The organism is Mesorhizobium norvegicum, from assembly GCF_004919685.1.
Classification (GTDB): domain Bacteria; phylum Pseudomonadota; class Alphaproteobacteria; order Rhizobiales; family Rhizobiaceae; genus Mesorhizobium; species Mesorhizobium norvegicum.
The window spans coordinates 1-57,671 of record NZ_SMYZ01000048.1 but is presented as its reverse complement, the minus strand read 5'-3'; the positions used below and the strand labels follow the sequence as shown (position 1 = coordinate 57,671).

The window sequence follows — 57,671 nt, the reverse complement described above, 5'->3', positions numbered from 1 at the left end:
GTACGGGCAAAGCGGCTAGGATATTGGCGATTCCGGCCGCGCATCATCGATTCAATTACATTCATCCCTTCCCAGACGGCAATGGACGCGTCAGCCGCTTGATGAGTCACGCCATGGCCCATGAGGCAGGAATCGCCGCGCACGGGCTGTGGTCGATTTCCCGAGGCCTGGCGCGGGGTCTGGAAAGCCGCGGCGACTATAAACGCATGATGGATCACGCCGACATGCCACGCCAAGGCGATCGCGACGGCCGCGGTAATCTTTCTATGCGGGCGCTGGCGGATTTTACCTTATGGTTTCTACGCGTATGCATCGATCAGGTCAGTTTCATGTCCAGCCTGTTCGATTTGAACCAACTTGCCCGGCGTCTGCAGCGGTTCGTTCAACGCTACGACCTGAAGCCAGAAGCTTTCCGGCTGCTCGAGGAGGCGCTTCTGCGCGGCGAGTTCGATCGCGGTGAGGCCTCACGTATCGCTGGCTTGCCGGAACGTACGGCCCGCCGCGTGTTTACCGAGGTGCTCGAGCTTGGCCTGCTTGCGTCCGATACCCCGAAAGGACCGGTATCGCTACGCTTCCCGGTTGACACGTTGGACGAACTGTTTCCTAAGCTATTTCCGGAAACTTAGCGTTGCATAACTGCGCCTATAGTGTTGCCGATGCCCTTGTCACTCCAGCGAGTCCAGCCGCGGCTCGGGCGCTCGGTGAGTTCGTGGTCCGCAAGCTTAAACCTCCGTTCGATTGGGCGCAGGATGGATAGATATTGGGAACCGAAACAATCCGCAGAAATATTTTGGTACCTATGTTGGTTAGCGCTGCCGCTGCGCAAATCACAACTATTTGGAAACAAAGCGAAATCTTCTCGGATCGGATTCCGCCTCTGAGTGCCGCCGAGGGCAACAAGCGCGCCTGACGCAACGCCGCCAGATCAGCCGAGCCGGTGCAGAAGCAGGCGACGGCCAACTGGCGGATGACGATCTCGAAATGCGCGACAACCGCCTCGGTGGACACCGTCGCCGCGCGCGGCACGCCGGCCGCCTGCCCGGCGATGTCCGCGCCCAGGCGGATGGCCTTGGCCACATCGACGCCGTCGCGGATTCCGCCCGACGCGATCAGCTTCACAGTTGGCAGTGCCCGACGTAACCGTCTGCACGCGGCTTGAATCAGCGTTCCGGCCGCTCGTTCCGGTCAATGAGGATACGCTCGGCCGCTCCGTCGAGATCCTCGTATTGACCAGACCTCAAGGCCCACAGGAAGCCAGACAGTCCAAGCCCGCCCGCCAACAGAGCAACAGGTATGAGATAAACCAGGATTGTCATGAGGGTTGCGCCAATGTGCCAGTGTGGGGGCGCCTGTCTGGCGGAGCAGTTCTCCTTGGCTCGTCTGGCACAAAACTTTGCAGCCTCGATGCATTACCAATGACAAGCAGTGATGAGGCCGACATCGCGATCGCGGCGATCAACGGCGTGACATGCCCCAGAATGGCGATCGGCACGGCAACAGCGTTGTAGATGATCGCGATGGCTATGTTCTGGCGGATCAGCCGCCCTGCCTTCCGCGAGACGTCCAGCGCAAGGGGTACTGCCGAAAGGCTTTCACGCAGGAACACGAAATCGGCGGCGTTGCGGCCGATATCGGCGGCGGTGGCTGGAGCGATCGAGACGTGCGCCGCGCCCAGCGCTGGCGTGTCGTTGAGCCCGTCGCCCACCATCAGGACCTTGTGGCCGGCCTTGGTCAGCACTTCGATCCGCTCAGCCTTATCGGACGGCAGCAGCGCCGAAACAAAACGGTCGATGCCCAATATTCTTGCGACATCGCCACAAGCGTCCGGGGTATCGCCCGACAGCATTTCGACCGACACGCCGGCATCCTTCAATTGTCCGACCGCCGCCTTGGCGTCGGCGCGCGTAGCGTCCTCGAACGTGAAGGAGGCGACGATCCTCCCATTCTTCGAAAGCACCGTCCCGCCATAGCCGCCATACTTGCCTTCGCCACCGGTCCGGGCTTTCCATCCGGCCCAGCCGCGACGGCCAAGACGCCAGGTGCTGTCCGCGGTCGTGGCTTCGATGCCGAGACCCGGGTGCTCGCTGACGGCTTCCAGCTTTGGCTGGCCGGCAAAACCCGCGAATGCGGCGATGGCCTTCGAGAACGGGTGACGGGAGTGCGCCGCCATGTCGGCTGCGATCGCCAGCATCACCGGATCGATGGTCGACGCGTTGACCAGCCTGGGCTGTCCGAGCGTCAGTGTGCCGGTCTTGTCGAACACCGCCGTATCAATCGCGGCCAGGCGTTCCATGGCCGAACCGTCCTTGACCATGATGCCGTTTTCGAACAGGCGCCGCGCCGCCACCACCTGCACGATCGGCACGGCGAGGCCGAGCGCGCACGGGCATGTGATGATGAGAACGGCGATCGCGATCGTCACTGCCCGGTGCCAGTCGCCGGTCACCGCCATCCAGCCAAGGAACGTCACGAAGGCGGTGAGATGGACCACCGGCGCATAGAGCGCCGAGACACGGTCGGCGATCCGCCGATAGTGCGCACGACCACCTTCGGCGGCTTCCATCAGCCGGACCATTTCCGCCAGGAAGGAGTCCTTTGCCGCAGCGGTCGCTTCGATGGTCAGGGGGCCGGTAAGGTTGAGCGTGCCGGCCTGAACCTGTTGCCCGGACGTCACGGTTTTTGGTGTGCTCTCGCCAGAAACCAGCGAGCAGTCGAGATCCGACGCGCCCCGAATGATCCGGCCGTCGACAGGGACCCTTTCGCCTGCGGCGACCAGAAGGTGCATGCCCGGTTCGATCTCGCCAACCGGCAGGTAGTCGCGCGCGCCATCGCCGCGCAGCACCATGGCGCCACGTCCGGCCAACTGGGACAGGCCTTTCACGGCGGTCCGTGCCCGTTCGCGCATGACGTGATCCAGGGTGCGGCCGATCAACAGGAAAAACAGCAACGAAACCGAGGCGTCGAAATAGGCGTGATCGCCATGATTGATCGTCTCGTAGAGGCTCATGGCATAAGCGAGCGACACCCCAACCGCGATCGGCACGTCCATGTTCATGCGGCCGTGGCGCAGTGCATTCCAGGCCGAGCGGAAGAAGATGCCGCCGGCAAAGGTGAGCGCCGGGATGGCGATCAATGCAGAGACCCAGTGAAACAGGTCGCGGGTAGCACCTTCGGCGCCGGACCAGACCGAGACCGAAAGCAGCATGATGTTGCCGGCGGCGAAGCCGGCGACCGCGACCGCGCGGATCAGCTCGGCAAGCGTCTTGTCTTTTTCATCGATCTCGGCGGCGAACAGATGCGCCTCGTAGCCCAGTCGTCTCAGCGCAGCGACGAAGGGCGGCACCTCGTCGCCTCGCCACCGGATCGCGACGCGCTTGGTCGACAAGTTGACACGCGCGTCTTCGACATTGTCGAGCTTTGCCAGCGCCGTCTCGATCGCCTGGATGCAGGCTGCGCAATGAACCGTCGGTACTGAAAGGTCGGTCTGGCGAAGACCATCGCCAACCAAGCGGCTCGCCAACCTGATCTCCTGGCCAGATGGCAGGACCGATGTGGTACCGGTCAGATCCATTGCCTGTTCCGCGCCGGGTGCACAGCAGCTCATTGCAGCGCTCCTTGCGAAATCATGATCCTGCGGACGTCGCGATAGGGTTGCGCCAGGCCGGCATCGGCGTCGACTTCGACGATCCAGACGCCGTCCTTCGGCATGTGCCGCGCCGCGAATTCCTCGCCGAAGGCGAGGGCGAGCGTAACGGACTTGTCCTCTTTCTCGTATGCGGGATGGCGAAACAGCACCTTGACGCCATGCAAGGGGACCGGCTTGCCGGTGGTATCGCTCAAGCTGTAGCGGACCTCACCCCGAGCGATCGTCAGTTTGCCGGTCCAGCCGAGTGCCGCCTGCGCGCGCCCTTCCTCGGCCTTTCGGTTGAATTGCTGGCTGGCCACATAGGTGTTCTCGACGACAAGGCCGGTCCAGGTCGTGCTGGCGAGTGTCGCCATCGTGAGATTGACCGCGATGATCACGCCGAAAAAGCCGAGAATGGTGAGCAGCATGTGCCTGCCGGTGAACTCACGCGTCTTTTGCGTATTGGTGCTCATCTGGCGATCTCCGGGGCGTTGAAGGTGGCGGTGTATTCGTCCGATTCGAAGCTCGCTCTGTCCTCGACGCGGAACTTGAAGGTTTGTGCAGCGTGCCGAACCTCATCCGCTGGCTGGCGCACGAAGACCTTCAGCATGTTCAGCCGGTCGGGTTCGACCGCGATGGCGAAGAAGCGAGCTGCCGGCAGATCACTGCCGACGACGCTCATTTCGGCTCCCTGCAAGCCCTGCATCGTGACGACGATCGTCCTTGGCTCGGGGATCATGTTAAGCAGCTTGACGGTGTAACCGTTGCGGATCGAGGCGTCGGACAGGGTCACGAATTGCGGATTGCGGTCGTGCAGGACGTTGATCTCGAGTCGGTCGCGCGTCAGCAGCGAATAGAGCAGGCCCAAGCCGATCAGCGACCACATGCCCATGTAGACGTAGGTGCGCGGCCGAAAGATCTTGCGGATATGGAAATGCGAAACCTTATCGGAGAACGGGCCATCAGCTGTTCTGACCAGCGACGGACTGACCGAACTGGCGCCGCCCGCGGTCGCCAGCATCATGTTGGCATTGTAGTCGGACAGCGTCGCGTAGGAGATCAGCCCGCGCTCCTTGCCGAGCTTGTCCATGACGCCGTCGCAGGCGTCGATACAAAGCGCGCAGGTGATGCATTCGAGCTGCTGGCCATCGCGAATGTCGATCCCCATCGGACAGACGGCGACACAGGCATTGCAGTCGACGCAGTCGCCAACGGGCTGCCCTGCGGCAAGCACCTTCTTGGCGTGACGTGAACGCGGTTCGCCGCGCCAGTCATTGTAGGTGACGGTGAGCGAACTTTCGTCGAGCATGGCCGCCTGGATGCGCGGCCATGGGCACATATAGGTGCAGACCTGCTCACGCATCAGCCCGCCGAACGTATAGGTCGTGGCCGTCAGCACGGCGACGGTGATGTAGGCGACAGGTGCCGCTGTGCCGGTGAAGAGCTCGCCAACCAGCGTCGGCGCGTCGGCGAAATAGAAGATCCAGGCGCCGCCCGTCGCCGCACCTATGACCAACCAGATGGCGTGCTTCGATACCCGCAGCACGAGCTTGCGGGCTGTCCAGGGGCCGGCATCGAGCTTGATACGAGCATTGCGGTCACCCTCGATGGCGCGCTCGACGACCAGAAACAGATCGACCCACACGGTCTGTGGGCATGCATAGCCGCACCAGGCACGGCCGACAGTCGACGTGATCAGGAAAAGACCGACGCCGGCCATGACAAGGAGGCCGGCCACGTAGTAGAATTCCTGGGGCCAGATCTCGATGAAGAAGACGTAGAAACGGCGGTTGGCAAGATCGATCAGCACTGCCTGATCAGGAGCAAACGGACCTCGATCCCAGCGCAACCAGGGCATCAGATAATAGATGCCCAGCGTGATCGCCATCACCAGCCATTTGAAGCGGCGAAAGCTGCCCGAGGCGCGTTTAGGGAAGATTTTCTTGCGCGGAGCATAGAGCGGCTGTCGTGTCTTGGCGGAGTTGACCGCTTTTGCCTCGAGCCGCTCCATCTGCGTTTTATCCAGCACGTGCATCTCCACTCGCGCGCGGCCTATGACATCGTTGTGCGACGGACTTGTCTGCTTCGACAGACGTCCGGTCTGCAGTGAGCCCGCTTCGCCGTGTGGGCCGCGCCGCCTTGCTGCAGGTCAATCGCCGCATGCCGGAATGGTGTCGGGGCCCGACTCGTGCCGGGCCCCGTCGCTTGGCGGGGAGGGCCGAGAATAGGCTTCCGTTCCTATTCTCCGCCGCCAAGCGAATGGACATAAACCGCAAGTTCCTTAACCTTGGTCTCGCCGAGACGCCCGATCCAGGCCGGCATGACACCGTGCTTCGGCGCGCGGACTTGGACGGCGATGGCTGTCTCGCCGGGTGCGTAGAGCCAGATCGCATCGGTCAGATTGGGCGCGCCGAGCTCTTTGTTGCCTTTCGCATTATCGCCATGACAGGCGACGCAGTTTTCCGCGAATACCTTGGCGCCGGGCTCGATAAGACTTGCATCCTGGACCTTGCCCGAGAGGCTGGCGACATAGGCGCCGACCTGTGCGATCTGTTCGGGCGTGATGATGTCACCGAAGGGGGGCATTTCCGACTGCCGAGTATCCGGGTCGGATGCGAAACGGATGCCGTGCGCGATCGTTTGCTGGATCTGCTCGGTCGTGCCGCCCCACAGCCAGTCATCGTCGTTCAGGTTTGGAAAGCCCTTCGACCCTTGGGCGCCCGAGCCGTGGCATTGCACGCAATTGACCTTGAAGGTAGCTCCGCCGGCCGCTACCGCGAATTCACGCAGCGCGTCGTCGGCCGCAATCTCGGATACGGTCTTCTGCTGGATGGCCGCGACATATTTGCCCTTGGCGGCTTCGGCAGCCGCCAGCTCAATCTTGACAGCGTTGCGGCTGGAATAGCCAAGCACACCCTTGGTCGCGGAAGACAGCATCGGCCAAGCCGGATACGCAATTGTATAAGCCACCGCCCAAGCGACGGTGATGTAGAAGGTTATCACCCACCATTGGGGCAATGGGTTGTTGAGCTCCCTTATCCCGTCCCATTCATGACCGGTCGTTGAGATGCCCGAGACTTCATCGATATGCTCGCTGCTCATGATCAGTCGTCCTTGAGTGGAATCTGGGCGGCTTGATCGGCCTGTGTTTTGCCGCCGGGACGCAAGGCAAAGGCAATGCAGCCGACGAAGAAGAGCGCCATGGCAACCAGACCCCAGCTGTCCGCGAATTCCCGCATCAAATTATAGCTCATTGGGTCCCCCTCAGCGGTAGCCGGCTGCATCGTCATAGGTCTTGAAATCGACCAGTGTTCCCAGCATTTGCAGATAGGCGACGAGGGCATCCATCTCGGTCACCTGCTGCGGATTGCCGTCCCGATCACCGACTTTGGCTTTCGGATAGCGTTTCTCGACGCCGGAGGCATCGGCATTCGGGTCGGCCTGGGCCATCAGATCGGCATTGGCGTGCGCGATCATGTCATCGGAGTACGGGACGCCAACACGCGCGTTCGCAACCAGATGCGTCGAGAAGTCCTTCACCTCGATCGGAGCGTCCTTCAGGAAGGCATAGCGAGGCATGATAGATTCCGGCACCACCGAACGTGGATCCATAAGGTGCTGAACGTGCCATTCGTTGGAATAGCGGTTGCCGACTCGTGCAAGGTCAGGGCCGGTGCGCTTCGAGCCCCACTGGAAGGGGTGGTCGTACATGGACTCGGCGGCCAGGCTGTAGTGGCCGTAGCGCTCGACCTCGTCCCGGAAAGGCCTGATCATCTGGCTGTGGCAGAGGTAGCAGCCCTCGCGCACATAGATGTTGCGTCCGGCGAGTTCCAGTGGCGAGTAGGGCCGCATGCCTTCGACTTTCTCGATCGTGTTGTCGAGATAGAAAAGCGGCGCAATCTCGACGATGCCGCCGACGGTCACGACAAGAAGAGAGCCAACGAGAAGAAGCGTGGCGTTCTTCTCGATGATCGCGTGTTTGTCCATCAAGCCCATTGTCTGGCTCCTATTCGGCAGGCCGGAGGGCGGGCTCGGAACCTGGCATTGGTCGCTCTTCGCGCTGGTGGCCAAGAATGGTCATGGTCACGTTCCAGGCCATGAGCAGGGCGCCGGTGAGGTACATCGCACCGCCGATGGCGCGCATGACGTAGAAGGGATGCATGGCGGCGACGGTTTCGGCGAAGGAGTAGACGAGGAAACCCTGCTCGTCGTATTCGCGCCACATCAAGCCCTGCATGATGCCGGAAACCCACATCACCGCGGCGTAGACGACGATTCCGAGCGTCGCCAGCCAGAAGTGCCAGGTGACGAGCCGCAGCGAATAGAGACGTTCACGGTTCCACAGTTTCGGCACCATGTAGTAGATTGCGCCGAACGAGATCATGCCAACCCAGCCGAGCGCGCCGGAATGGACATGGCCGATGGTCCAGTCCGTGTAGTGCGACAGCGAATTGACCGTCTTGATCGACATAATCGGACCTTCGAAGGTCGACATGCCGTAGAAGGCGACTGCCATCACCATCATGCGGATGATCGGATCGGTGCGCAGCTTGTCCCAGGCGCCAGACAGCGTCATCAGGCCATTGATCATACCGCCCCATGACGGCATCCACAGCATGATCGAGAACGCCATGCCGAGCGTCTGCGCCCAGTCGGGTAAGGCGGTGTAATGCAAGTGATGCGGGCCGGCCCAGATGTAGAGAAAGATGATCGCCCAGAAGTGGACGATCGACAGGCGGTAGGAATAGACCGGCCGGTTCGCCTGCTTGGGCACGAAATAATACATCATGCCGAGGAACCCGGCGGTGAGGAAGAAACCGACGGCGTTGTGGCCATACCACCATTGCGTCAAGGCGTCCTGGACGCCGGAGAAGGCGGAGTAGCTCTTCGAGCCGAGGAAGGAAGCCGGCATCGACAGGTTGTTGACCACATGCAGCATCGCGATGGTCACGATGAAGGACAGGTAGAACCAGTTGGCGACGTAGATATGCGGTTCCTTGCGCTTCAGGATCGTGCCGAGGAACAGGATGAGATAGGCGACCCAGACGATGGTCAGCCAGAGATCCACATACCATTCGGGTTCGGCGTATTCGCGGGCTTCGGTGATGCCGAGCAGGTAGCCGGTCGCGGCCATGACGATGAACAGCTGGTAACCCCAGAACACAAACCAGGCCAGTTTGCCGCCAAACAGCCGGGCGCGGCACGTGCGCTGCACGACATAGAGAGACGTGCAAAGCAAAGCGTTGCCGCCGAAGGCGAAGACGACGCCGGATGTGTGCAGCGGCCGCAGCCGGCCGAAATTGAACCAGGGTTGGATGTTGAGGTGAGGGTATGCCAGCTGCAGGGCAATGATCACACCGACGAGCATGCCGACGACGCCCCAGAATACCGTTGCAATGGCTCCGTAGCGGATCGGGCCATCCATGTAGACGGAGGTGTCGATCGGAGCCGCCGGCTTGAAATCTGTGTTGCGCAGCAGGATCGCGGTAAAGCCAGCCACGGCGAAGAACAAAACCCCCATATGCTGGCGAAAAGGTCCTTCTACGCCGAAGCCGGCAGCCACCAGGGCCGCAAAAGCAAACAGGCTTAGAACGACGATCTCCGTGCCGAATTTCATGACATGTCCCCGACCAGGATTCCAATGCGCGGACGCCAAATCCGCGGTGCATTAATTCCGTAGTTGCCGCCTGCTCGCCCTGATCCATGTCAGAGCCGCACGATTTTGCTTCGGGCAGCATCGAGTTCGGTGCAATCAGAAGGTGGCGATTTGAACAAGGAAACGCAGCACGGGCCAACCCGCTCATGGACAAGTGCGGCTTTCTCGCGCCAGGCCGGCACAGAGGCGATTCCGGGCGAGGTCATGAAGCTTGCCCATCGGGAAAAGCTGGAGCTCTGCTTCTCGCTGGAAAGCATTGCCGATGCACTGCCGAACGTCGACCGCCTCAAATGTCTTGGAACGGCCAAGCAGATCGTTCCGCTGCTCCGTGACATTCATGGGTTTGAGGAGAGGGTGATTTTCCCTGCGTATGAGGCGCACTTGACTCCGGCCGAGGCCAAACTTGCCTCTACCAGCCGGTTGCGCATCCAGCACCTTGAGGATGAATGCTTCGCTGGCGAGGTGGCCGAAACGCTCCTAGCGATCGGTCATGGTGATCCGATAGAGAGCGCGGAAGCTGTCGGATTCATGCTACGCGGCTTCTTCGAAGGCTTGCGGCGACACATCGCTTTCGAACGCGAGCATGTCCTGCCGCGGATCGTAATAAGCGACGAAGGCCCCGACGCTTAGGTCTCATTCAAAGGCCGGTTGCCGCGCGCCTCGGCCGCCGCAGCGCTGCTCCAGCCGGCTCATGCTGTCGACCGTTACATGGCGTTTGTTCTCGATCCGGATCACGCCGTCAGCCCGCAATCGCGTAAGCTGGCGGCTCACGGTCTCGTTCGTCAGTCCAAGGAAATCAGAGATGTCGGCACGTGTCAGCGGCAGATCGAAGCATGCCGACCCAGCCGCCGGGTCGATACTGGAATCCATATTCCGGGCGATCATGAGGAGAAAGCTCGCAACCTTCTCCGGTGCGGTCTTGCGCCCGAGAGTCACCATCCATTCAAGTGCCTCGTCGAGTTCGTCCAGCGTCTGCTTGAGCAGGCGATGCTCGAGTCCCGGTGATTCCTTCATTATCCGTTCAACGGCCGCCTTCGGAAACGAGCACAGCGAGACGGAGGTTGCCGCTTCCACATTGATCGTGCTTTTCACCTTGAAGGGCCGTCCCAGAAAATCCGGTGCGAACCGAAGACCGACAATCTGCTGGCGGCCGTCCGAAAGGCACTTCGTCAGCTTCACAACGCCTGAAAGCAAGTTTGAATAGCTGTCGACGGCCTCGGCGTCGGCGATCAGTTCGACCCCCGGCTCGAGCTTGTGCCGCGACGAAGTTTTGGCGAGCCCAACCAAATGGTTTGGATCGAGCGCACCGCAGACGCCGCGATGTCGTGCTGCGCAAGACAGGCAAAGAACGGGAATGCCTGAACTGTGAATGTCTTGCCGTACTGTCATTACGCTCGCGCTACCGATCCCAAGTTTCGGCAGGATAGCAAGCGATGGCAGAGAAATCCTTGCGGCAGTTTGTCCGTGCTGGAGGCTGACCGAAATCAGGGCTTTGGCTCTTCGACGCGTCCAGACTTCCGGCGAGGCAAAAACGGCGGACCACCAAATGAGACCGGAATTAGCTGCCAGGCTTGGCGAGAACGTCCCGCGTTATACCAGTTACCCGACCGCGCCGCATTTCCATCCTGGCGTCGACGCTGATGTCTATCGAAGCTGGTTGAAGGCGCTCGAAAGCGGTGACGAGGTCTCGCTCTACCTGCACATCCCTTTTTGCGACCGGCTGTGCTGGTTCTGTGCGTGCCATACAAAGCAGATCCGCCGCTACGAGCCGGTGGCTTCGTATCTCCGCTCGCTTCACGCGGAGATCGCGACTGTCGCCGGTCTTGTCGGCGGCAAGGCCCATGTCCGCGCCGTGCATTTCGGCGGCGGCTCGCCGACCATGCTGAAGCCCGAGGATATGATAGCCTTGGGAACTGTCCTGCGGGATAGCTTCGATTTTCTTGCCGATGCGAAGATCAGCGTCGAAATCGAACCCAACGACATGGACGAAGCCCGCCTTGATACACTTGCCGAGATCGGCATGGCGCGGGCGAGCCTCGGGGTTCAGGATTTCGATCCGAAGGTGCAGAAGGCGATCAACCGCGAGCAGAGCTTTTTGCAGACCAAGGCGGTTGTCGACGGCATTCGCTCTCGCGGCGTAGGGTCCGTGAACCTCGATTTGCTTTACGGCCTGCCGCATCAGACCAGGGAGAGCGTCTGTTCCACCGTGGCGCAGGCGCTGACTCTGGAGCCGGACCGGATGGCGCTGTTCGGCTACGCGCATGTGCCCTGGTTCAAGAAGCATCAGACTATGATCGACGAGGCATGGTTGCCGGGTCCGGCCGAACGGTTCGCTCAGTGGCAAATTGCCGCCCGTCTGATCATGGGCGCCGGATACGAGGCGATTGGAATAGACCATTTCGCCAGGCCGGATGATGCGCTTGCAGTCTCGGCTCGCGCGGGAACAATCCGCCGCAATTTCCAGGGCTACACCGAGGATCGCTGCGAAACACTGATCGGGCTCGGGCCGTCATCGATCAGCCGGTTTCGACAGGGCTATTCGCAGAACATGCCGTCGACAGCCGAATATGGACGCATGGTCGAGGGGGGACATCTGGCCACGGTCCGCGGCATCGCGTTTTCCGAAGATGACCGTGTTCGCGGCTGGATCATCGAGCGCTTGATGTGCGATTTCGGCTTTTCAGCAGCCGAACTGGTGGAACGCTTCGGGAAAGCCGGACAAAAGCTTCTTTTCCAAGCAAGCTCCATCGCCATTGGCGACCCTGCTCGACCGCTTGAACTCCAAGGTGACAGTTACGTCGTATCGGCGGAAAGTCGTCCCTTTGTAAGGAGCATTGCAGCGAAGTTCGACAAATATTTCGAAAGTGGAACGGCCAGGCACTCAGTGGCAGTCTGAGTGCCACAGACGAACCTCACCGTCTTCAGTCGATCGCGAACCTCCTCAAAATCGCCGAAACCAGCAGCTAACAATTCGATAGTGCATATGGCGCCACTTTACGATGCTGTGAGAGCGCCAAGCTTTCCAATGTCATGTCGACATCGCGCCTGACGTGACTGAGGTCGCGGGAAAGACGGTCCAGCCTCATGCCATAGCGCCGATCGAGTTCATTCTCGCCACGCCGCTCGATGAAAGCTTCTACGGCCTTCGCGACGACCGCGGATTTTGTGGTCGAGGGATCGCGGCTGAGGTTGTCCAGCTTCTCGCTCAATTCCGGTTCGAGCAGAAACTGGTGACGAATGCGGTGGGGCTTCATGCGCTTGTTCCAACTGGCCGGCGCTGGCGGGCCGGCGGCGGAACAAGCATTATCGAGATGCCCAAAATTGCTTACGGCCGTTATCTAAGTGAGATACGCCGGAGCTGCGGAAAGCGTTCAGAAGCCGGGGACGATATCCTTATCACCGCCCCTTCCCTCGTTGATGCCATAGGCACCTGCGACGGTGGAGATCCGGTCCATGACGCGCTTGTCCGCCATCGCCTCGCTATCATCGTCTGCGGGTCTGGACAGATCGTCCTGGTCCGGTTCCTGAGTGACGGCGGTATGTTCTTCGGGTAGGCCAGGATGGCGCTGCTGCTGAACACCTCCCTCGTCCGCAAGCGCGGCGCCAGCGCTTTCATCGTCGGACGCAAGACGACGGTCGACGCCGCGTACTTGCCCAGTCCAATCGTCCGGCCGCGACATCGGGCAGTCCGCGTAAGGTCCGTCGCGCAACACCGGCGAAGGCAGCACCCGCTCGGTGAAATTGTGATCCTCATAGTATCGCAGCTTTTTGGCCCGGATGGGGGGCAATCCCGAAACCAGCACCAGTTCGTCCGCGGGCGGCAATTGCATCACCTCGCCCGGTGTCAGCAGCGGGCGGGCGGTTTCCTGGCGGCTCATCATGACATGCGAGAGCCAAGGTGCCAGCCGGTGGCCCGCATAGTTGCGCATGGATCTGAGTTCCGTGGCCGTGCCAAGCGCGTCCGAGATTCGCTTGGCCGTGCGCTCATCATTGGAGGAAAAGGCAATTCGCAAATGGCAGTTGTCCAGAATGGCGTTGTTGTCGCCATACGCTTTGGAGATCTGGTTCAACGATTGCGCGATCAAGTAGGCACGAATTCCGTAACCGGCCATAAACGCGAGCGCGGTCTCAAAGAAGTCGAGGCGACCGAGCGCCGGAAACTCGTCCAGCATCATGAGCAGTTGATGCTTGCGGCTCTTCTTTGGGTCACCCTCGAGGCGCTCCGTCAGCCGCCTGCGGATCTGGTTCAGGATCAGTCGCACCAAGGGCTTGGTGCGCGAGATGTCCGATGGCGGCACGACCAGATAGAGCGACATCGGCCACTCCGCATCCATCAGATCGGCAATGCGCCAGTCGCAGTCCGATGTTACTGCGGCCACGGTCGGATCACGGTAGAGGCCGAGAAAAGACATGGCGGTCGAGAGGACGCCTGAACGTTCGTTCTCCGATTTGTTCAACACCTCTCGTGCCGCCGAGGCCACGACGGGATGGACCTCAGGCTTATTGGCCGCACCGAGATGGTTGGTCGTCATCATTCGCCGCAAAGTCGCGGCAAACGAGCGTTGCGGGTCCGACAGAAAGGTGGCGACGCGGGCAAGAGTCTTTTCCTCTTCGGCGTAGAGCACGTGCAAGATAGCGCCGACCAGGAGTGAATGACTGGTCTTCTCCCAATGATTCCGCCGCCCCAGCGCGCCTTCCGGATCGACTAGAATGTCGGCGATGTTTTGGACATCGCGAATCTCGTCCGAACCTTTGCGTACCTCCAGCAGCGGGTTGTAGCGGCCGATCGCGGATCAGTCGGATTGAACAAAAGGCAATGCGAGAACCTCGACCGCCAGCCGGAGCTCAGCTGCCAGTTCTCGCCTTTGAAGTCGTGAATGACGGCCGAGCCGGACCAGGAGAGAAGGGTTGGGACAACCAGCCCGACGCCCTTGCCGGAACGTGTCGGCGCAAAGGCCATGACGTGCTCAGGCCCGTCATGACGCAGATACCGATCCTTCAGTTTGCCGAGGAAGACGCCTTCCGGCTGAAACAGCCCTGCTTTCTCGATCTCCCGCGTCGCCGCCCATCGAGAGGAGCCATAGGTGGTGACCAAGCCGCGCTGGCGCGCGCGCCAGAGGGAACCAGCGATCGCAGCGGCACAGCCCATGAATCCACTGGTGCCCGCAAGCATGCCCGCCTTGTCGAATACCTCGGGCGCATAGGCATCGAATTGGGACCACCATTCCAACAGTTTCCACGGCTCGTAGATCGGCCAGCCAGCCGCGACAAACCATGGCGCGCCGAGTTGTTCCTGAAAGGCTGGCATATGAGCGCACCATTGCGTGGCAGCCCACACGCCGAGGAGAACGATGGCGAACACAATGGCGATCTGCCCAATCAGAAGCTTCGTGGGCGTCACTGGCTTGCTCCGCTGTTCTGGAGAGATGCATCGAGCATCCCCCGGGACGGCCGGAACAGGAATGCGCCCTATGTACGACTTGGTGCGATGAGAGGCTGTTTGGCGCGCCGTTGCTCTCCTTCGAGGTGTATCAATATTCGCGCATTCCCGAGGACTGCTATGTCGGAGGGGACTCATATCGTTCGTGCCTATCGTGAGCACGTGGTCGGGGAGCTGGCGGTGGCATGCGGGCAAGCCGCTGAGGAAATTCGTAACATCGAGTCCGGTCTGAGGTACAACAAGCCTATCGAGATCGGATCGCGAGGTAGCCCTGCCCGCCATGGGAATTCCTCAGGCGAGTACCGACATATTGGGCGCTGCCTTATAAGTGGAAGGCGCCTTCCCGTTGCCTCTATCGCAGATAAGTTACCTTCCGGCCTTCGCGCGGGGTTTCCCAGCTGGACTGCGTTTCAGTCTCAATTCGCTGTGCTTCTTGTGAGCCAGACACCATTTCTCGGACGGTGAATTGACGACATTCATTGTCCGACAAGCTCTCGCCGGCGATCTGTTGGGCAGAGGCGGCTATCACCCCGGCCGTGGCACATCCGCGCGCTGCAGAACCTCGATGAGCCGCCGGCTCAAACGCCCAGGCGGATGCAAAGATCCATAGATGCGTTCCGCCAGCGCTAGTTGCCAAGCATATGACCGGCAGTTCGCAACGCGCCTAGGAAGAGGCCGGCATGGTGAGTGACATCGATTTTGGCCTGCATTGACACCGGCATGCTGGTCCAATTCTCCAACGGTGCAATGAAGCGGGAGAAGGTACCGTTGACGACGCAGTAGCGGCTAATAAGGCCTTGTCTGTCCAACGCCAGCACACCAATCTGCCCGCCTCGATATCGGATGGCTGCGAGCCGTTGGACCTCGGCGTCATCATCGATCCGCACATCGAAAAGCAGGTTTCCGCGGCTCCTCGCGGCTATCTCCGCCGCTTTGTCATTGAAGCTCAAGCAGAGTGAGCGGACGCTTTCCACTGCCATCTGGAAAACCAACAAATCCAGTTCATTCACGGCCATGTGGGCAGTTGAGCCAATAAATGGATGATTGCAATGTCGCACACGGCTTGTTCACAGGTGTCGGCGACTGATCGTTCGTGGCTTTCTGTCCGCTGCCGGCGATGGAATATTTGAAGGACGGCGGGTCCCGTATTTCCTGTCGCGTTGGCAACCGCGGCGGCCACCTGCCGGGCGGCAGCGGCAGAGATAATGTCATAGACAGGTGGAAGCGTGGGCTTTCTGCCCTTCAATAGTTCCCTGACCCTACAGATTTGCACGCGCGGCCGCAGCTTGCCGCCCGCCTCAACGGATTCGGCTTCTCTGGCAGCACGTTCCATTGCTGCGCTCGCCTTGTTGAGCGTCACCAGAACGCCAAGCTTCGTGGCTGGCAAGATCGCCAACTCGCTCAAGCTCACGACCTCTATTCGATGGACGGGCACGGCCGTGCATCGCCGCGGCAGGGGACAACATCGTCGTGACCGACCCTCAAGCCCTATATCATGTCGGCGGGATCGTTCACCAGGAACGGCGAGATCGCCGTGGAGGGCAAGGCCTTCCACATCGTGGCCGTCGGCGGGAGCGGCAAGATCCACGATCAAGCAGCTGAGACAGATCACGCATATAGCCACGATCCCGCGGTCCAGCCGATCTACATTTGAGGACGACCAGATCAAGCAGCGCGCCCTGTCGAATTTGGATCCGGGATTGGCAGTTGGTCTATCCCTTCCTGACGATGGAACGCTCGATCCAGTCATGGCTTATAAGGCGGAGAGCGGCGACCAGAGCGCAGATGAGTACGCGCCTACTACGAGATCGGCTATCGCACCAATTCGAGCGGATCACGATCGATGGCGACACCGTGGCTTTCTTCGAGGGCGGGAAGCCGCTTGAGGCCCGCTACGCCGGCGACGGCTGTGAAATCCTGACCTCGAAGAAAGGAAACCGCATGGGCGTCAAATTTCGCTTCGGCGTCGCCTTGGCCTCCTCACACTTGGTTGGCTGACTCAGCGGGCAACCCGGTCGAGAAAAGCGTCGAATGCGGCAGCGACAACGCGCATCGCAAAACGATGCTGCCGCCGTACGCGGACAAAACCCTTTTCGATGTCCACAATCCCGTCCTTGGCAAGCATCGCCAAGCGTTCAGCTGAATCGAGAAAATGGATCGGATCAGATCCGTGGGCGGCACAGATTGCCGGCACATCGGCCTCGAGATCGCACATTAGTCGCTCGATGATTGCGGCACGCGCGCGGTCTTCGTCGGTGAGACGGTAGCCCTTTGACGTCGCCAGACGGCCAGCTGCGATGTGCCGGCAGTAGGAATCCCGTGTAACCTCGTTCTGGACGTAGCCCTCGCCGACACGCCCGATAGCCGACGCGCCGAAACCGATCAGGGTTTTGCAGGTGTCGGCCGAGTAGCCCAGCGAGTTGCGCCGCAGGCGACCGGTTTTCTGTGCCAGCGCGAGATCGTCGTCCGGCAAGGCGAAATGGTCGAGCCCGATCTCTCGGTAGCCGGCGGCAATCAGCGTCACGGCAATGGCCGCATCCTGTTCGGCGCGGGCAGCGCTGCCCGGAAGCGATGCCTCCTCGATGAGGCGCTGATTCTTAATAAAGGACGGAATGTGCGAGTAGCCGAACACCGCAAGCCGGTTGGGGCGCATGGCGACCGCCGCCCTCGTGGTCTCGACGCAAGACTGCACCGTTTGATGCGGGAGACCAAAGATGAGGTCGAAGTTGATGCTTGTCACTCCATGCCGACGCAGCATTTCGACGGCAGCCGCCGTCTGCGCCTCACTCTGGACCCGGTTGATCGCTTTTTGAACAATGGGATCGAAGCTCTGCACGCCGAGGCTCGCGCGGTTCACGCCGGCTGCTTGCAAGGCTTCGGCCATATCGGCCGTGAACGTGCGTGGATCGATCTCGACGGCGATCGTAGCTGTTTCCGCAAGCGCAAAGTGGCGGCGCAGGAATTCCGTCAGGGCGAGGAACTCAACTGGCCCCATGAGAGTTGGCGTTCCGCCGCCGAAATGCACATCGCTCACGGGCAGCGCCTGCGGCGCGTGCTCCGAGACCAAACGTATCTCGTCACGCAGCGCCGCCAGATAATTAACGATCGGCGCATCATGGCGGGTGATGGTGGTGGGGAAGCCGCAATACCAGCACTTTGATCGGCAGAACGGAACGTGCAAGTAGAGTGACGCCGGATCGTTAGCCGGTAGGTTCCTGAGCCATTCCTCATAAGCGTCGGCGCCGACCGCCCCAGAGAACTCCGCGACAGTCGGATAGATGGTGTACCAAGGCAGGCGGGCTTCGCGATGTTTTGTGGTCTGCAACAGTTACCGTCCCATGTTGTTGCCTTCCATCCTTACCACTGCGCTCTCCTGTGTCTTTGCGCTATATCAGTCCGTTCCGCTTTGGGCCCGATTATTTCGCAGCGATAGCCCCATTCAGCCTTGGCTGGACAGCGATGGTATGAGCACGCGCTGGTCAGCGACAAGCGCCATGGGTTTCCCGTCGAGACTTTCCCGTACACCGTTTGGTGCTACTATCCTATCCTATCCCCTCCCTTCAGCGTCTGATGGAACGCAGCATGCCGCATCCGACCAGTCGATCCGGCGTTGGGACCAGACTTTTGCTCGCCGGCTGGTGCGTAAGACGGCGTCACGTAGCGATACCTGGCATCTCGATGAGTTCGTCGTATTAATTGCCGGCACGAGGCTTTGGCCGTGGCGCACCGTCTGTCAGAGCGGGAATTGTGCTCGAGGAGACCGTCCAGGTCCGCCCCTGCCAAGGCTGCAAGCCTCATGAACCAATTTAGAAAGTAGCGCTACGCCAGGCGCATGATCACCGACAAATCGCGCTCCTGTGGCCCGGCAAAGCGCCGGGGTGAAGCGCAACTCAAGCATCGCTCGCAACTGACAATCGAGCGAATTCGCATGTGCTTCCGTAAAAACAAAAATGGCCCATGCACGGCTTCCGATTCAGAGAGGGGCTTACAACGGCTCGTCTCGACCTTCCCGCCTTTCGGAACCACTTTGTCCGGACTAGCTGGAAAGCTGGTGCACCTCGCCACCGCCGAGGTGTGGCCCTTCGCCCTAACGAGGACGCTTACGCCTAGGCATGCCGGCATCAGTGGGGCATCTCGGCTGACGTACCGAGCGGTGCACTCGCATGATGTCAACAATGTCGAGGCTCAAAACAAACAAAAGCTATCGCCATTGAACGATACTGTCGCGAAGCGAACAGACGAACCATGTCCGAAACATTTGCTTTTCGTGCTCAGCTTGACCCTCAGAGCAAAAAAGGAAACGCAAACCAAGGTCCGACGGCAAACTTGAGTGTCAATCGTAGCTTGGTCGTGAGGTTGGCACGTCATTTGCGGGGTGATTTTCGAAGCCGTTGTGACGGTACGCCCGCAGCTATCGGAGATAATCATGGCGATCGACTCGGAAGTGTTTGATGCCTCACCGGGCATTTCAGGCAAGTGATATTAGAACAACAACTTATCGTGTTGAAGTATGGTTCAGCTTCATCGCCCCTGTTGTTGAATAATTATTATGATCCGCGTGTCGCACTGCGATAGGCGCAGCGCGATGTGCATCGCTTTCGATTGTGGGGACAGGAAGGGCTGGCTCGTTCGTTGACGTCCCCTTCTTCAATATTTGAACGGAGATGAAGAATGAACATCAGGAGCCTCCTGCTCGGCTCAGCTGCGGCCCTGATCGCCGTTTCCTGTGCCCGAGCCGCCGACGCCATCGTCCTGGCCGAGCCTGAGCCCGTTGAATACATCAAGATCTGCGACGTTTACGGCGCTGGTTACTACTACATCCCCGGCACCGAGACCTGCCTGCGCATCGGCGGCTATGTCCGTTACGACATCGGCCTCGGCGATGTCGTATCGTATGACAAAGCTAGAACCACGGATGTGAAGACTGGCGAGGCCCAAGGCATATGGCAAAACCACACGCGCTTCACATTCAAAACTTGGACCGGGCAAGAGACCGAACTCGGTACATTGCAGACTTACATCGAGACCCGCATGAACTACGGCAAGCACACCGCCTATTCCGGTTCGGACAGTCCTCGATACTATGCCTTCAGCCAAGGCATCACGTTGACTTTCGCCTGGGTTCAGCTTGGTGGCCTCCGAGTTGGCAAGGACTGGTCCGCCTTCGACATGTTTATTGGCTACGCGGGCGACGTGCTCAATCAGATGCTTATCCCGTTCGGCGCCTTCGATACTAATGTGGTTCAGTACTACTTTGACGCCGGTAACGGCTTTTCGGCTGTGGTTTCACTCGAAGAAGGCTCGGGCCTGGTCGGCACCATCGACAGCTACGTTCCGCACCTAGTCGGCGGAGTGAAATACACACAACACTGGGGCGCGATCACCGGCGTTGTCGCTTATGATAGCAACTACGAATCGGTCGCCGGCAAGGTCCGCATCGACGTCGATGTTACCGACCAACTCTCGCTATTCGGAATGTTCGGCTATGGCTCCAGCGGCAAGCTCAACGATGACGTCACTAACGCAATCGACGCTCATGGTCGCGGGTTCTACAAAAGTTGGGGCGGTAACTGGGCTTTCTGGGCCGGCGCCACTTACAAGCTCAATGAGACAACTTCGTTGAATCTTCAGCTCTCGGGTGATCAGCTCAGGAACTATGGTGTCGCTGCAAACGTTGCCTATGCGTTTCTTGCAGATTTCACAATTACAGCCGAACTCGACTATGACCGCTACGGCGACTTCGCCGTCGGCAAGGTCGACCCTTCCATTAGCTGGGCTAATGCCAACAAAAAGAGCAGTGTCGGCGGCATCCTCCGTTTCGAACGTTCATTCTAACGGGAGGAAGAGCTTCATCTCGGCGGCCTCAGGCGGCGAATGACGATTATGCGGGGGACCTGCCACGCATGCGGCAGATAAGCCCTGACACGTTTGCAATCGGATACAGCTGCGATTAGGGCGCGGCCGATGCCCCGCTTGCCGGGATGTGACTGCTGGTAAAGCGTTGCGGCAGGTTTGCTGGCGGTCCCGGCGCTTGCGCTGACGCGTGCGGCGCAGTCCGGCGACACGGTGGAGGCCGCCGGCAGATGGGTGGGCGCGTGATCGCCGAAGCAATCGCCGAACTCGCCCAGTATCCCAGCTTCGATAACGACTGAATCGGCGGCGACTCAATGCAACCTTGGCTTCCGGAGACCGCGCTGACCGCCGCCGGCCTGACCGCGCTCGCCGCGCAGGATGCTTCGGACAAGCAAATCACCTGCGTCAAGGCGCCCTTCAAGTCGCTGATCGACCATGTCTTTATCTCGCCCAATCTCGTGCCGTGCGGCCACGATTTCATGATCCTCGCGCTCGACCGAACCATCGAGCGGTTCCTGGAAGTGTCCGATCATCGCCCGGTCCTCTTGCGACTGGCCGGGCCTATCGGTGAGCGTTAGATCCAGAACGAGGTTACACGGGATTCCTACAGCCCGCACATCGCAGCTGGCCGCCTGGCAAGTCAAAGGGCAACCGTCTCACCGACGAAGACCGCGGCGAGCCGCAATCATCGAGCGAGGACGAAATAGTGGACAGCGAAGGGTTTTATCCGCTTGCGGCAGGAGGATCGCTTTGTGGTTAGCGCTATTGCTGCGTATTCGATGCTTTTCTCGACCGGGTTTGCTCGTAGGCACAGCCAAGCAGCGTGAGGGGAGGCCAAAGGGATAACCAATCGTCGCTAAACGGCATGCTCAAGCAAATAACGGCAAGGCGGTAGCGGCGCGCTTGAGCGCCGGTTGAAGTGCTTGGAGTTTTTCCGAATGGGCGAGCGTTGCGACTAATGAAGGCGTCACATCATTCGACGGTGACTGATTTTGCCAGGTTGCGTGGCTGGTCGAGATCTGTGCCCATGACGAGCGCCGTGTGGTACGCAAGAAGCTGTATCGGCAGCGAGAAGATCATCGGCGCGATAATCTCGTCGGTGGCCGGCAGCACGATCGTGCGCATCGTATCGAGTTTCGATGCGGCTGCCCCTTTTCCATCGGTGATGAGGATAATGCGGCCTCCGCGGGCGGCCACTTCCTGCATGTTGGAGAGGGTCTTGTCGAAAAAGCGATCATGTGGCGCGATGACGATCACTGGCATGTTCTCGTCTATCAATGCGATGGGACCGTGCTTCAATTCACCCGCCGCATAGCCTTCGGCGTGGATGTAGGAAATCTCCTTGAGCTTCAGCGCACCCTCCATCGCCAGTGGGAAATTTGTGCCACGGCCGAGATAAAGGACATGATGACACTTTGACAGTTCGCGCGACAGAAGCTCAATCTCCGGCTGGATGCTGTCCAGTACCTGCCTCATGAGGCGCGGCATTTCGGTGAGGCTCTCGACGAGCGCCTGCACCTCATCTTCGGTCACGGTTCCGCGGGCCTTGGCTGCGTGGATGGCGAGTGCGGCAAGAGCAGCTAGCTGGCAGGTGAATGCCTTGGTGGAGGCGACGCCGATCTCTGGGCCGGCAAGGATCGGGAAGACCACATCGGCCTCCCGAGCGATGGTCGATTCGCGCGCATTGACGACAGCGCCAATTTTCAGCCCAAGCTGCTTGCAGTACCTCAGCGATGCCAGCGTATCGGCGGTTTCGCCCGACTGTGAAATGAACAGAGCCGCAGACTGCGGCGACAACGGAATCTCGCGATAGCGGAATTCGGATGCAACATCTATTTCGACCGGCAGGCGCGCATAGCGCTCGAACCAGTATTTTCCGATCAGCCCGGCGAGATATGCGGTGCCGCAGGCAGAGATCGCCAAGCTCGGGATCTTGGCGAAGTCGATGCCAAAAACCGCATCGGCACCATTTTCGATGAAATTGATATAATGAGCGAGCGCATCGGCGATGACCTCGGGCTGCTCGAGGATTTCCTTCTCCATGAAGTGGCGATGGTTGCCCTTGTTGGCCAGAGTGGCCACGGCCACGGAGGTCTGGCGCGGACGCGCGACGGGGTGGCCGTCGTAATCAAAGATATCAGCGCCCGTCCTGCCGACAACTGCCCAGTCGCCGTCGATGAGATAGGTGATTTCATTCGTGAATGGAGCAAGCGCGATCGCGTCGGAGCCCAGGAACATCTCGCCGTCGCCGTGACCGATCGCCAGCGGTGGTCCATTGCGCGCCGCAATGATGGTCGACGGATCATCCTCAAAGAGGATGGCAAGCGCGTAGGCACCCCTGACGCTTTTCAGCATGGCATGCACCGCCTCACCACGCCTCATGCCCTCCCGGCGGTGCCTTGCCAAGAGATGCGCAAGGACCTCAGTGTCGGTGTCGGTCTGGAACTCGGCTCCCGTCGCCGCCAATTCGTCCTTCAGTTCGGCGAAATTCTCGATGATGCCGTTATGGACGACGGCCACACCATCCGTGAAGTGCGGGTGTGCATTGCGTTCCGTCGGTGGCCCATGGGTTGCCCAGCGGGTGTGGGCGATGCCGATGGTACCACCCAGCGGCTCTTCCTTGAGTCTCCTCTCGAGATTGACGAGCTTGCCCTCCGCGCGCCGGCGGTGCAAGGTGCCCTCGGTGATCGTCGCAATGCCGGCCGAATCATAGCCGCGGTATTCCAGACGCTTCAATGCGTCGACCAGGCGTTCCGACACCGGCTGTTGCCCAACGATGCCAACAATTCCGCACATGTTCTTCTCCGAATTCTTCCCGGCAGCCTTAGCCGACGCAGACGAGGGACGCCGCCCGGCATGCGCTCAGTTAGAGTCTTCTAATGGAATCCAGTAAGTTCGGTAAAATTGATTGTTGGGATAGCCATCATCCACGCCATGGATGAACTAAACCTCAGTCCAATGCGGGTGATGTGAACCGGGGCGTACGCTTCCGCCTTCAACGGGCTGCGCATATCATGGCCGGCGCCCTCACCTGCGTTAATAGCATGCAAGCCGGCCGGAGGAGACGTGGAATACTTGGGCCGAGTGCGAATGGGTAGCCCCAGCGCACTCTTTGATCTCGCCGTTCAATTGTGCGGACGCTGCTTCATGCATCATTCCTCGGTTTGCTTCTCCAGGCCGGACGCAATGACTCCTTTCGGCGACGAGAAGCAAACCCTCTTCCGATCCCTGGGGCCACGCACCACGTCTTGGCTATCCGCATGGGCCGTGCGGCAGGCCGAGAATCGGTTGCCACAGTACCGGCCCATTCAGACGTCCCCTCCAGCGGATGCGCAACAGGCTGGCGTGAGAGATCTCGAGAAACCCGGCCACCGCCTCCGTTTTGCCGACGGGCTGCGGCTTTCCGATGCGCGACAATGGCCACGTTGCGAGGCGAAGGATCCGTTCCATACGCGTATCGGTCACCGTCACGATCCGGGTGAGATTGTTGGCCAAGCCGAATTCGATCATGCCGGCGAAGAGCTCGTAGGTTGCTTGGGCAAGGCCGCCTGCCGCCTTGGGCGTTGATGGGGGCAAATCGAGCGCGAAACGGCTGCTTTCCCATATGTCAGGACTCGCGGGCGCCACAGCCTCACCCAGCAGCGCCGGGAATGTGTCGCGCAACATGGTCGGCCCAGAGGTTGGCAAGAGGCGCACGCAGCCACGAATTCGCCAATCGGATCCCTTGAGCAGCAGATAGACAGGCTTCAAGTCGTCAAAGGTGTCTGTTTCCATTTCGCCTCCGGTCTGAACTTCCCAATCGAGCCTCTCCTTGAAAACCCGATATCTGAGCCCGTGCATCTCTTTGAGCTCGCCTGCGAATTCGCTATAGAGGCCAGGTGTGATCAGCTGAATCATTCGTCGCCTCCGTGCGGGTTGTGTTCCCGCCATCGAAGGGCAAAGCGCACAGCGATGCAGCCTGTAGACGTTTACAGCTATCCTCGCGGAAGGATCCGGATCTCGCCTGACCGGAGGCAGCCAGCCTGGCAACCGCATGGATCGTCCGAACGCGAGCTTTGCTTGGCATTTTCCAGATGGAAGGTCCCCTTGGCCTTTGAGACCTGCTTTCCAAGGCGTATTCGCGAGTTTTATCCATGCCTTTATGGTCTTGGAGAGCGTGGCGGGCAGGCTACACAGTGGGTGGCCGAGAGGTCGGGAATCAGTTGGAATGGAGGAATTCGTCTCGCCAAAGAGGGGATCCTTTTGCAATGCACTGCCTGCCCGACACTCCCGCTTCAACGTTACGGGCCACATACCGCCGAGTAACAGCCGGACCGGCGACGCCGGCTGTGCTGGTTGTTGGCCTGATCAGCGGCAGCACGGTGAATCTGAGCCACGTCGCCAGCCATTTCCACGGACCGGCGAGCGTAGCCTCCAACGATCGCCGGCGGCGACGCTTCTTCCAGTTTACCAGTTCGACGAGGACTGGCTGGCGTGTACGCTGGTGGCGCGGCTCAACCTACGCCCGCCCTTGCGGCTGTGCCTTGACTGCACCAATTGGTAGCAAGGACATAAGGTTCGCATCAAGGAGCGAGGCAATATGCATCGTCGTAACCTAATTAGAGGATTCATCGCGCTGGGCGTGTGCCCGATCTGCGCCCAGACCGCGCGTGCGGCCAGCGCCCATTGGGGATATGGCGGCTCGGTCGGGCCGGAGCATTGGGCCGATCTGGACTCGAGAAATTTCGCCTGTTCGGCGGGCAGGCAGCAGTCACCCATCGACATCGCCGGCACGGTAAAGGCGGATATACCGCGCATCGACATCAGTTGGCTCAAGGGCGGCGGCAGGATGGTGAACAACGGCCACACCATTCAAATCAACATGCCGGAAGGCAGCACCTTGACCCGCGGGGATCGCGTCTACCAACTGGCACAGTTGCATTTCCACGCGCCGAGCGAGCATCACGTGGCGGGCATGAGCTTCCCGATGGAAGCGCATTTTGTCCATAAAGCCACAAAGAGCGATACTCTGGGTGTGCTGAGCGTCCTTCTTACGCCTGGCGCGACAAATATCAGCTTTGCCGGTCTCGCCAAGGTCTTTCCGGCCCGGCCCGGCGAGGAGATGGCAGTTGACGAGTTCGATCCCAACGGGCTTTTGCCGGCCTCGCTCGGCTACTGGACCTATGAGGGATCATTAACGACTCCGCCCTGCACCGAAAACGTGGAGTGGATGGTTGCAATGGAACCGGTCGAGGTCGACACCACAGACATCAAGCGGTTTACGACGCTTTACGCATCTAACGCGCGGTCGATCCGTCCCTCCAATCGGCGCTTCATCCTAGGCCTCAGCTAAGGCATCGCGCGCGTCAAGCAAAACCGCGGTGACAATCGGGGGGTTTCGAACAGTACGACGCCACCCTGGTGGCGCTGGCATCGACCATAATGCCCTAGGGTTCACAACAAGCATGACCGGATCATGGGGAACTTGTGGGCCGCTTGCTTGCGGAGAACTGGGTGGCGTCACCGACACCCGTACACTCCGGCCTGGATCTGCTTGATCAGGGATTGATAAATTCGACGCGTCGCTCCCGTGCTGCGAGAACCTTCCTATACTGGACCAATTAAAATCTCCAAAAGTGGCAGTTTAGTTTGGACCAGTAAACTGCAATATTGGCTTGCAGTCAGGGAAGCGATCGTGACTGGTCGCGCCGGTATGGATTGCTTGCGCTCGAACTGATGGAGTTGCCTGGATGTTTGAGGGTCCCATCATCGACGGTCGAATTAAGAATATTGCATCGGGATTTAGAGTCGCGAGCGTCTACGTCGATGCCACTTCAGCTGGAGAAGGACGTTTCGATCCCCGATTGCTTGGTGAAGCCTGCGATTGCGCGTTGGCGGATGGCCCGGCTTGGGCAGAAGCTCATCTGGCGAGTTGGTCCGACGCCTACGTCGTCTTTGGCGCGAAGCCTAACCGTACGCCGTGCTCAGCCCAGGCCCTCAGAAAGCGGGTTCTGAAAGACGGCACTCTTTCGACGATCAACCCGATCGTCGATCTCTACAACGCCATCAGCCTGAAGTACGCAGTCCCGGTGGGTGGAGAGAATTTTGACGCCTATGTCGGAAGACCCCACCTGACGATCGCTGACGGGAGTGAGACGTTCGACACCATGATGAATGGAGAGGCGGTCAACGATCCTCCCTTGCCCGGTGAGGTCATCTGGCGCGACGACATTGGCGTCACCTGCCGACGCTGGAACTGGCGACAGGGCACTCGAACCCGCCTGCAGACCCTAACAGGCCGGATGTGGTTCGTACTGGAGGCGTTGGAGACCATGCCGGACGATGCATTGGCAGAGGCGACGGATGCCATGGTCGGAGGGCTGAATGCCTTGATGCCTGGCTGCAAAATCGCGAGCGAAGAAATTGCCATCGCCGGATGAGGTTTCCGGTCGAGCGAGCGGATCCATGGCCGCCCGGGGCATCCGGCGCGATCGATCCGATCGAGATTATAAAGGGCTGAGAGAATGAATGTCGATCTCCATCAGTTGCTCATCGTCTTTGCTGCATATGTCATTGCCGCGGGGAGCCCCGGCCCGAGCAACATGCGCATTATGGGGGTTGCGATGGCGCGCGGCAGAGGTGCTGCGCTCATGCTCGCCTCCGGCGTCGTCAGCGGCTCGATCTTTTGGGGTTTTATGGCCTCCACCGGCATCTCCGCCCTGTTGGCCAGGTACGCCCAGGCACTGCTCGTTCTGCAGGTTTTCGGGGGGCTTTACCTGCTATTCCTCGCCTTCAGGGCGGGACGGTCGGCGCTTACGTCGAACGAGAAGCTGGCGGTGCGCGCATCGACCGACCAAGTCGCTCTTTCGCGGGGTGAGCTCTATCGGAAGGGCCTCTTGATGCATTTGGCGAACCCAAAATCCGTGCTGGCATGGATCGCGCTCGTCACGCTGGGGATCGGCCCGAATTCATCGTGGCAGAGCATCGCGGCGATATTGGGTGGCTGCGCCATCCTAAGTGTCACGATATTCTGCGGCTACGCCATTGTCTTCTCCACACCGCCTATGGTGGCTCTGTATCGCCGCTGCCGCCGCTGGATCGAAAGTCTGTTGGCGATGTTCTTCGCGTTCGCCGGGCTGCGTATGCTGCTTTCCCGTATGTAGTTTCGAAAGGAATGGATGATGACTTTGTTTCGCGGCCTGTCGGCGTTCCCCCTTACGCCAACCGATGCGGAAGGGCATGTCGACACCGAGGGTCTGGCTCGTTTTCTCGAGCGTATTCAACGCGCGGGAGCGGACTCCATCGGCCTTCTGGGGAGCACGGGCGGTTATGCTTACCTCACCAGGGAAGAACGCAAGCGTGCCGTTCAGGCTGCCGTGGAATGCATCGGCGGCAAAACGCCTCTTGTCGTGGGTGTGGGTGCATTGCGTACCGACGAAGCTCAGGCTCTGGCGCGCGATGCCAAATCCGCTGGCGCTGACGGCCTGCTCCTGGCACCGATGTCCTACGTTCCCCTGAACGAGGACGAAGTCTTCCAGCACTTCGTCGCGGTGGCCGAGGCGGGGGAATTGCCTTTGTGCATATATAACAATCCAAGCACCACGCGCTTCACATTCAGCGACGCATTGATCGCCCGGCTGTCAGAGGTGTCCAACATCGTCGCGGTGAAAATGCCTCTGGCGGCGGATGACGATTACGCGGGGGAACTGGCACGTTTGCGGTCGATGACGCCTGACACGTTCACAATCGGATACAGCGGCGATTGGGGCGCGGCGGATGCCCTGCTTGCCGGATGTGACACCTGGTACAGCGTTGCGGCAGGTCTGCTGGCGGTCCCGGCGCTTGCGCTGACGCGTGCAGCGCAGTCCGGCGACGCGGTGGAGTCCACTCGGTTGAACCGCGCTTTCGGGCCGCTCTGGACCTTGTTCAAACGCTACGGCAGCTTCCGCGTTATGTTCGTCATCGCCGACTACCTCGGTCTGGCGCACGTCCAGCCACCGCGCCCTATTTTGCCGTTGCCGGAGGACGCCGGAGATGACATTAGGCAGGCATTGGAGAAGCTCGAATAGCCGAGCACAGGGCATGCCCAGTGCCACTGCTAGTTAGGCACCCGGCGCGCGGGCGTTCCGCGCACCGTTCGAGATGGAAGTTGGGCGGCGCAGAATTGGATCGGGTTGGTCGCGCTTTGGCTTTGCGGTCTCTTCGGTGGTGAAATGGTCGCAACGTTATCGTGCTCCGGTAGCGCCGGGAAGATGGGCGGCCATCGCAAACGCGTTCTGCAGCCGCATCGAACTTTCATCCGCGACCAAACGACCGGAAGTAGAATTTCGAGCTGATCGTAGGCCGCTCGCTGCCTGAAGAGGGTGCTCCGCGCTACATCGGTTTCGTTTATGGCTATGATCGCGAGCCGCAACGGCGCATTCTCGACCATCTCAAGAAGCAGCCCGTCCAAGCCAATCGATATCACCTTCATCACCGACGGTGGGGAAGACTCGCCGACTGGTTCCATATCACCGTGCGCATCAGGATCCTTCGGCAGTTCGTGCAAGGGCTCGAAAACCAGGACGAGCAGACCGGACAGGACCTGCTCGAAACTCTGCGCAGGATCAAATGGCATCTCTGGCATGTTGACGTCTATCGGGCCCGTCACGAAATCGCCGACCTGCAATTCGACGCGGAAGGTCTCGAAACAGGCTAGCCGAACATGCGCAAGTTCCTGACCGCCATCGGCGAGTTCACCAGGCCCACATCGCCCCCAACAGTGCCAGCCTGATTAATTACGGCGAGCGTTAGCGGTCCGGAGATCGCATCTCTTCGGCCCTCGTCAAGGCCACCGTCAACACCGTTCCAAGCGGGTTCCCAACAAACGGCAGATGCAGTGGGGCAGGATCGGCGCACATCTTCTGCTGCAAACCCGCACGCAGATCCTCGATGACCGTCCCGACGCGCTTGGCGTGCAGCCCCTCACCTCGCCCGCGCCCCGCGGTGGTTCTTGCCAACAGACGCTCGCTCGCATCTAACGAAAACCGCCGCTGCATTTAGCTGCATCCATTGTTCGGATGCGTGCTATCCAAACAATCAATTTGTTCAATCAGCTTCTTGAAAGCTAACCCTTGTTTGGTGGAACATGGGCTCTGGTCGTCGACGCTGGCTTAATGCAGAGGCTGCACGCAGGAGATACAATGCACAGAGATCGCAAGCGGGTTAGCGGCATAATGGCTGGCCGACCGGTGTCATCCCCAGGCTGCTGCAGCGTGCGGCTTGTCTGTCCCTCCATGATCTCTCGGAAGAGAGTTCCGAATACTGCCGACCGGTTGCCCGCCTTGTGTGTCGCCTCGATCTCATAACCGATGGTGGGCTGCTCAATGGGCTATCCTTCGCCGGATAAGAGATGAAGTGCGAACGCTCCTCGGGGATCATGCCGATCGTACGTACGTCCTGCTTACTCTGGTCAGGCACAGAGCGCAATTTGTTGGCCCAGCTATGAAACTCTTGCCGGAAGTTAGCTCTGCCGCGTGCGTGATGGCTTGAGCGGACTGACGCAACGAAGGCTCACGAGTGTTCGGTTCCTGCCGTTATTATGACGAGACTCAACGGTACCTTCAACATCGGCGTGGTTCTACTCGCCGCGCGAAAACAGGCAAATCTCGATTGAATCCGTCACGCGGTGTCAGCCCGCATTGGTGCCTTCCCTTCTCAACAACTATCAAATCAGCATTCACGGATAGCCCAGTTATCGTTCTCACGTGCCGTAACGCCGTGCCTTCAGTTTCCACGTTCGGGTCGAGCTCGCGAGTGGCCAGAGTTCGGAACAGAACGGTCGAAGTCTAATCGCCGCGAAATTCAACGGAGGGTCAGCGGGGCCAAGGGGGCAAAGTGCGACGGTGTCGAAGCCGTCTTTATGAGGGGAGAGGTACACATGGCTTTCCTGTTCCAGCAGCATCCGGCCGCATACCGAACCGATGCGGAGCTAGAATTCAGGTCAGACTTTCGCAACCCATGCGCTGCGGGTCAAACGCCGTTTCCTTGGGAAACATGGCTCAGTGGCGACAAAGCATTTGTCCTCGCCTTAGCCGCCTCGATTGCGCTCTTGGTCGGGACGCAGAGGCAGGCCCCCAAGATCAACGACGCGGTCATAAGCGAGCTGCGAACGATTCAGATCAACGATGCATTGCTCCAGCGCGACGTCGCCCGTGCTCGGACCGACATGGAAGTGGACCACTCGGTTGCTTCTACCGGACAGGCATTGCAAAGGAATCTTGAAGACTTGCAGCGCGGTTTCGAGATTTCGCCCGATGAGGCCTCCGGGCAATCCAGATTGCTCGCGCAGCTCGTAAACTCGATCGAAAACACGCAGGCTGCCATCTCAGCCTTGGTCAAGCATAATCAGCGTATGCAAAGCTCTCTCGCAGATCTTGCTCGTTCAATTGACCGCCTTGAGGGCGGCAAGCTTGAACTCTCCGAACTGATCGTGTTTTCAGTCGAACCGGGGCTTACCCTCGCCTCACAGATGGAGCTTCTCGAAAGATTTACTCCGGGCCAGGCCCGAGCTGTCGCGGATGTCGTGGCCAGGTTCCGCCCTGTCCTGTCTTCTTTATGGAGGTTGGAGCAAGCTGCCGATCAGATCGCATCCCTCGACACGTTCTCCAAGGCTGCCGAACTGGAGCGAGAGCATCTGAAAGGCTACAGTTTGGCCGGCGCGCAGGCGCAGCGTACGTGGCTTTTCTTTGGCTCTGTGTCCATATGCCTTTGCTTGGCAGCGATCATTAGGGCGTTCAGGCAGCATCTGCGGACCAACCGGTTAGAAAAAAGGTTGGAGCTTGAAGAGGAATTGAGCGCGATCGAAGCTCGCTTCAACGATAGTATAGCAAAGAATGCCTCGGCGCGGTGTTCCACCGAAGCAGCCCTTAGACGCATTCAACGCGTTTTCGATGCGGACCAATGCGCGCTTACTCTGGTGGATCCGAGTCTCATCAGGCATACCGAGTACTTTCTGGCGAACACGTGCATGCGCGTCTGGAACGTCGCGCTTATTGATGAACTCGTTTCACTTGTCCGCGCCGGACGGCCAGTGTTTCGCGTCATCCCGGCGGCGGAAATGGTTCGGACCGCCAGAGGCTCTTCCGGTGTTTGTCAAATTGTTGGTTGCAGCGCCTCCGGTCAGCAGGTTGCCGTTTGCATCCTCGTCTTTGAAGGAGATCGCTCACTCCCTTCAGCCGACGACCTCCGGGTTCTTGCCAGTGCTATTGCGCGTCTAAGCAACCATCTTGAAATGCAGCGTATAAATGCGGAACGCGACCTTCTGTTGAATCGATGGGAGCATGTGGAAAGGCTGAGGACTGTCGGCACAATCGCAAGCGGCGCTACACATGAATTCAATAATATTTTAGGATCAATAATTGGATTTTCAGAGATCGCACTAGGTCTTGTGCGTCGGCCCTCGAGAATTCAAAACTCCATCAACCAAATCATCTTAGCTGGCCACCGAGCCAAGCTGATCGTTGACCAGATTTTGGCACTCAGCCAAAAACGCAAGCGCGTGGCAGTGCCTTTCAATATCTCCGAAATTGTAATGGACCTTGCGCCACTGCTACGCATTACAGTTCGTGCAGATGTTCAGTTGCATTTCAAGATCAACGAGTGGCAAACGGTTGTCGAGGGCAGCCCAACCGAGATACAGCAGATCCTTATGAATCTGTGCAAGAACGCATCGGAGGCTGTCTTGAACGACGGCCGTGTCGAGGTTGGCGTTTCTCGGACCCGCATCTGCGAAACAAAGCGGTTGGCTCAGGGCACCTTGAGACCTGGAGATTACGTTCTGCTCTCCATCAGCGACGATGGCCCAGGAATCGCAGGTTCGGTACTTCCGCATGTCTTTGAGCCTTTTTTTACCACACGCTCTCGCGTCGGCGGGACCGGGCTGGGTCTTGCTGCAGTGGACAGGCAGGTGTGCGCGCTCGCAGGATGCCTAGACGTCAGCTCGGTTGTTGGCCGAGGTACGCGCTTTGATATTTACTTGCCAGCCTCCGAGGAGGAGCCAGTCAGCGCTGACGTCACTTTCGGCCCATACAACGGATCACCGGCCAACGGCGGAATCATTGCAGTCGTGGAACCCGATCCAGCAGAGTTGGAGATTCACAAGGACAATATCGCCGCGCTGGGTTATGAGCCGATCGGCTTCGCGACCTTCGAAAGTCTTTGCGGCTGGGTCGAGAGCGGGAAGGCAGCTGACCTGCTGATTTTGGCGAAGACGCCTTTCCTCGAGCGAGGACGGGCCGAGTCCGTATGCCCCACCATCATGGCGGTGCCTTTCATAGTCATCGGTGACATCGACCCCATGCCGGTCACATCTGACAATCAGGCCTTCGTCCTTCGGCTAGCGAGACCGGTCTCGTCCAGGACAATAGAGCATGCGATTCGTATAATGATGATGGCGTGATGCCGCCGACGCGCTGACGCGCTCATTCTATGCAAGTAATGTGAGAAGGCCTGGCAAAAGACATCGAAGCAGAACAAAACGACGCGTCGCATCACAATGGACTTATCGATGCAGAGACGTTGTTCTAGCCTTAGTGCTTGTTAAGGAGGTCGGTTACTGTCTCTCCCCGTCGCCGGGCATCGGCGGCAAGCCATACCTCTCCCACCTCGTACAGGTCACCTTGGGTGTGGAACGGCACAATGACGTCAACGGCAGCCGACAGCATGTCAAGAAGCGTTCGATCTTCCACAGCGGCTCCTTGCGGGCTGCTCTTGACGAGGGAAAAGAGCTTTTTGAAGCCCTGGACCGGATCAGCCCCATGGATCGTTGATATTGATCCCGCATGGCCGGAGACGACTTCGCTAAGGTAGGCCCATGCAGCATCATCGCGCATCTCGCCGAGCAATATTCGATCAGGGCGCATGCGCAAGCTCGCTTGCAGCAGTTGCTCGGCTGTCACCGCACCTACGCCGGCTCGGTCCTTTGGATAGAGTAACCGGACATGGTTCTCGTGCGGGATTACAAGCTCCAGCGTGTCCTCGATACTTATCAGTCTCTCTTGCGGGGGTATAGCGTTGATCAAAGTCTTGCTCATTGTCGTTTTGCCGCTTCCAGTAGGTCCGCAAAGCAGCATCGTGAGCCGTCCCGAAACACACGCTTGCAAAAACTTCTCCAAGTCACCATCGTCGTATTGCTGAAGAATAGTTTCGTCCTGCCGCTCTTGGCGCTGTTTTCGTGACCGCCATTGATTCCAACGTGAGTATTCGTAGCGAGAAGAAACTTCCTTCAGTTCGGTCACACGACTTGAAGGACGCCGTATCGTCAGGCTTACTGTTCCTGAGGGAACAGCGGGCGGCAAACAGATCTGCAGCCGCTCTCCGTTCGGCAGCTCAGTCGCACAGAGGGGGCTTTGCGGTCCGACATCTTGCTTGCGCAGCGCTCCAGCGAGAATCGCGATGTCCTCCAGATCGTTATAACCTAGCGGTAGCGGATGTTTCGTGAAGACGCCGGCTTGTCGCACAAACGCTTCCCCAGGCCGGTTGATAGCGACCTCTTCGGTCCTGGGCTCCTCAAGCCATTTCAGAACGGGGTCGAGAAGCAAACGCAATTGAGGGTCAGCCTCCGATCGCATTGTTGTCTCTCCGGCGTTGGCGATGTTGGGGGGCTGGCGCCACGACAGTTGCCGTGAGACCGTATACATCCGAGAAATCGAGGTCGCGAGCCACAAAGATGGATACAGCATCTCCCTGGTTTTTCTTCAGGGTTGGCGGAATGTTGACCGTCGCTCTCAGTGTCGTCTCGACGGCTTGTCCGCCATTGCTCTGGAAGCTGTTGATGCCGCTTCCTCCGCCAGAGCTAGCCGCGTATTGACCGGCCGCCTGGAACGCGCCTTGAAGGACGCTCATCAGCATTGCTCCGCCAAAGCGTTCCCGGAAGTGATTATCCACCGTGCCAGGCACTCCGGAGCGGCCGAGCTCGTCAGCACCCGGCGATGCTATCGAAACGAGGGCATGGTCAGGTGTTTCGATGCGCGTCCACAGCACGAAGACACGCGCATCCCCCTGTTCGAGACCGTGCTGGATCTCGCCAATCACGGTCGTCCCACGATCCAAGAGCACGACATTGTTGGTGGCGCCGCGGACGTCTTTAGGTAAGACGCACTTCACATAGCCGGGTAAATTTGTGTCGACCGCCGTTTGCAAAAGGCAAGGAATGATCGTTCCCTGAGTAATCACGAGATCAGGGTGCGGCAAAAGTGTGGCCCGGCTCGGCTCCTGTATATCTGGCTTCAATCGGCCTGACAGATCGCCACCGATCGAGATCTCATCCGCGGTCGCGGGAGCATCCTTGTGGTCGTCTTCGCTCCGCTGAGCCACGTCGGGCTTTTGACTGCCGCTGCTGTAGGCGAAAATTGGTGATTCCTCGGGCGGCGGTTCAGCTGCCGCGGGTTGCGGCGTGGATGGCGCAGGATCTGCCGCCTGCGCCGCCTTTGCAGGTGCTGGAGGTTCGGGAGCAAGCTCAATAGGCACGGGGCGGAACGGCTCGGCGTTGGGGGAAATTGGCGGGTTTGGCTGAGAGGGTTCGTCTTGTGTGCTGGGACGACTTCCGAGCCAGATGAGCGACAGAGATGAGATGAGAACAAGACCGGCGACGGCCAATTTCTGTGGTCCCGAAACATGCCGGCGGGCCGGCTCCGAGACCAACGATGCGGATGCATTTACATCGTGTCCCGACTGTGGGCCGGTTTCATTCATCGGCCCGAGCCTTTCAAAACGCGCCACACGTCGGGTCTCACTGTACCGGTGCCCGGCGCTCGTCCAACAGGATCATATGCTCTGTTGAAAATCGACAATACCGTATTGCCATCTCTCAGACGCCATTCCCGGGCGACTGCGGATACTTCAACATAGTCGCCTTTGACTGTGAAGTTGGCAGCGGCTTCCTTGCCGTCGGGATTGATGATGTAGAGGGAGGGTATACGGGAATTGCTTGCGAAGCCAAATACGGTGGTAAAGCCATTGTCGAAAACCTGCAGCGGCGCCAGCGATCGATCGCCCTTTGCGACGTAGTGAAAATTGCTTTCGTCGGAACTGGCAGTTGTACCGGGCTGATTCAACAAATCCTGAACCCTCTGTTCCTGCTGCACCTTTGCCCGGGCCTGACCAAGAATCGAGCGCTTTTCTGCTGCCTGTCTCAAAGCAGCGGCCTCATCACCGGGATAGGTGAACTGCACACTGTAGTATAAGTCAGGTTGCTGCTCATCTAATTTTGGCATCGCTCTCGTTGAAATGCTGAAGACATATCTGCGGGTACCGGACTCACTGTCGGCCAGAACGACGACCGGCTGCGGCGGCAGGATCCGGCTGGCCTTGAAGAACAGGTAGTTGGCGCGTGGGAGCGCAGCCAGGTCTTTGCTATTGGAAACGGCCACGGCTGCGACGGTCTCGTTGGCCGCGAATGTGACGACCAGCGTTGCCCCCACCGCGGTCGACAGGCGCACCACTTCGTCGGGACGGTAAGCCAAGTAGCGCATCCGTGCATCATGCTTGCCGGCAAGCGGGGTGTCTTCCGCGGAAGCCTCCAGCGTTACGAGTAGTGAACAGGCCAGTGCGAGAAACGCTCTTTTTGTCATGGCTGCACGTCACCCAGGTTCGACACGCTATCTTCCGAGGTTTGATAGGAAGTGACGAGTAGACCTCCCGGATTGGTGAGCCTTGATTGGGCAGGCAGATCTGTCAGGCGCTCGTAGCGGATGGTTGCGGTCCAGGTGGTCACCAACGGCATCTGCCCATCAATGGAAAGGGTGCGTTTGTATCGGATCTGTTGAACGTCCGGACTGATGTCGTTTGAGGAAATATGCCCGACTTCGAGCTTGCCGAGCTTGCCGACTGTGACTTGCGGCGAGGTGGGATTCGGATAATTGAAGAAATCTTGATATTGCTGCCGCACAGCCGGTGCGCTGAAACTGGATACGAGGTCATAGCCGTATTGGGCGGAATCGGCTGTGTAGCTCTCGCGCAGGCGTACATATTCCCACAGCGAAGCATTTATGACGGCTCGCTCTTGGGTTGCCGGCAGTCGAGAGACTGACACTTCGCTGTCAACTGTTCCATCCGGGCGTACCCAGAGGAACACAGGTACGAGCTTGGCCAACGGGACCATGGCAGCGATGGTAAATGCCTGCGCAACATTTCCTAGGACCGCCGCTGCCGCAAAGGCTATGAGGGCCTTTGACAGGCGCCGCGCAGACTTCGCTCGTGAAGTTTGAAACGCTTCCACCTTCTTATAGTGGGCGGCTAGCGTTTCTCTCTCCACCAGAAGGGCATGTTCAGGAAATTTCACTTGGGCTCTTTCGCACATTCGACTTGAAGATCTTCAGGGGAGGTTTCCCATTGTCCCACGTTCAGTTGGAATGGCGAACCCGTGCAGGTCGCAAGCTTATCGGTTGTCTTGCAGGCCGCCAAAGCCAGTATTGACAAAAGTAGATAGTATTTCATGTTGAGGTACCCGCGCTTGTCGATTGATTAACCACCTGCCGTTTTGGCAATGCGGCGATTGAGGCTGCTAAGAGATTGGTTCGCACCTGCCCAAGAACCCCCGGCTATGCTGCTGGCGATCGTCGGAAGCGCGACGATCAAAGCGTCACCAGCTAGGAAAAGCATATCGAGCTCGTAAAGCCCGATGATCTTGGCTGCTGTCGTACCCTTGTATTTGATCACCGCAAGCATGACTCCCAGCGCGACTGATTCGGCCGCGATAACTATCGTTGCAACGATGTTGAGGAGGACAAGCAGCAGCCCGTATGAGAGCAGTTGGCCGATCCATCTGGTAGCCATGTCTCGAGTGTGATCAAAAAGATAGCCTACAAGAACGAGGGGGCCGATCGCCAGGAGCACCTTCGTCAGAATTCCAACGGCATCATAGATCTCGAACGCTGTCCAGAGCGAACCGTACAAAATCCATTGCGCTCCCTGGAAGGCAAGTATGTCCTGCTGATTCATTGGCCCAATTTCGGAAGCAATCCGCTGAAAGGCACTCTGACTTGAAGCGAACATTACGTCGAGCTTCTGGGGGATACCGATGAAGGGCAAGGTGCTTCCGCTGATCTGGTGGGCAAGCTTTGGAATCGTGTCGTCGAAGACTGATTCAATGTACAACTGATAGTTGGCCTGCCCTAAGATGAGGGCGACGACAATCGATACCGTGACTACGCGCGAGATACCTCCGCGCGCGTCGACTTGACCGCGCATGACCAGAAAGCCTTGGATTATGATCCAGAGCGTGACGCACGCAACCAGAGGCGCACTGACCGCCTCTTGGACGTTTCCAATCACTTTGTGCAGCCCCGCCGTAAAGGCCACATGAAAGATCGCGTGTATGGCCGTGAATGGCGCAGGAATTCTGAAAACCATTGCGTGAACCTTATTTGCCCCTGATCAGCGCAGATGAGCCGGATGAATTAAGCGTCGCTACTCAAACATTCTGGCGGTGTCCTGGCGTTCGCGACGCTGCATCGCGGCCTCCTCTGCGGCGTGAAGGCTCGCTTGTGCAGTGGCCATCGTCAGCAGACTCGTGGCCTGGACATTTTGGATAATCGCATCATGAATCTGCTTGAGGACCAGACCGTTGGTGACGGTGGCCTGCACAATATTTCCCGAGCGGGAAAGCTGACCAAGCGTGTTGTCGTTGGCCTTAAGGCGCTTGTCCATTACGCCCAGAGTGTCGGCCGCAAGAGCTGCGGCATTGATGGTACCAGCGATTTGTCCCTGTAACAGTTTCGCTTCTGAATCCGTGCCGTCGACTTTCCGGTTTGGGTTGTCCGCAATTGCACGCGCTTTAATCGAAGTTGGCGCCTGACCCTCAAACATCTGCCTCTCAAGCTGATTGCCCGACGGGTAGTGATTTCCTTGGTTCAGTGAACTTAGCAGCCCCGTGACACCGAATGACGACTTTAGTATCTCCACCATTTCCATCGTGGAAGCGAGCGTCTGGGCTGACTTTATCAGGATCTGCGCAGTGGAAACCGCTGTTAAGCCCGCTTGTGTTACTACCGCCGGGTCGATGACGACAAATTGCGACCGGGCCTGTCCGCTAAACAGAAAGGAAGCGGCAAGCGTCGTTGCTGCAAGCGTGGGAAATCTCATGAATATTCCTCCGTCAGTCTTGAATTTCGTTGTAACGAGCCATGAACTTGTCGAGCCACGCACTTGGGGCATCTCCGTGCTGGTCACGAAGCTGGTCGACAAAGCGCACGGTGTTGGCCCGCCCCGAGAGTACGGCTACATACTCGCGCATCTGGCCAAGATCGAATTCGCAAACAACACTCCCGCTCTCGCGCTTGAGCAAAAACTTGCGGCTGCCAATTGCCATTCCCTGGCGGATTGCCTCGAACTCCTGCGTGGTGCACTTCAAGCCATCGACATACGCGGCCCGGTCGGCCGTCGGTGATGGGTAGAAGATCTTGGTCATGCATTGTGCAACGAGACTGGCCCCGAGGGGCGATTCAAGCACGTGTTCAGGCTGCTGCGTTGCGAGTATCAACATGCCGTTGTTCTTGCGGACGGTGAGCAGGAACTTGTCGATAACAGCCGAGAACTGCGGGTTGAGCAGATAGAAGCGAAATTCGTCGCAGCTCATGACGAACCGACGGCCATCGACAACAGCGCCCACGCGGTGCAGAAGATATGCGGCGGCCGGCGCACAGACCTCCTCAAATTCCAGGAGCTGCGTCATGTCGAAGCCGGTAATGGAGGCATCCAGCCTGACTTCGTCCTCATCGCCGTCAAAGGCCCATCCAAGCGCATTCCCTCTACACCACCGCTGCAGCCGTGCTCCCGCGCCCTCCGAGGGGCTGTGCAGCAGGAATTCGCGCAGGCCCGCAAGTGAACGCATGGCGGGTTCAAACGAAAGTTGACGAAGAATGCCACGTTCCAGTCGACGGCTTTCCTCCGGCGAGATCGGACCACGGCCGTCACTCTCGATGAGGGCCATCAGCCATTCGCGCAGAAAATCCAACGAGGCGGAGGTGTTGTCCAGTCCGCGCAGAGGGGCCAAGCCGCTCGGAGCGCCTCTGCGCAACGCAAGGTATGTCCCTCCCGTGGCTCGCACCAGCAGTTCACCACCCCGGTCTTTATCGAAAAAGACGATGGCGCCATTGCGATCGACCACGCTTTGCTCAAGCATCGCGAGGATAAAGGTCATCAGCGTCGTCTTGCCTTTGCCGACGGGTCCGAATATCGCCGTCATGCCGACGTCATTCTCATGGGGGATGTAGTCGAAAGACGTTCCACCGTTTGTGCGAAAGCGCGCAACAGCTTTGCCCCAGTGGCCGGAGCTGGAACCGCTGGGGAAGTTCTCAAATGAGACAAGCCCGGCAAAATTGTACGAGGTGATCGCCCCGGGGCGCGTGCGCCACCTGTTGTTCCCCGGGAGTTGGGACCAGTACGCGGCCTCCATGCCGATACCCTCTTGGACGATAACGGCGCCTGTGTCGGCCAGCCTTGCGCGCGCATTTGCCGCGCGATCTGCAAGGCTATTGAGGCTGTCGCCATAGACGCACAGGCTCAGATGATGCGAACCCATGACGAACTCGTTGCTTGCCAGTGCGTCCTCTGCCTCGGCAAGTTCATTGATCTGGGTGAGAGCCTTGTCGCCGGCGCTCGTCATCTGGCTGGATTTAAGGCTAAGCTTCGCATGAGCTTGTGGCCGAGTGAGGAAGGAAAAGCTCTGGCTCAGGACAAGCGGGAAGTTGGCGGACAGTAAGGGATTTAGCATGCCTGGCCGCGTCGTCGCCGGATATTCACGGAACGAAAACAATGATCCCACGGAGCTATCCCCGGGTCTTCGAATCTCAAGCGCCCGCTTCCCGCAGATGACCCGATCAGTGTAGATCGAGGCGCCAAGCGAGCCGGTAACCATCGGAACCGGAAGAAACCGGCAAGTCATTATCAGCCGAAGCGCCTCACCAATTTCCGTGAAGAGCACGTTGCCTTTCTCGCGAATACCCAACCGGCACAGACCGTAACCGCCGAGTGAGCCAGCAATGATCTGCCAGAGGTCCTCCAGGCTTCGCAGTTGTGTGGCCAGATCCTTGTCATTCCGTCTGGGGGATTTGGCAATGCGCCAGCCGATCTTACCGATTGCGGTGCGGGGGGACACGACGATAGTGAGGAAGTGATCGTTGCGAAAGAGCTTGCCCGACAGCACATGGCGCTCATAGGCCTCGCTCAGACTGCCAGCAAATGCACTTTGAAACTGGCGCGATGCCGGCTCCGGCACATCGTTGTTGCGCACAAGATGAGCGTATAGCGTGACATTGTCATCCGCGATGTTGCGCAAGAGAGTGTTGAACGCGCGGCAGCGCGAATTGCGCATCTCTGCGTCTTCCAAATCAAAGGGCAGGCCGTTCACGTGTGCCATGGCCATGATCGATCCGTCTTCCAGCAGGACAACCTGGTCGCTGAGATGACCGACATACGGAAGATAGATCTCGCCAGATCTCTCGGTCCGGCCACTGGCGCCAAACATTACACCATTCCTCTTCCGCGTTTCGGCACTCTGATCGGATTGACGCTGACGCTCGCGCCACCCCAGACCGGCCCGTCCACGCTTCTGCCGGCCGTCTGCAAATAGAGGAGCGCGACGCTTGCGGCGTTATAGTCACGCTCAACCACCAGCCGTGCCCCGAACCAAAGTGGCACGAGCACGATTTCATAAAGTGGGTTTTGAAGGACAATGATGACGAGACCAGCCAACATCATCAGCAATCCGGCCAGCGTCAGCGGCACCCCCAGAAACAGTGCGGGACGTGTCGCCGCCACATAGAGGGTGCTCACTTCCAACCGGTCGCTCATCAGCCACCGCCTATGAGCGCCTTGCCCAGGAAGCTTGCGCCGAACATGATGACGATCCCTCCAACGACACCCGCAACCAGGCCAAGTGAAGCACGACCGAACATCCAAGAGATGCCGATGGCCACGAGTCCGAGCACCGCCAGTGATTGTCCGAAGGGGCCAAGTATGAAGGTGCAGATATTCTGGACCATCTTGGCGGGATCCGTCCCTCCGGTCACCTGAGCCGAGGCTGGCCCGATGGAGAAGACCGTCCACGCGGCGCCTGCAGCAGCGGCCGGTACATATTCAGCCGTCGTGCGCAGCATGGAAAAAGGCGAAGGAACACGCGTTTTAAGCGCACGAAGTATTTTGAATGGCTTCATCATTGTATCTCCATGGTTCAATCGAATACGAGTTTGTTCGGGTTCGAGGGTTTCCGCTCTTCCGCAGCCTGGCTGCCTGTCGGACCGGAGGGATCGGCCCCGGAGCGGTTTGACTCATACGAGCCCCAGATGTCCCAAGAATTTTGTTTGGGCTGCTTTCCATTGGCCTGTTGGCTCTGTTGGAGCAGAGGCGGCACGGCTTTCCGACCGGATGCCTCAAGGTGTGGCGCATCTGGAGCGGTCGGCTCCAGCGTTCGCTCGAGATGACTCGCGATGTCCTTTGCGGCCGACTCGACCTTGCGTACATAACCGTTGGTGAAGCCACGCGTGACGTCGCCCGTGTTGTAGGCCGAGATGGCACGGCGAAGCGCCAGTTGCTGCGCCGGAGCAGTCGTGCCGCCGGCATACCGGCTTTCAAGCAAGTGGGCGGCGGCCGATAGCGAGGCGCAGGGCTCGAAAGCCTTTTCCGGCGTGAGATTGAGGAAGGAAAAGTTCTTGCTGTTTATCTGCATCAATCCGACATCGACAGAATGTTGTGCTTCGAGGCGGTTCTTGATGCCCCGCGTCGCTTCCAGGCGGTCTATCCAGCGAAGCTGCTCACCTGTGGTGTTGTCATGAGCCACCAGCGTTTCAAAGCCACTTTCAATTTTGGCAATCGCGGCGAGTGTGGACGGCGCAACCCAGGGAGCGCATTTGCGCGACAGGCCGTGGAATTCACGGGGCGAAAGTGGCGCGGGCTCGGCTGGGAATGACATGGATGTCAACAGGGCGATGGCCAGCGGCCAAGCTGCAATAAACATTCCTATCCCCTACCTTTCGAAGCGTCCGGACCGGTTCTGGCCCTGTCCGGCACGCGCTTATCGGGCAGGTTTGTTACTGCGTGATGTTCAAGTTCAGCTTTTTCGGTTTCAACTGAAGCAAAGAGCTTGTTCGTGTCCGGGTGCATGGGCACCTTGCGCATGCGCGGGTTGCGCGGGCGCGATCAGCCGGCACATCTCGACCATCGCGGTGGATCATTCCTGCGCGGGATTGCCCGTCCCGGCTGTCCGTTGCTCTTGCAGCGTCAACCGCGACTTGGCATGGGCGGTGATGGAATCTTGTGTCAGCGCCTGGCCGAAGGACAAAATGGGGAGCTTGGCGGGTTCATCTCAGGCTGCGGAAGCTTGGGTCGATCGAACGCGAGAACCGACTAGGGCGCCGAGCTGCCCAATGTTGCGACATGCTGCCGTTGTTGCAAGAGACAGCCATGCGCCCTGCATACTCAGGCATTGGTTGAAACCGCGAGTTCGTCCGCGAAGCTTGTCGGAGGCGCAAATATGCGGGACGAGGGTCAACTGGGAAGACGTGGCGGCGCAGCCGGCCTGGTGCGAGACCTGGTTCAGCTGTTCGGCCGCGCAGCGAACTGGTGGGTCACGCACAGTCCCATCGGCAGAAACCGCAGGCGGATTGACGCAGTCCGTCAGCGCTCTCGACAAGTACAGTGACAGGCTCAAAAGGAAGGTATTGCATCAACTGAGAAATGTTAGCTCGCAAGGTAACCGTAACCGTAATCGGACCTGCCGATCGCCGGGAACAGGATTGGCGCCGCCGGCCACTGCCCAATGACCTGCCTTGGGCAGGAGACATAGCCTTGGCACAAGGCCACTATAGCGAATCACGGTCGTTCTTCGGCCAACCGCCTTTGCGATCAATCAAACGCCGCGCTGCTCCACCGCGTCCGAGCCGCACGCACGAGCGGGAGGATTTCGAGGTGATCCAGGTCCGCAAGCGCCAGAAACGCGAAGAAGATGCAAGGACATGGCAAGCGATCGGGCGTCCGTGCCGTCGTAATCAAGTGGTGTTGGCAGGCCTGCACCAACGGCGGAGCTCGCGAATAAGCGAAGGACCACACGGGGTCATACCGGCGCTTGGAGATGTGTGGTGGCCACCGGCTGCCTGGATGCGGTCAATTCGCTGTGGATGAAAAGACCAGGCCGAGCAACGGCCTCACATTGGCCGCACGCACCGGCGAGTGGTAGCAAGGGGCAGCTGTTCTGCGTGGTGCCCCAAGGGTTGCTCGGCAACAGCTTTAGACAAGGGGATTCAAGATTGAAGGTGAGCCGTTGAAACATGTTCTTGTCATTGACGATGATGCCGCAATGCGACGCCTCATCTCCCAGTATCTCATGATGCATGCCTTGAAGGTGACCGCAGTCAACGATAGCAAGCAGTTTAACTACGTTCTATCGCATGAGCCAGTCGATCTCGTGGTTGTTGACCTCAACCTAGGCCGGGAGGATGGGCTTGCCATCGTCCGCAAACTGGCGACAAAATCGGATTTACCCATCATAGTGATCAGCGGCGACCGGCTTGATGAGGCGGAAAAAGTCGTTGCGCTGGAGCTCGGCGCAACCGATTTCATCCCCAAGCCTTTCGGGCTGCGCGAGTTCTTGGCCCGCATTCGAGTAGGGCTACGCCAGCGCATTTCCAGTCCGCGAACGAAAGATCATCGCTCATTTCGGTTCGGAGCCTGGAAGCTCAGCGTCAAGCAGCGGCGACTGATCTGTGCGGAGCGTGGCGAAGTCAAGCTTACCGCATGTGAGTTCAACCTGCTGATCGCGTTCCTGGAGAACCCCCGCAATGTCCTATCCAGAGAACGGCTTTTGCTCGCGAGCCGTGTGCGTGGAGAAGAGGTCTACGATCGAAGTATCGATGTCCTAATCTTGCGCTTGCGCCGAAAGCTGGAGGCTGATGCGGCCAATCCAAGGCTAGTCAAGACATGCCGTGGTGCAGGGTATTTCTTCAACGCTGACGTAGACGTTAGCTACGGAGGCACCTTGGCCGCCTGACTGGAGCTATTCTGGAGATTGGCTGACGAGACTGATGAAGCGTGGCGGTGTTTTCTGGCGGCCTTTAGCTCGGCGCCTGGATGTCGGACCCAAGGCAGCATCTCGTCGATCTGGCTGGGATGGCTGTTGACGATCCTGGTGGTGAGGACGTCGGCGAGATAACCGAGTGACTCGACACCATTGAGCCTGCAGCTTTCGATCAGCGACGCAATGACTGCCCAGTGTTCGGCACCGCCGTTCAAGCCGGCGAAGAGCGCGTACTTGCGGACGGATTGAGCGCTCGACGGTGTTGTTGTCGATCTCGGTGCGACCGTCGTCAACGAAGCGCGAGAGGCCTTCGCAGCGTGAGAGCGTGTAGCGGATTGCCTCGGCGACCTTGGTCTTCTGACCGATCAGGCCGAGCTTTCACGCAGCCAAGGTTCAAGATGGCGACAATAGCGCGGCTATTTTCCCGACGCGTCGCACGGCGTTCATCGGCCGATCGGCCGCGGATATCGTCCTCGATCTTATTGAGGTGGGCGATCGTCTCAGCGCCTCGCTGGCGATCGGCGAGTTCCAGGCCTACATCGCCTTCCAACAGTGCCAGTCTGATCAATTACGGTGAGAGCTACCGGTCCGGAGATCGCATCAGCCTCTCCGTCGCCAAAAGAGCTGTTCTGCTTAGCCGTCGAGCTCAACGTCCAGCGTCGGAGCGCTCTCTGCTCCTGAAGGAAGCCATGAGGTCCGCTCGGGCTTGATCGGAGGCTTGGCCGATGGACGTTGTGTTTGCGTCGCTCGGCTGCCGCCCGATGGCGAGGCTTTGCGAATTGTCAGTCCTTTGCCTTTTCGCTGGTCTCAACGGCGCTGTGTAACGTTCAGTGTTGATGATGACGCCCCCACTGTTCACGCGGTTGCTCCTGTGCAGTGTACTCGTCAGCTTGTCCTCGGCCTCGCGCGTCTGGCCCAAGTGCCGTTCCAACGGCGCTGGCGCGACCTGTCTGGCTTGCTGTTCTTGCAACGCGGCGTGTTGCACCTGCGACCCGGCTGCTGCCAAAGCTTCGGCGGGGCTTGCGGCAAGCTCGTGCGGCAAGCGCCCCTCTCTCAGTCGGTTTTGCAGCGCCTGCCGATCGGCGACGAGGTAGTTGAGGTGCAGCGGCAGCTGCTGGTCTGGCCGCTCTTCGTTCGCCAATCGACGAACCAGCTCGCGCGTGCCGTCCACCACGAAGACGCCGCAGTCAACAGCGTTTTTCTGCTGCGCCATGTCGGGTGTTACCAGGGTCGCGTCCAGTCTTGTAGCGAGCTTTCGTGCAGGCGCGTCGTTGTATCGCTGTTCATTTTGCTGGATGGAGTCGTAGTGATAGGCGACCGCTCTTTCCGGATCGCGGCGATCTACGAGGAGCAGCGACCAATGGGTGCCGTGGTCAATACCCACCCCATCGTTCACTGGCACGAACAGGAAGTCGGATGGGCCGGCGTTTCGATCATAAATCGACTGCAATGTGCCTCGCGCGTCTTGCTGCTCCATGTGGCGCAGCAGATGGGAGACCGACGGATCGACCAGCCGCGTCCGGGCGGCGAGCGCTGGATCGGCCTGCTGCAGCTGCTGCTCGAGGAATTCGTAATCCCTCTGGATATGTTCGTCGCCCAGCAGTTGGGTGGCCCCGAGCACCGCCCCCCGGGGGAGATTGGACGAGCCTGACGGAAGGGCTTCGATGTGTGCATCGGAGGAGGTGGTCAGATCGACCAACGGAACCCCGAGATGGGTGTCTGAGAGCCTGGCGGTCGCTGGCAAGGCGGGTCCCGGAGCCCTTGCCGGTACTGCTGCCGCTCCAGCTTCCCTTATCGCTCCGCGATGGAGGAGCCAAACGTCATTACCCTCCTCTGGCCTCCGGGCGGTGTAGCCGTGGCCTTTAATCTCGTAGTTCCATTCCGGCTTGTCCGCGTCCGGCAAGAGGCCATAATGGTACAAGGAAGAGAGCATCGCCTCTGGGACGCGTTGAGTCCCATGGGAGAAGCCTTTGGGCACGGCGAACGAAACATTTATGGAGTCCTCGATCGCAGCCGGGGGCGCCTCGGACCTTGCTGAGGGCGCGGCCCCCGCATGCAGGCTTCCAATGTGTTCGGACCCTGGGCCTTGAACGGGTACCCCTGCCAATGGCAATTCACCCAACTGCTGCATGGGGGGCTGCATCGGCACGCGGCCGCCTTCGCTCGGCGGCTGCTGAATGGCGATGCTTTGCGGATTATCAGTCCCCTGCCTCTCCGCCGGCCGCAACGGCGCCGTCGAATGTTCATTGTTGATGATGAACCGCTCGGGTGGCAGGAGGTTGCCCTGGTCAAGCGCATCCGGCCAGGGCCGGTGTTGGCTGACAGCTAACGCTGGCGGGGCGGCGGCCTCAACTCCGGCGTGCCCAGAGCCGGCCGCTGCCAAAGCGTCCGCCACGATCCTGTCTGACGCAGGCTTCGCATCGCGAACCCGTTCAAGCGCCAAGCGGAGATAATCGTTGCCTGGAAACAACACCTCGGCGAATTCGATCCGCGAATCATGATCCAGCCCAGAGATCGTCCGGCCCCGCCTCTCAAGCGCCTCAGAAAATCTGCGAAGACTATGACCATAGACAACACGGGTGCTTGGGGCCAAGCTGCTGTCACTGGTCACTTGTTCCAAGACATGCGCATCTGCCTTTGAAGGCACCGTCACTGGCCACCGGCCAGTCGCTGAATAGCCCGGCTCATGATACGCACGCAGGACGTTCAACGCCGGCCTTATATCCCTTATGTCAGTGTCTTTCGGAAAGAAGGTATCGAGGTGATCGACCAGGGATTGGTGATTTTTTAGATCAGTCGCTTGGCCACGAGCGCCGAGATCATTCGCCAATCGGCGAAGCGCATACGAGTATATTCGGAGCGTCGGCGCGCTATGGCGTTGCTGAGCCTCAGCATGGGCGATCGCCTTATCAATCACGTCCCGGTGTTCGTCGGACAAGTGGGGATAGCGGTTAGCCGGGGCACCAACAGTCGCTGAATAGCCCGGCTCATGATAGGCACGCAGGACGTTCAACGCCCTCTTCATATCATCGTTTTTCGGAAAGAAAGCATCGAGGTGATCGACCAGGGATTGGTGATTTTTTAGATCAGTCGCTTGGCCACGAGCGCCGAGATCATTTGCCAATCGGCGAAGTGCATACCTGTATTTTAGGACCGTGCTCTCGCTATATTTTTGCTGAGCCGCAGCGTGGGCGATCGCCTTATCGATAAGGTCGCGGTGTTCGTCGGACAAATGGCGATAGCCGGTGGCACGGGCGCCACTCGCGACAGGTTCGGCTCGGCGCGGCTCGGCCACGCGCTGCTCAAAGCCCGCTTGCCGCGCTTGGCCAGCATCCGGAGTCCCATGGGAGAAGCCTTTGGGGACGGCGAATGAGACGTTTATGGAGTTCTCGATGGCAGCGGGGGGTGCCTCAGCCCTTGCGGAGGGCGCGGCCTCCGCATGCAGCCTTCCGATGTGTTCGGACCCCGTCCCTTGAACCGGTACCCCTTGCAATGGCAATTCACCCAACTGCTGCGTGGGGGGCTGCATCGGCACGCGGCCGCCTGAATTGCCGATTTCGCTCGGCTGCTGCTGAATGGCGACGGCTTGCGGCCTATCCACGGCCCTCTGCCTCTTCGCTGGCCGGAACAGCGCTGTGGAATGTTCGTTGTTGATGATGCCCCCCTGGGGTGGCAGGTGGTTGCCTTGGTCAAGCGCATCCGGCGAGGGCCGGATCTGCTGTTGGCTGGCAGCCAAGACTGGCGGGGCAGCGGCCTGAACTCCGGCGTGCCCAGATGTTGCGAAAGCGTCCGACACGCTTCTGTTGGGGTCCTCCGGCCCAGCACGCATCCCTGGATTGCTGAACAAAGATGAGGCGGCTTGATCACCCTGCCGCTGCTGAAGCACTTCGCGGAACCCCTGTTCCAGTCGCAGAAGCTCCTCTGCATTGGTTGGCGGCTGGTGAGCTCGATCATCGAACAACGGCCGGAGCGCCTGGGGAACCTCCGCGCTGAAAGAAGGCGAGGTGGCTTGATCACCCTGCCGCTGCTCAAGCACTTCGCGGAGCCCCTGTTCCAGTCGCAGAAGCTCCTCTGCATTGGTTGGCGGCTGGTGAGCTCGATCATCGACCAGCGGCCGGAGCGCCTCGGGAACCTTCGCGCTGAAAGAAGACGAGGTGGCTTGATCATCCTGCCGCTGCTGAAGCACTTCGCGGAACCCCTGTTCCAGTCGCAGAAGCTCCTCTGGATTGGTTGGCGGCTTGTGAGCTCGATTATCGAACAGCGGCCGCAAGGCCTCGGGAACCTCCGCATTGTGAACCCGCTGCAGCGCCAAGCGGAGTTTCTTGTTGCCTGGAAACAACGCCTCGGCGAGTTCGGTCCGCGAATTGTGATCCAGCCCAGAGATCGTCTGGCCCCGACTCTCAAGCTCCTCAGAAAATCTGCGAAGAAGTCGACCATAGACGACACGGGTGCTTACGGCCAACTCGCTGTCACTGCTTAATTTTTCCAAGATACGCGCATCTGGCTTTGAAGGCACCGCCGCTGGCCACCAGCCGGTCGCTGCATAGCCCGGCTCATGATACGCACGTAGGACGTTCAACGCCGTTTTAATGCTCTGGTCATTCGGAAAGAAAGTATCGAGGTGATCGACCAGGGATTGGTGATTTTTTAGATCAGTCGCTTGGCCACGAGCGCCGAGATCATTCGCCAATCGGCGAAGCGCATTCGAGTATATTCGCAGCGTGTCCGCGCTCTGGTTTTGCTGAGCCGCAGCGCGGTCGATCGCCTTATCAATAACGTCCCGGTGTTCGGCGGACAGATGGGGATAGCTGGCAGCAGGGCCGCCAGCAGTCGCTGAATAGCTCGGCTCATGATACGCACGCAGGGCCTTCAACGCGCTCTTCATATCAACGTCTTTCGGAAAGAAAGCACCGACGTGATCGACCAGGGATTTGTGATCTCTTAGATCGGTCGCTTGGCCACGAGCGCTGAGATCATTCGCCAACCGGCGAAGTGCAAACGTGTATTTTCGGGCCGTGGTCTCGCTATATTTTTCCTGGGAGTGGGCGATCGCTCTATCAATAAGGTCCCGGTGTTCGCCGGACAGATGGTGATAGCGGGAAGCACGGGCGCCACTCGCAACGGGGTCGGCTCGGCGCGGCTCGGCCACGTGCTGCTCAAAGCCCGCTTGCCGCGCTTGGCCAGCATCCGGCAAGGGGCCAGGGCGGTCCAAGGAAGAGAGCATCGCGTCTGGGACGCGTTGGGTCCCATGGGAGAACCCTTGGGGGACGGCGAACGAAACGTTTATGGAGTCCTCGATCGCAGCCGGGGGCGCCTCGGACCTTGCTGAGGGCGCGGCTTCCGCATGCAGCCTTCCGATGTGTTCGGACCCTGTCCCTTGAACCGGTACCCCTTGCAATGGCAATTCACCCAATTGCTGCATGGGGGGCTGCATCGGCATGCGGCCGCCTGAATTGCCGATTTCGCTCGGCTGCTGCTGAATGGCGACGGCTTGCGGCCTATCCACGGACCTCTGCCTCTTCGCCGGCGGGAACAGCGCTGTGGAATGTTCGTTGTTGATGATGCCCCCCTGGGGTGGCAGGTGGTTGCCTTGGTCAAGCGCATCCGGCGAGGGCCGGATCTGCTGTTGGCTGGCAGCCAAGACTGGCGGGGCGGCGGCCTGAACTCCGGCGTGCCCAGAGCTTGCGAAAGCATCCGACACGCTTCTGTTGGGGTCCTCCGGCCCAGCACGCATCCCTGGGTTGCTGAGCGAAGACGAGGCGGCTTGATCATCCTGCCGCTGCTGAAGCACTTCGCGGAACCCCTGTTCCAGTCGCAGAAGCTCCTCTGCATTGGTTGGCGGCTGGTGAGCTCGATCATCGAACAGCGGCCGGAGCGCCTCGGGAACCTCAGCGCTGAAAGAAGACGAGGCGGCTTGCTCATCCTGCCATTGCTGAAGCACTTCGCGGAACCCCTGGTCCAGTCGCTGAAGCTCCTCTGGATTGGTTGGCGACTCGTCAGCTTGATCGAACAGCCTCCGGGCCTCGGCAAGGTGCTGCTCAACGCCCACTTGCCTGGCCTGGACCGCTTGATCCTCTTCCAAGCCGGCGTCCTGCACCTGCGGCAAAGCTGTTACACGGGATGGATTTTTTCGCTGGTCCACATTAGCCTCGCATCAAACTGTATCGTCAAAGTCTTGCGCCAATCCGCGCAGCGGCTCATCGAGTCGAGATTCTGCGGAGAATCCCTCCTCTGCTTCCGTCAAGGGTGCCGGCTCCGGGAGGGCGCCTGTCTGGCTTTCAAAGATGCGTTTCAGAAGGCGGTCCGAAAAATATCGCACCTTCCTCAGTTGCAATGGCGGCAGACCTTTGATGAGAACAATCTCGTACTCGTCATTGAGCAGCCGAACCTGTTCGGGACGCAGCAGCGGCGCACCTTGAAACGAATTCTGAATGTTCCGGTCGAACGCTCGCGACTGGCTGTAGGAAATCGATTTGGCTTCAAACGTGTATTCACCGATGGCTTTGGAAATGTAGTTCGGAGTCTCGTCATCGGCCGTGGCCATGAACACTTGCAATCCGGTATTGCTGAGAAAATTCTGCTTACCGGCCTCTCCATAAGCCCCCGTTAGTGCCGAAAGGCTTTGGATGATGAGCATGAAACGCCCCTTGTAGCCCGCGATAGTCGTAATTGCGGTCTCGATCGCCTCCAGCTTCCCCAAGTGCTTGAACTCATCGAGCAGAAAGAGAACCTCGTGCTTTTCGTCCTGGCGGGGCAGCGACCGCTGTAGAATTGAAACGATTTGCTGAAAAAATAAGCGTATCAAAGGCGCGATCACCTCAAGGTCGTTCGGACCAACGCAAAGATAGATGCACGTTCTGCGACGGCGAAGATCATAGACCGAAAAGTCCGAGCGACTTGTAGCCGCCTTGACAGCCGGATCCGCCCACAAGTTGAGCCCGCCATCGCCGAGCACGGACGTGTAGGAGGTTAGGATTTTCGTGTCGTTCCCCGCCATGTCGTCGAAGATGCGTTGTGCCTCTTTGTTCCGGGTCTCCATGGCGAGCTGCGCGAAGAGCTTAAACTTCTCCCCCGGCTGAGCGAACAGATCATAGACGGCGCCGATTGTTGGCGTGCCCCGCTCGATGCAGGCAAGGATCCCCGCGACAAAGATATCTCGCGCGCCGGCGACGAAACCTTCCGCCCCCTCCCCCTTGGCCGTAATCAGGTTCGCGGCCAAGCGGCGGGCTTCGGTGAATTGCTGCTGTGGATGCAGTGCTATGAGATCCAACAGTGGATTGTAGCAGTTTGTGCGCCGCTCTGAATCCAGTGGCGCGAATTTGAACACTTCGTGGCCAGCGGCTTTACGCGCCCTCGATGTGAGCTCAAAGAGCTCCCCCTTGACGTCCAGAGCTATCACAGAGCCTTTAAATGTAAGTAGCGTTGGAATGACTATGCCGACCCCCTTGCCAGCGCGGGTCGGCGCAACGATGAGGCTGTGAGGCTGCTCGCCATTGGTCAGGTAATAGCCAGGCCAGAAAGGACCACTCGTCTTCCCGAAGACCGGCCCTGTCACGCCACGGTAGCGTCGCAGATATCCCGGGCGTCGCATTTCATCCACTCGAGCCCAACGAGCGGTCCCGTGATGTTCGAGCTTGCGGCGCAATACGACCTGCTGAATCAGCAAGACAACCGCAGACGTCGAGAGCACGATAGCCGCGCCCTGATAGAAAACGGGGGTTGCGAAACCCAAATAGAAGGGCGTCTCAAACCAAAAGGCACGGACATCAAACGCCATCAGAGCCTCGCCGCTACCCCCGTGGCGGAAGGTTGCGTACAGACTTGCCGCACAGAACCCCAAGGCGAGTGAGCACGCGATGCTAATGGCTATGTTGGGGGACGTCGTTTTTGTAGAAGACATTGTTCCATGGCCGAATTAGCCGTGCTGATGCTGCGCTTGCTTCAGACACCGAACCGAGGTCGCGCGATGCCGACGCTCGACAGATCGATGCCGCAGCGGGTGGTGCGATGCTTGAATCGCGCCACCCGGCAGACGTGGATTTTGAAAGTTTCACGAAGCAGGTACGTCGACGGCCAGCGAATTGGAAACAGCAAGGCCGTGAACGGAATTCGGGAGAGGAAGTGTTACTGCCATGGCCAAGACCTCAACGGCCGGTGCGATCCCTGCTTCTCCTCGCCTCCATTAGATTCTCTCGGGCGTGATTGTAGGAGTGGCTTATATCCCGGCCGACTTGACCACCCCGCTGCAGCTGTTCGTGGGAGGTTTGCGGGCCAACTGTATCACGGACTGCAGCCCCAATACCTGCTATGTGGGCGTCCAGATCCGCACTGCGTTCCTCTGCTGCATGCCGCGGAGGAGGCATCTGCGGCAAGATGTCTTGCATGCCGGGAATTGAGTGAGCTTGGGCCTGTTGATTTGGATCTAACTGGTGATACATCGCGTACATAGCATTGGATGCTGTCGACCTGACGTGGCCATCCGGATCGGTAGCCAATTCAGCGGCCTGATCAAAAATGCGAGCTTTATTTTCAGCGTTAAACTTGCTGAAGTTTTGCGCAGCGTAAAGCGCTCCGATAGCTTGCGAAGGTGGGTCCATGTTGCCAATGCGATTAACAATGCTATCTTGCGTCTCTGGCCTAAGGTAGTGGGATACGTTACTGACTGCTCTGAATTGCTCCAATGCTACTTCATCCGAGGTGTGCCCCAACCCGGCAGTCAATTTGTCCCCCAGATCGACGGCTGATCGTCCAAGCTGATTGGTCCGCGTTTCAAATCTCGCGAGGTCAGTTTCTGGCTCGGTTCGAGTGCCCCGAACGGCTATGCGCTCTCGCCTCCCGAGTTCTTTGAAGGTCCCAAGATTTCGCGCTGTATCGCGCGGGTTAGCGCTTACCAGCCGTTCTGCAACATCGGTCAATGGTCCGTATGGAAGGTCACGGAGGGTACTGCGATTCCCCACGTCTTGGGATGAACTTGCAGCTGCGCGTGCCCGTTTGTTATCGCGATCCATTGCTCGGCCTCCAAAGTCGTTAAGTTACCCAATCAGGGTACCACCGACGCTTGACCTGCTAAACCGATATGAGGTTACAGTTGTAGTCTGGCAGAAGCTTCTCCCAACTCTGGGATACGCCGAGAGCCGTAACCGGGGCAGATTTCCGGGCGGAAGGGTTTGCGGCGAGAGCGTTCGTGATTCACCGTTTGCGTGACGCATCAGGATCGTCTCGTATAAGAGAGTGCTCGAGTGCCGAGGAATCTCTCCGACAAGGATACGTCTGAGCCGCCCAGTATGCCGGCCGGCAACCACCCGAATGGATCGCAGCCGATCTGCAAAACGGATGGTGAGAGCGTTGGCTCGTTTCCAACCCATCCTGTCTCACCAGCGCGGACGCCTGGACGGATGTCAACGCCGGAAAAAGAACCGCATCGATTGGTCCCGCTTGCGGCCAGCTCCAGTCGGGCGCTCGATCGCAAGCGTGATTCGAGGAGGAAGCTCTCCCAGGTGCAATGCGAGGAGACGCTGGTCCAACTCCTTGTCGGCTGCCGTAAGGCGGTGGTTCAGGCGAAGGTAGTCCATCCAGGTCGGGGTGCGGAAGGTTTCTGTCCAACGCGAAGGCTGCTGGAGGTCGCGCTGGAGATTCCAGTGTCGCGCACCAACGCCGCTTTGTACTCGCCGCCGTTCCCGCATCTGCTCCAGGAACGCTTCGACATTTGCTTCGGGTATTGAATATTCGATCTTGGCGACGATCGGCCCGCTTCGGGGCTTCAAATCCAGGGCAACCTGAGGCGTTTCGAAGCCAAGAGGAGCCTGATCGGAATCTTTCCATTGACGGATGGGCAGCAGGAAGCCGGTGCCAGCGACCAGCACCAGCGCGCCACCTGAGAGCTCCAGAGCCGAGCTCAGCGAATAGCTCTCGGCCACCGTACCCCACAGCCAGCTGCCAGCCGCGATGCCGCCGGATGAAAGGGCATAATAGATCGAGAGCGTGCGACCAACGACCCACCTTGGACTCGCCAACTGGACGCTTACGTCCAGCCCGGTCCAGGTCACGACCCAGCCCGCGCCGCCGAGCGCCAGCGCGATAGCCGCCACCGCCACCGAGGGGGTGAAAGCAAGCGATAGACAACAAGCCGCACAGGCGATGCACGACAGTGTCGTCAAACGTTCCTGGGACAGCCTCCGTCTCAGAATGTTGTTGCAGATGCCGGCGAACAAGGCGCCGGTCCCGAAGCCGGCCATCAGGATGCCGTAAACGACTGGCCCTCCCCCCAGCTGATCGCGGGCGACGAGAGGCAAGAGCGCTAGTATAGAGATGCTCGTCAGCCCAAAAAGGGCACCGCGGGCAATTGCTGCCTTGATTTCGGATGACAGGGCAGTGAAGCGCGCTCCGTCATGGATCGCCGTGGTCAATGGTTCACTCGGCAGCGGTGACGAGCGAACATGCCATTTGCAGCGCCCTATGGTCCACAGCAGCATCAGATATGTAAGCGTCGCCACTGCGAAAGCCGTCAAAGGGCCAAAGGAAGCAACGACGACGCCACCGAGAGCGGGACCGATGCTTCGGACGGCGTTATATCCGACCGAGATAAGCGTGACGGCGGCCGGAACATCGCGCTTTCGCAGGATATCGCCAACCGACGCGTGCCAGGCGGGGTCGGTGAAAGCGGCGCCTACTCCGGCCAAACAGCTGAATGCAAGAACCATCCATGGATTGAAAATTCCGAGACCTGCAAGAACAGTCAGCATCGTCGAGGACAATGCTATCACGCACCAGCCAGCGAACATGAGATTGCGGCGGCTGTAATTGTCGGCTAGGGCGCCGGCGATAATTGACAGGAGGAATGTGGGCAAGGTTGTCGAAGCCTGCACCAAGGCGACCATCACATCCGATGTCGAAATGGTCGCCATCAGCCAACTGATGGCAACCATTTGAATCAGCCACCCTAGACTGGATACCTGTGTGGCAATCCAGATCGGACGGAAAGTTGAATTCTCGAGCGGCGCAAACGTTGCCGATGACACCGGATTAACTTCTTCACGCGCCACCCCGCTCATTGGGCCGAGCCTCCCTTCGCTGCCAGTTGTATGAGATTTCTCCCCGCCCACTTGCTCTGGAGGAATGGCAGGATCAGGGCATTTTATCTGCGCAACGCAAGTTATTTTTGCCTGGCCGATGCTGCGACAGAACCGAATGCTTCCTCTGGCGCGATCGTTCCGCTATGCGTGACGAGACCGGTTCGATCCTGTCGTTGTCGATCCCCGACCACGTTACAAGAATCGTCAGTTTGACGATCCTTGGCGTCTCCAACCAAGCCACGTCCTGGGCATCGACTTCCCTTCTGGTGACCACGAGCTCTCGCGCATTGAACCGCCTCGCCAAGGTGGATCAGTAGTCTATCTTTGGCGTAGGTATTCAGCAGCTTGCTAGGCGCCCGCCGCCACGTGCGGGAGACGCCGGTATTAACCGGGGGGCAGATGCGCCGAGGGCAGCAAGCGCGCCTGACGCAACGCCGCCAGATCAGCCGAGCCGGTGCAGAAGCAGGCGACGGCCAACTGGCGGATGACGATCTCGAAATGCGCGACAACCGCCTCGGTGGACACCGTCGCCGCGCGCAGCACGCCGGCCGCCTGCCCGGCGATGTCCGCGCCCAGGCGGATGGCCTTGGCCACGTCGACGCCGTCGCGGATCCCGCCCGACGCGATCAGCTTCACAGTTGGCAGCGCCCGACGTACCGCCTGCACGCTGGCCGGGGTCGGAATCCCCCAGTCGGCGAACGCCATCGCCACTGCACGGTCGGCGGCATCGCGGGCTCGCTCGCCCTCCACCGCGGCCCAACTGGTGCCGCCGGCGCCGGCGACATCGATGACCGCCACGCCCGCCTTGACGAGCGCGCAGGCCACCGAGGCGGACAGGCCCGATCCCACTTCCTTGGCCACAATCGGCACGTCCACGCTGCGCGCGGCGCGAGCGATCTGCGCCAGGACGCCGCGCCAGTCGCGGTCGCCCTCCGGCTGTACCGCTTCCTGCAGCGCATTGAGATGGACGATGAGTCCATCGGCCTCCAGCGCATCCACCGCCCGGCGCGCCAGGTCCAGGCCGTCGGCCTCGCGCAGTTGCGCGGCGCCGATATTGGCCAGCAAGGGAATGTCTGGGGCCATGCGGCGCAGCGCGCGCGTCAGCCCCTGGGAGTTGCGGGATTGCAGGCTCACGCGCTGCGAACCGACGCACATGGCGATCCCCAAGGCTTGTGCTGCCTCGCTCAGATGCCGGTTGATGGCCTCGGCGCGTGGCACGCCGCCGGTCATGGAGCTGATCAGCAGCGGCGCGCGCATGGTCTTGCCCAGCAGCGAGGCGCGCAGGTCGATCTGCGTCAGGTCCAACTCGGGCAATGCGCAGTGTTCGAAACGGATGTACTCCCAGCCGGCGGCGGCCGTGGCCGGCGCCGTTCGCCGATCCAGCACGATGTCCAGATGGTCGTCCTTGCGCCGGCTCGGGACGTTGTCGCTATCGCTCATGCTCGCTCCATCCGTCGCATCGGGGGACGGCGTTGCGTCGGATCGGACCGACGGCAGCGGTGCGCACGCAGCCACATCACGCCGTTCAGGCGGGCGCACGCTGGCCTCCCCCCGCAGCGTCGCTGCGGTAGCGGCTGGTCGAGGTCTGGTAGTACTGCGCGCGGATGGCCGCCAGGGCCTCGATCAACGGTCCCCACGGCGCGGGAAAGCGTTCTTCCGCCATCACCCGGTGCAGCATGCGCGTATGGCCGGCCAGCTCGTCGTTGAGGAACTCCACCACAGGCATAGCCGGATAGCGCTGCCGCAGCAGGATCGCCGCGTTGTCGGCCTCGCCGGCCGACCTGTCCTTGTCGCGTCCATGCAGATCGTTCTGCAGGCGCCCTATCGCGGAGATGAGCCGCAGGGCCCGGCGAAACGCCGGACGCGCACGCAAGGTCGCCATGTCCAACCCCCACAGCAACGAAAGGCAACAGAACACGTTCGTGTAGGCGATCGAATCGATGCCATTGTGCAGGTACTCGGCGTAGGACCAGCGTTCCGCCCCTGCCGCCTGCGCG

General features: G+C 59.6%; 44 protein-coding genes and 5 pseudogenes (1 of these 49 running past the window's edge). 15 read left to right on the top strand and 34 right to left on the bottom strand.

Annotation, left to right across the window (positions count from 1 at the left end; translation table 11 throughout):
• A protein-coding gene (locus FCU66_RS20845) for a Fic family protein (protein WP_006329252.1) crosses the window boundary here: on the top strand, positions 1-626 show its 3' portion. It extends 562 nt beyond the left edge of the window; only the last 626 of its 1,188 coding nucleotides appear in the window; its start codon lies off the left edge, out of view; the stop codon is at positions 624-626.
• Between the two features lie 244 nt (positions 627-870).
• Here FCU66_RS20845 and FCU66_RS20840 read toward each other — a convergent pair.
• The 9 genes and pseudogenes from FCU66_RS20840 to ccoN form a co-directional block, all read right to left on the bottom strand.
• A pseudogene (locus tag FCU66_RS20840) lies at positions 871-1,140 on the bottom strand (alpha-hydroxy-acid oxidizing protein); the annotation flags it as partial.
• Between the two features lie 20 nt (positions 1,141-1,160).
• Positions 1,161-1,316, bottom strand: coding sequence for a cbb3-type cytochrome oxidase assembly protein CcoS (ccoS, locus tag FCU66_RS20835; RefSeq protein ID WP_136622694.1), 156 nt, complete (start codon positions 1,314-1,316; stop codon positions 1,161-1,163).
• A complete protein-coding gene (locus FCU66_RS20830) occupies positions 1,313-3,604 on the bottom strand; it encodes a cation-translocating P-type ATPase (RefSeq protein WP_136622693.1) in 2,292 nt (763 codons plus the stop codon). Before FCU66_RS20830 ends, ccoS begins: the two co-directional genes overlap by 4 nt.
• Complete coding sequence (locus tag FCU66_RS20825) at positions 3,601-4,098, bottom strand: FixH family protein (protein WP_136622692.1); 498 nt, start codon at positions 4,096-4,098, stop codon at positions 3,601-3,603. The genes FCU66_RS20830 and FCU66_RS20825 overlap by 4 nt, the downstream gene beginning before the upstream one ends.
• Positions 4,095-5,660, bottom strand: a complete 1,566-nt coding sequence (gene ccoG, locus FCU66_RS20820) for a cytochrome c oxidase accessory protein CcoG (RefSeq protein ID WP_136622691.1) — start codon at positions 5,658-5,660, stop codon at positions 4,095-4,097. The genes FCU66_RS20825 and ccoG overlap by 4 nt, the downstream gene beginning before the upstream one ends.
• 203 nt (positions 5,661-5,863) lie before the next feature.
• Positions 5,864-6,727 (bottom strand): cytochrome-c oxidase, cbb3-type subunit III, encoded by an 864-nt coding sequence (gene ccoP, locus FCU66_RS20815; protein WP_136622690.1) that lies wholly within the window; start codon positions 6,725-6,727, stop codon positions 5,864-5,866.
• 2 nt (positions 6,728-6,729) lie between these two features.
• Entirely contained in the window at positions 6,730-6,879 is a 150-nt protein-coding gene (locus tag FCU66_RS20810) for a cbb3-type cytochrome c oxidase subunit 3 (RefSeq protein WP_136622689.1), read from the bottom strand.
• A 10-nt stretch (positions 6,880-6,889) separates the two neighbouring features.
• Entirely contained in the window at positions 6,890-7,621 is a 732-nt protein-coding gene (gene ccoO / locus FCU66_RS20805; RefSeq protein WP_136622688.1) for a cytochrome-c oxidase, cbb3-type subunit II, read from the bottom strand.
• Positions 7,622-7,631: 10 nt separating this feature from the next.
• Positions 7,632-9,242, bottom strand: a complete 1,611-nt coding sequence (gene ccoN / locus FCU66_RS20800; protein WP_136622687.1) for a cytochrome-c oxidase, cbb3-type subunit I — start codon at positions 9,240-9,242, stop codon at positions 7,632-7,634.
• A 129-nt stretch (positions 9,243-9,371) separates the two neighbouring features.
• Here ccoN and FCU66_RS20795 point away from each other — a divergent pair, with 129 nt between their 5' ends.
• The gene (locus tag FCU66_RS20795) at positions 9,372-9,911 is read left to right on the top strand and encodes a hemerythrin domain-containing protein (protein ID WP_136622686.1); all 540 of its coding nucleotides are present in this window, start codon (positions 9,372-9,374) and stop codon (positions 9,909-9,911) included.
• Between the two features lie 3 nt (positions 9,912-9,914).
• On the opposite strand, the gene FCU66_RS20790 is transcribed toward FCU66_RS20795, so the two are convergent.
• Complete coding sequence (locus FCU66_RS20790) at positions 9,915-10,670, bottom strand: Crp/Fnr family transcriptional regulator (RefSeq protein ID WP_136622685.1); 756 nt, start codon at positions 10,668-10,670, stop codon at positions 9,915-9,917.
• 157 nt (positions 10,671-10,827) lie between these two features.
• On the opposite strand from FCU66_RS20790, the gene hemN (FCU66_RS20785) reads away from it, so the two are divergent.
• Entirely contained in the window at positions 10,828-12,177 is a 1,350-nt protein-coding gene (hemN, locus tag FCU66_RS20785) for an oxygen-independent coproporphyrinogen III oxidase (protein ID WP_136622684.1), read from the top strand.
• A gap of 67 nt (positions 12,178-12,244) precedes the next feature.
• On the opposite strand, the gene FCU66_RS20780 is transcribed toward hemN (FCU66_RS20785), so the two are convergent.
• From FCU66_RS20780 to FCU66_RS20760, 4 genes and pseudogenes are all read right to left on the bottom strand, one after another.
• Complete coding sequence (locus FCU66_RS20780; RefSeq protein ID WP_246093974.1) at positions 12,245-12,535, bottom strand: hypothetical protein; 291 nt, start codon at positions 12,533-12,535, stop codon at positions 12,245-12,247.
• A gap of 117 nt (positions 12,536-12,652) precedes the next feature.
• Positions 12,653-14,682: pseudogene (locus tag FCU66_RS20775) on the bottom strand (conjugal transfer protein TraG).
• Between the two features lie 665 nt (positions 14,683-15,347).
• Positions 15,348-15,737, bottom strand: coding sequence for a hypothetical protein (locus FCU66_RS20765; protein ID WP_136622663.1), 390 nt, complete (start codon positions 15,735-15,737; stop codon positions 15,348-15,350).
• Positions 15,728-16,126: a hypothetical protein gene (locus FCU66_RS20760; protein ID WP_136625439.1), complete on the bottom strand. Its 399-nt coding sequence runs from the start codon at positions 16,124-16,126 to the stop codon at positions 15,728-15,730. Before FCU66_RS20760 ends, FCU66_RS20765 begins: the two co-directional genes overlap by 10 nt.
• On the opposite strand from FCU66_RS20760, the gene FCU66_RS42820 reads away from it, so the two are divergent.
• Together FCU66_RS42820 and FCU66_RS20750 are read left to right on the top strand one after the other, a co-directional pair.
• Positions 16,098-16,607 (top strand): ZinT/AdcA family metal-binding protein, encoded by a 510-nt coding sequence (locus FCU66_RS42820; RefSeq protein ID WP_168992224.1) that lies wholly within the window; start codon positions 16,098-16,100, stop codon positions 16,605-16,607. The two genes, FCU66_RS20760 and FCU66_RS42820, sit on opposite strands and share 29 nt — an antisense overlap.
• Entirely contained in the window at positions 16,507-16,719 is a 213-nt protein-coding gene (locus tag FCU66_RS20750; protein WP_425462861.1) for a ZinT/AdcA family metal-binding protein, read from the top strand. The genes FCU66_RS42820 and FCU66_RS20750 overlap by 101 nt, the downstream gene beginning before the upstream one ends.
• A 1-nt stretch (position 16,720) precedes the next feature.
• Here the strand turns inward: FCU66_RS20750 and hemN (FCU66_RS20745) are convergent, their stop codons facing one another.
• Complete coding sequence (gene hemN, locus FCU66_RS20745) at positions 16,721-18,046, bottom strand: oxygen-independent coproporphyrinogen III oxidase (RefSeq protein WP_010914012.1); 1,326 nt, start codon at positions 18,044-18,046, stop codon at positions 16,721-16,723.
• 1,346 nt (positions 18,047-19,392) lie between these two features.
• On the opposite strand from hemN (FCU66_RS20745), the gene FCU66_RS20740 reads away from it, so the two are divergent.
• Entirely contained in the window at positions 19,393-20,556 is a 1,164-nt protein-coding gene (locus FCU66_RS20740) for a porin (RefSeq protein WP_136621942.1), read from the top strand.
• A gap of 332 nt (positions 20,557-20,888) precedes the next feature.
• Positions 20,889-21,152, top strand: coding sequence for a hypothetical protein (locus FCU66_RS41210; protein ID WP_006329192.1), 264 nt, complete (start codon positions 20,889-20,891; stop codon positions 21,150-21,152).
• Positions 21,153-21,546: 394 nt separating this feature from the next.
• Here FCU66_RS41210 and glmS read toward each other — a convergent pair whose 3' ends face one another.
• Both glmS and FCU66_RS20720 read right to left on the bottom strand, forming a co-directional pair.
• A complete protein-coding gene (glmS, locus tag FCU66_RS20725) occupies positions 21,547-23,370 on the bottom strand; it encodes a glutamine--fructose-6-phosphate transaminase (isomerizing) (protein WP_136621943.1) in 1,824 nt (607 codons plus the stop codon).
• Positions 23,371-23,826: 456 nt separating this feature from the next.
• Positions 23,827-24,471, bottom strand: coding sequence for an acyl-homoserine-lactone synthase (locus FCU66_RS20720; RefSeq protein ID WP_136621944.1), 645 nt, complete (start codon positions 24,469-24,471; stop codon positions 23,827-23,829).
• Between the two features lie 682 nt (positions 24,472-25,153).
• Between FCU66_RS20720 and FCU66_RS20715 the strand changes: the two genes are divergently transcribed.
• The 7 genes and pseudogenes from FCU66_RS20715 (at position 25,154) to FCU66_RS20685 (ending at position 32,992) form a co-directional block, all read left to right on the top strand.
• Positions 25,154-25,906, top strand: coding sequence for a carbonic anhydrase (locus tag FCU66_RS20715; RefSeq protein WP_136621945.1), 753 nt, complete (start codon positions 25,154-25,156; stop codon positions 25,904-25,906).
• 397 nt (positions 25,907-26,303) lie between these two features.
• A complete protein-coding gene (locus FCU66_RS20710) occupies positions 26,304-26,993 on the top strand; it encodes a B3/B4 domain-containing protein (RefSeq protein ID WP_136621946.1) in 690 nt (229 codons plus the stop codon).
• 84 nt (positions 26,994-27,077) lie between these two features.
• Positions 27,078-27,716 carry a LysE family translocator gene (locus FCU66_RS20705; RefSeq protein WP_010914002.1) on the top strand — a complete coding sequence of 213 codons (639 nt, stop codon included), beginning with the start codon at positions 27,078-27,080 and terminating at the stop codon, positions 27,714-27,716.
• A gap of 18 nt (positions 27,717-27,734) precedes the next feature.
• A complete protein-coding gene (locus tag FCU66_RS20700) occupies positions 27,735-28,622 on the top strand; it encodes a dihydrodipicolinate synthase family protein (protein ID WP_136621947.1) in 888 nt (295 codons plus the stop codon).
• A 112-nt stretch (positions 28,623-28,734) separates the two neighbouring features.
• Positions 28,735-28,862: pseudogene (locus FCU66_RS20695) on the top strand (IS630 family transposase); the annotation flags it as partial.
• A 14-nt stretch (positions 28,863-28,876) separates the two neighbouring features.
• A pseudogene (locus tag FCU66_RS20690) lies at positions 28,877-29,486 on the top strand (ISKra4 family transposase); the annotation flags it as partial.
• Positions 29,487-30,472: 986 nt separating this feature from the next.
• Positions 30,473-32,992 (top strand): ATP-binding protein, encoded by a 2,520-nt coding sequence (locus tag FCU66_RS20685; protein WP_136621948.1) that lies wholly within the window; start codon positions 30,473-30,475, stop codon positions 32,990-32,992.
• Positions 32,993-33,122: 130 nt separating this feature from the next.
• Here the strand turns inward: FCU66_RS20685 and virB11 are convergent, their stop codons facing one another.
• Genes virB11 through FCU66_RS20630 form a run of 11 tightly spaced genes read right to left on the bottom strand, consistent with a single transcriptional unit; the run spans position 33,123 to position 42,547 of the window.
• The gene (gene virB11 / locus FCU66_RS20680) at positions 33,123-34,163 is read right to left on the bottom strand and encodes a P-type DNA transfer ATPase VirB11 (protein ID WP_069091240.1); all 1,041 of its coding nucleotides are present in this window, start codon (positions 34,161-34,163) and stop codon (positions 33,123-33,125) included.
• The gene (gene virB10, locus FCU66_RS20675; protein WP_136621949.1) at positions 34,147-35,286 is read right to left on the bottom strand and encodes a type IV secretion system protein VirB10; all 1,140 of its coding nucleotides are present in this window, start codon (positions 35,284-35,286) and stop codon (positions 34,147-34,149) included. Before virB10 ends, virB11 begins: the two co-directional genes overlap by 17 nt.
• A complete protein-coding gene (locus tag FCU66_RS20670; protein WP_136621950.1) occupies positions 35,283-36,164 on the bottom strand; it encodes a P-type conjugative transfer protein VirB9 in 882 nt (293 codons plus the stop codon). The genes virB10 and FCU66_RS20670 overlap by 4 nt, the downstream gene beginning before the upstream one ends.
• Positions 36,161-36,874: a type IV secretion system protein VirB8 gene (locus FCU66_RS20665; protein WP_027033433.1), complete on the bottom strand. Its 714-nt coding sequence runs from the start codon at positions 36,872-36,874 to the stop codon at positions 36,161-36,163. The genes FCU66_RS20670 and FCU66_RS20665 overlap by 4 nt, the downstream gene beginning before the upstream one ends.
• Entirely contained in the window at positions 36,871-37,029 is a 159-nt protein-coding gene (locus FCU66_RS20660) for a type IV secretion system lipoprotein VirB7 (RefSeq protein WP_080680416.1), read from the bottom strand. Before FCU66_RS20660 ends, FCU66_RS20665 begins: the two co-directional genes overlap by 4 nt.
• A 27-nt stretch (positions 37,030-37,056) precedes the next feature.
• Positions 37,057-37,944 (bottom strand): type IV secretion system protein, encoded by an 888-nt coding sequence (locus FCU66_RS20655; RefSeq protein ID WP_027033432.1) that lies wholly within the window; start codon positions 37,942-37,944, stop codon positions 37,057-37,059.
• 57 nt (positions 37,945-38,001) lie between these two features.
• Entirely contained in the window at positions 38,002-38,676 is a 675-nt protein-coding gene (locus FCU66_RS20650) for a TrbJ/VirB5 family protein (RefSeq protein WP_136621951.1), read from the bottom strand.
• A 13-nt stretch (positions 38,677-38,689) separates the two neighbouring features.
• Entirely contained in the window at positions 38,690-41,059 is a 2,370-nt protein-coding gene (gene virB4, locus FCU66_RS20645; RefSeq protein WP_136621952.1) for a type IV secretion/conjugal transfer ATPase VirB4, read from the bottom strand.
• The gene (locus FCU66_RS20640; RefSeq protein ID WP_006329140.1) at positions 41,059-41,385 is read right to left on the bottom strand and encodes a type IV secretion system protein VirB3; all 327 of its coding nucleotides are present in this window, start codon (positions 41,383-41,385) and stop codon (positions 41,059-41,061) included. The genes virB4 and FCU66_RS20640 overlap by 1 nt, the downstream gene beginning before the upstream one ends.
• Entirely contained in the window at positions 41,385-41,750 is a 366-nt protein-coding gene (virB2, locus tag FCU66_RS20635; RefSeq protein WP_032925931.1) for a pilin major subunit VirB2, read from the bottom strand. The genes FCU66_RS20640 and virB2 overlap by 1 nt, the downstream gene beginning before the upstream one ends.
• A gap of 14 nt (positions 41,751-41,764) precedes the next feature.
• A complete protein-coding gene (locus FCU66_RS20630) occupies positions 41,765-42,547 on the bottom strand; it encodes a type IV secretion system lytic transglycosylase VirB1 (RefSeq protein ID WP_136621953.1) in 783 nt (260 codons plus the stop codon).
• A gap of 1,302 nt (positions 42,548-43,849) precedes the next feature.
• Here FCU66_RS20630 and virG point away from each other — a divergent pair.
• Positions 43,850-44,575 (top strand): two-component system response regulator VirG, encoded by a 726-nt coding sequence (gene virG, locus FCU66_RS20625; protein ID WP_136621954.1) that lies wholly within the window; start codon positions 43,850-43,852, stop codon positions 44,573-44,575.
• An 89-nt stretch (positions 44,576-44,664) separates the two neighbouring features.
• Here virG and FCU66_RS20620 read toward each other — a convergent pair.
• The 6 genes and pseudogenes from FCU66_RS20620 to FCU66_RS20590 all read right to left on the bottom strand — a co-directional run.
• Positions 44,665-45,127: pseudogene (locus FCU66_RS20620) on the bottom strand (IS66 family transposase); the annotation flags it as partial.
• 121 nt (positions 45,128-45,248) lie between these two features.
• On the bottom strand, positions 45,249-50,708 hold the full coding sequence (locus FCU66_RS20615) for a Ulp1 family isopeptidase (protein WP_136621967.1): 5,460 nt from the start codon (positions 50,706-50,708) through the stop codon (positions 45,249-45,251).
• 48 nt (positions 50,709-50,756) lie between these two features.
• A complete protein-coding gene (gene virD4, locus FCU66_RS20610) occupies positions 50,757-52,502 on the bottom strand; it encodes a type IV secretion system ATPase VirD4 (protein ID WP_136621955.1) in 1,746 nt (581 codons plus the stop codon).
• Positions 52,503-54,000: 1,498 nt separating this feature from the next.
• A complete protein-coding gene (locus FCU66_RS20600; protein WP_136621957.1) occupies positions 54,001-55,653 on the bottom strand; it encodes an MFS transporter in 1,653 nt (550 codons plus the stop codon).
• Positions 55,654-56,058: 405 nt separating this feature from the next.
• Complete coding sequence (gene fni, locus FCU66_RS20595; RefSeq protein ID WP_136621958.1) at positions 56,059-57,114, bottom strand: type 2 isopentenyl-diphosphate Delta-isomerase; 1,056 nt, start codon at positions 57,112-57,114, stop codon at positions 56,059-56,061.
• Positions 57,115-57,199: 85 nt separating this feature from the next.
• Positions 57,200-57,671, bottom strand: a 472-nt coding sequence (locus FCU66_RS20590; protein WP_425462860.1) for a terpene synthase family protein, incomplete at its 5' end; no start/stop codon positions are given.

What these genes read in the sequence shown, in the direction of transcription:
- FCU66_RS20740 (WP_136621942.1), top strand. Translation starts at nt 19,393, where the DNA reads ATGAACATCAGGAGCCTCCTGCTCGGCTCAGCTGCGGCCCTGATCGCC.
- virB11 (WP_069091240.1), bottom strand. Translation starts at nt 34,163, where the DNA reads ATGCGATCGGAGGCTGACCCTCAATTGCGTTTGCTTCTCGACCCCGTT.
- ccoN (WP_136622687.1), bottom strand. Translation starts at nt 9,242, where the DNA reads ATGAAATTCGGCACGGAGATCGTCGTTCTAAGCCTGTTTGCTTTTGCG.
- hemN (WP_136622684.1), top strand. Translation starts at nt 10,828, where the DNA reads ATGAGACCGGAATTAGCTGCCAGGCTTGGCGAGAACGTCCCGCGTTAT.
- virD4 (WP_136621955.1), bottom strand. Translation starts at nt 52,502, where the DNA reads ATGTCTTCTACAAAAACGACGTCCCCCAACATAGCCATTAGCATCGCG.
- ccoO (WP_136622688.1), bottom strand. Translation starts at nt 7,621, where the DNA reads ATGGGCTTGATGGACAAACACGCGATCATCGAGAAGAACGCCACGCTT.
- FCU66_RS20705 (WP_010914002.1), top strand. Translation starts at nt 27,078, where the DNA reads ATGAATGTCGATCTCCATCAGTTGCTCATCGTCTTTGCTGCATATGTC.
- ccoG (WP_136622691.1), bottom strand. Translation starts at nt 5,660, where the DNA reads ATGCACGTGCTGGATAAAACGCAGATGGAGCGGCTCGAGGCAAAAGCG.
- FCU66_RS20765 (WP_136622663.1), bottom strand. Translation starts at nt 15,737, where the DNA reads ATGGCCGTGAATGAACTGGATTTGTTGGTTTTCCAGATGGCAGTGGAA.
- ccoS (WP_136622694.1), bottom strand. Translation starts at nt 1,316, where the DNA reads ATGACAATCCTGGTTTATCTCATACCTGTTGCTCTGTTGGCGGGCGGG.
- FCU66_RS20655 (WP_027033432.1), bottom strand. Translation starts at nt 37,944, where the DNA reads ATGGTTTTCAGAATTCCTGCGCCATTCACGGCCATACACGCGATCTTT.
- ccoP (WP_136622690.1), bottom strand. Translation starts at nt 6,727, where the DNA reads ATGAGCAGCGAGCATATCGATGAAGTCTCGGGCATCTCAACGACCGGT.
- FCU66_RS20710 (WP_136621946.1), top strand. Translation starts at nt 26,304, where the DNA reads ATGTTTGAGGGTCCCATCATCGACGGTCGAATTAAGAATATTGCATCG.
- FCU66_RS20700 (WP_136621947.1), top strand. Translation starts at nt 27,735, where the DNA reads ATGACTTTGTTTCGCGGCCTGTCGGCGTTCCCCCTTACGCCAACCGAT.
- FCU66_RS20750 (WP_425462861.1), top strand. Translation starts at nt 16,507, where the DNA reads ATGAGTACGCGCCTACTACGAGATCGGCTATCGCACCAATTCGAGCGG.
- virB2 (WP_032925931.1), bottom strand. Translation starts at nt 41,750, where the DNA reads ATGATGAAGCCATTCAAAATACTTCGTGCGCTTAAAACGCGTGTTCCT.
- FCU66_RS20825 (WP_136622692.1), bottom strand. Translation starts at nt 4,098, where the DNA reads ATGAGCACCAATACGCAAAAGACGCGTGAGTTCACCGGCAGGCACATG.
- FCU66_RS41210 (WP_006329192.1), top strand. Translation starts at nt 20,889, where the DNA reads ATGCAACCTTGGCTTCCGGAGACCGCGCTGACCGCCGCCGGCCTGACC.
- FCU66_RS20600 (WP_136621957.1), bottom strand. Translation starts at nt 55,653, where the DNA reads ATGAGCGGGGTGGCGCGTGAAGAAGTTAATCCGGTGTCATCGGCAACG.
- fni (WP_136621958.1), bottom strand. Translation starts at nt 57,114, where the DNA reads ATGAGCGATAGCGACAACGTCCCGAGCCGGCGCAAGGACGACCATCTG.
- FCU66_RS20630 (WP_136621953.1), bottom strand. Translation starts at nt 42,547, where the DNA reads ATGTTTATTGCAGCTTGGCCGCTGGCCATCGCCCTGTTGACATCCATG.
- FCU66_RS20685 (WP_136621948.1), top strand. Translation starts at nt 30,473, where the DNA reads ATGGCTTTCCTGTTCCAGCAGCATCCGGCCGCATACCGAACCGATGCG.
- FCU66_RS20720 (WP_136621944.1), bottom strand. Translation starts at nt 24,471, where the DNA reads ATGATTCAGCTGATCACACCTGGCCTCTATAGCGAATTCGCAGGCGAG.
- FCU66_RS20640 (WP_006329140.1), bottom strand. Translation starts at nt 41,385, where the DNA reads ATGAGCGACCGGTTGGAAGTGAGCACCCTCTATGTGGCGGCGACACGT.
- FCU66_RS20790 (WP_136622685.1), bottom strand. Translation starts at nt 10,670, where the DNA reads ATGACAGTACGGCAAGACATTCACAGTTCAGGCATTCCCGTTCTTTGC.
- FCU66_RS20660 (WP_080680416.1), bottom strand. Translation starts at nt 37,029, where the DNA reads ATGAAATACTATCTACTTTTGTCAATACTGGCTTTGGCGGCCTGCAAG.
- FCU66_RS20650 (WP_136621951.1), bottom strand. Translation starts at nt 38,676, where the DNA reads ATGAGATTTCCCACGCTTGCAGCAACGACGCTTGCCGCTTCCTTTCTG.
- virB4 (WP_136621952.1), bottom strand. Translation starts at nt 41,059, where the DNA reads ATGTTTGGCGCCAGTGGCCGGACCGAGAGATCTGGCGAGATCTATCTT.
- virB10 (WP_136621949.1), bottom strand. Translation starts at nt 35,286, where the DNA reads ATGAATGAAACCGGCCCACAGTCGGGACACGATGTAAATGCATCCGCA.
- FCU66_RS20670 (WP_136621950.1), bottom strand. Translation starts at nt 36,164, where the DNA reads ATGACAAAAAGAGCGTTTCTCGCACTGGCCTGTTCACTACTCGTAACG.
- FCU66_RS20780 (WP_246093974.1), bottom strand. Translation starts at nt 12,535, where the DNA reads ATGAAGCCCCACCGCATTCGTCACCAGTTTCTGCTCGAACCGGAATTG.
- FCU66_RS20830 (WP_136622693.1), bottom strand. Translation starts at nt 3,604, where the DNA reads ATGAGCTGCTGTGCACCCGGCGCGGAACAGGCAATGGATCTGACCGGT.
- glmS (WP_136621943.1), bottom strand. Translation starts at nt 23,370, where the DNA reads ATGTGCGGAATTGTTGGCATCGTTGGGCAACAGCCGGTGTCGGAACGC.
- FCU66_RS20810 (WP_136622689.1), bottom strand. Translation starts at nt 6,879, where the DNA reads ATGAGCTATAATTTGATGCGGGAATTCGCGGACAGCTGGGGTCTGGTT.
- FCU66_RS20715 (WP_136621945.1), top strand. Translation starts at nt 25,154, where the DNA reads ATGCATCGTCGTAACCTAATTAGAGGATTCATCGCGCTGGGCGTGTGC.